This window comes from Maridesulfovibrio frigidus DSM 17176 (assembly GCF_000711735.1).
In the GTDB taxonomy this organism is placed as follows: domain Bacteria; phylum Desulfobacterota; class Desulfovibrionia; order Desulfovibrionales; family Desulfovibrionaceae; genus Maridesulfovibrio; species Maridesulfovibrio frigidus.
Genome location: NZ_JONL01000006.1, coordinates 1 through 57671, shown reverse-complemented (window position 1 = coordinate 57671; position 57671 = coordinate 1). Strand labels below are relative to the sequence as shown.

The 57671-nt window shown below is 42.4% G+C and carries 49 protein-coding genes, 1 tRNA gene and 1 pseudogene (1 of these 51 running past the window's edge); 17 read left to right on the top strand and 34 right to left on the bottom strand.

Annotated elements, in window-relative coordinates; genetic code table 11:
- Positions 1–1577 carry the 5' portion of a bifunctional metallophosphatase/5'-nucleotidase gene (locus tag BR06_RS0112335; RefSeq protein WP_031483493.1) on the bottom strand. It extends 64 nt beyond the left edge of the window, so the window shows 1577 of its 1641 coding nt (coding positions 1–1577); the start codon lies at positions 1575–1577; its stop codon lies off the left edge, out of view.
- 147 nt (positions 1578–1724) lie between these two features.
- On the opposite strand from BR06_RS0112335, the gene mltA reads away from it, so the two are divergent.
- Positions 1725–2978 carry a murein transglycosylase A gene (mltA, locus tag BR06_RS0112330; protein WP_031483491.1) on the top strand — a complete coding sequence of 418 codons (1254 nt, stop codon included), beginning with the start codon at positions 1725–1727 and terminating at the stop codon, positions 2976–2978.
- A 9-nt stretch (positions 2979–2987) separates the two neighbouring features.
- Positions 2988–3719: an MBL fold metallo-hydrolase gene (locus tag BR06_RS0112325; protein ID WP_031483488.1), complete on the top strand. Its 732-nt coding sequence runs from the start codon at positions 2988–2990 to the stop codon at positions 3717–3719.
- A gap of 54 nt (positions 3720–3773) precedes the next feature.
- Here the strand turns inward: BR06_RS0112325 and BR06_RS0112320 are convergent, their stop codons facing one another.
- Together BR06_RS0112320 and BR06_RS0112315 are read right to left on the bottom strand one after the other, a co-directional pair.
- Positions 3774–3986 carry an FmdB family zinc ribbon protein gene (locus BR06_RS0112320; RefSeq protein ID WP_031483486.1) on the bottom strand — a complete coding sequence of 71 codons (213 nt, stop codon included), beginning with the start codon at positions 3984–3986 and terminating at the stop codon, positions 3774–3776.
- 102 nt (positions 3987–4088) lie between these two features.
- A complete protein-coding gene (locus tag BR06_RS0112315; RefSeq protein WP_031483484.1) occupies positions 4089–5087 on the bottom strand; it encodes a hypothetical protein in 999 nt (332 codons plus the stop codon).
- A gap of 357 nt (positions 5088–5444) precedes the next feature.
- Between BR06_RS0112315 and BR06_RS0112310 the strand changes: the two genes are divergently transcribed.
- Entirely contained in the window at positions 5445–5900 is a 456-nt protein-coding gene (locus BR06_RS0112310) for a hypothetical protein (RefSeq protein WP_031483482.1), read from the top strand.
- 407 nt (positions 5901–6307) lie between these two features.
- Here the strand turns inward: BR06_RS0112310 and BR06_RS0112305 are convergent, their stop codons facing one another.
- From BR06_RS0112305 to BR06_RS0112275, 7 genes are read right to left on the bottom strand one after another with little or no spacing between them, the layout of a single operon-like run.
- The gene (locus BR06_RS0112305) at positions 6308–8416 is read right to left on the bottom strand and encodes an FAD-dependent oxidoreductase (protein WP_031483479.1); all 2109 of its coding nucleotides are present in this window, start codon (positions 8414–8416) and stop codon (positions 6308–6310) included.
- Between the two features lie 28 nt (positions 8417–8444).
- Positions 8445–9020, bottom strand: coding sequence for an electron transport complex protein RnfA (locus BR06_RS0112300; protein WP_031483477.1), 576 nt, complete (start codon positions 9018–9020; stop codon positions 8445–8447).
- Positions 9021–9033: 13 nt separating this feature from the next.
- On the bottom strand, positions 9034–9699 hold the full coding sequence (gene rsxE, locus BR06_RS0112295; RefSeq protein WP_031483476.1) for an electron transport complex subunit RsxE: 666 nt from the start codon (positions 9697–9699) through the stop codon (positions 9034–9036).
- Positions 9700–9701: 2 nt separating this feature from the next.
- Positions 9702–10289 carry an RnfABCDGE type electron transport complex subunit G gene (gene rnfG, locus BR06_RS0112290; RefSeq protein WP_031483474.1) on the bottom strand — a complete coding sequence of 196 codons (588 nt, stop codon included), beginning with the start codon at positions 10287–10289 and terminating at the stop codon, positions 9702–9704.
- A gap of 3 nt (positions 10290–10292) precedes the next feature.
- On the bottom strand, positions 10293–11267 hold the full coding sequence (locus tag BR06_RS0112285) for an RnfABCDGE type electron transport complex subunit D (protein WP_031483473.1): 975 nt from the start codon (positions 11265–11267) through the stop codon (positions 10293–10295).
- Positions 11268–11269: 2 nt separating this feature from the next.
- Complete coding sequence (locus BR06_RS0112280) at positions 11270–12424, bottom strand: 4Fe-4S dicluster domain-containing protein (RefSeq protein ID WP_031483471.1); 1155 nt, start codon at positions 12422–12424, stop codon at positions 11270–11272.
- A 16-nt stretch (positions 12425–12440) separates the two neighbouring features.
- A complete protein-coding gene (locus BR06_RS0112275) occupies positions 12441–13187 on the bottom strand; it encodes a cytochrome c3 family protein (RefSeq protein WP_031483469.1) in 747 nt (248 codons plus the stop codon).
- A gap of 266 nt (positions 13188–13453) precedes the next feature.
- Between BR06_RS0112275 and BR06_RS0112270 the strand changes: the two genes are divergently transcribed.
- Positions 13454–14131, top strand: coding sequence for an HAD family acid phosphatase (locus BR06_RS0112270; RefSeq protein WP_031483467.1), 678 nt, complete (start codon positions 13454–13456; stop codon positions 14129–14131).
- 174 nt (positions 14132–14305) lie between these two features.
- Here the strand turns inward: BR06_RS0112270 and BR06_RS0112265 are convergent, their stop codons facing one another.
- From BR06_RS0112265 to BR06_RS0112255, 3 genes are all read right to left on the bottom strand, one after another.
- Positions 14306–15217, bottom strand: a complete 912-nt coding sequence (locus BR06_RS0112265) for an NAD(P)/FAD-dependent oxidoreductase (RefSeq protein ID WP_031483464.1) — start codon at positions 15215–15217, stop codon at positions 14306–14308.
- 114 nt (positions 15218–15331) lie between these two features.
- Positions 15332–16093: an HD domain-containing protein gene (locus BR06_RS0112260; protein ID WP_031483462.1), complete on the bottom strand. Its 762-nt coding sequence runs from the start codon at positions 16091–16093 to the stop codon at positions 15332–15334.
- A gap of 8 nt (positions 16094–16101) precedes the next feature.
- A complete protein-coding gene (locus BR06_RS0112255; RefSeq protein WP_031483460.1) occupies positions 16102–16428 on the bottom strand; it encodes a hypothetical protein in 327 nt (108 codons plus the stop codon).
- A 167-nt stretch (positions 16429–16595) separates the two neighbouring features.
- Between BR06_RS0112255 and BR06_RS0112250 the strand changes: the two genes are divergently transcribed.
- The 3 genes from BR06_RS0112250 (at position 16596) to BR06_RS0112240 (ending at position 18540) form a co-directional block, all read left to right on the top strand.
- Complete coding sequence (locus BR06_RS0112250; protein ID WP_031483458.1) at positions 16596–16991, top strand: response regulator; 396 nt, start codon at positions 16596–16598, stop codon at positions 16989–16991.
- 113 nt (positions 16992–17104) lie between these two features.
- The gene (locus BR06_RS0112245) at positions 17105–18052 is read left to right on the top strand and encodes a Tim44 domain-containing protein (protein WP_031483456.1); all 948 of its coding nucleotides are present in this window, start codon (positions 17105–17107) and stop codon (positions 18050–18052) included.
- A 179-nt stretch (positions 18053–18231) separates the two neighbouring features.
- Positions 18232–18540 carry an Hpt domain-containing protein gene (locus tag BR06_RS0112240; RefSeq protein ID WP_031483454.1) on the top strand — a complete coding sequence of 103 codons (309 nt, stop codon included), beginning with the start codon at positions 18232–18234 and terminating at the stop codon, positions 18538–18540.
- Between the two features lie 7 nt (positions 18541–18547).
- On the opposite strand, the gene BR06_RS0112235 is transcribed toward BR06_RS0112240, so the two are convergent.
- Positions 18548–19693 (bottom strand): HD-GYP domain-containing protein, encoded by a 1146-nt coding sequence (locus BR06_RS0112235; protein ID WP_031483451.1) that lies wholly within the window; start codon positions 19691–19693, stop codon positions 18548–18550.
- 436 nt (positions 19694–20129) lie between these two features.
- Here BR06_RS0112235 and BR06_RS0112230 point away from each other — a divergent pair, with 436 nt between their 5' ends.
- Positions 20130–21071: a MerR family transcriptional regulator gene (locus BR06_RS0112230; protein ID WP_031483450.1), complete on the top strand. Its 942-nt coding sequence runs from the start codon at positions 20130–20132 to the stop codon at positions 21069–21071.
- Between the two features lie 98 nt (positions 21072–21169).
- The gene (locus BR06_RS0112225) at positions 21170–21598 is read left to right on the top strand and encodes a hypothetical protein (protein WP_031483448.1); all 429 of its coding nucleotides are present in this window, start codon (positions 21170–21172) and stop codon (positions 21596–21598) included.
- A gap of 110 nt (positions 21599–21708) precedes the next feature.
- On the opposite strand, the gene BR06_RS0112220 is transcribed toward BR06_RS0112225, so the two are convergent.
- The 13 genes from BR06_RS0112220 to BR06_RS0112160 form a co-directional block, all read right to left on the bottom strand.
- A complete protein-coding gene (locus tag BR06_RS0112220; RefSeq protein ID WP_235727724.1) occupies positions 21709–22119 on the bottom strand; it encodes a PqqD family protein in 411 nt (136 codons plus the stop codon).
- Positions 22094–22990: a hypothetical protein gene (locus BR06_RS0112215; RefSeq protein ID WP_031483444.1), complete on the bottom strand. Its 897-nt coding sequence runs from the start codon at positions 22988–22990 to the stop codon at positions 22094–22096. Before BR06_RS0112215 ends, BR06_RS0112220 begins: the two co-directional genes overlap by 26 nt.
- A gap of 149 nt (positions 22991–23139) precedes the next feature.
- Complete coding sequence (locus BR06_RS0112210; protein ID WP_031483441.1) at positions 23140–25101, bottom strand: OPT family oligopeptide transporter; 1962 nt, start codon at positions 25099–25101, stop codon at positions 23140–23142.
- Positions 25102–25157: 56 nt separating this feature from the next.
- Positions 25158–27131 (bottom strand): DUF6785 family protein, encoded by a 1974-nt coding sequence (locus tag BR06_RS0112205; protein ID WP_031483439.1) that lies wholly within the window; start codon positions 27129–27131, stop codon positions 25158–25160.
- A 19-nt stretch (positions 27132–27150) separates the two neighbouring features.
- Complete coding sequence (locus tag BR06_RS0112200) at positions 27151–32025, bottom strand: FtsX-like permease family protein (protein WP_031483437.1); 4875 nt, start codon at positions 32023–32025, stop codon at positions 27151–27153.
- Between the two features lie 19 nt (positions 32026–32044).
- Positions 32045–32779 carry an ABC transporter ATP-binding protein gene (locus BR06_RS0112195; RefSeq protein WP_031483435.1) on the bottom strand — a complete coding sequence of 245 codons (735 nt, stop codon included), beginning with the start codon at positions 32777–32779 and terminating at the stop codon, positions 32045–32047.
- Positions 32780–32855: 76 nt separating this feature from the next.
- Positions 32856–33536: an ABC transporter permease gene (locus tag BR06_RS0112190; protein ID WP_031483433.1), complete on the bottom strand. Its 681-nt coding sequence runs from the start codon at positions 33534–33536 to the stop codon at positions 32856–32858.
- A 326-nt stretch (positions 33537–33862) separates the two neighbouring features.
- Positions 33863–34654 (bottom strand): polysaccharide deacetylase family protein, encoded by a 792-nt coding sequence (locus BR06_RS0112185; protein WP_031483431.1) that lies wholly within the window; start codon positions 34652–34654, stop codon positions 33863–33865.
- Positions 34654–35817 (bottom strand): glycosyltransferase family protein, encoded by a 1164-nt coding sequence (locus BR06_RS0112180; protein WP_031483428.1) that lies wholly within the window; start codon positions 35815–35817, stop codon positions 34654–34656. The genes BR06_RS0112185 and BR06_RS0112180 overlap by 1 nt, the downstream gene beginning before the upstream one ends.
- The gene (locus tag BR06_RS0112175; protein WP_031483426.1) at positions 35814–36431 is read right to left on the bottom strand and encodes a histidine phosphatase family protein; all 618 of its coding nucleotides are present in this window, start codon (positions 36429–36431) and stop codon (positions 35814–35816) included. The genes BR06_RS0112180 and BR06_RS0112175 overlap by 4 nt, the downstream gene beginning before the upstream one ends.
- Positions 36428–37549: a glycosyltransferase family 4 protein gene (locus BR06_RS0112170; protein ID WP_031483424.1), complete on the bottom strand. Its 1122-nt coding sequence runs from the start codon at positions 37547–37549 to the stop codon at positions 36428–36430. Before BR06_RS0112170 ends, BR06_RS0112175 begins: the two co-directional genes overlap by 4 nt.
- A 27-nt stretch (positions 37550–37576) precedes the next feature.
- Positions 37577–38845: a glycosyltransferase family 4 protein gene (locus tag BR06_RS0112165; protein ID WP_031483422.1), complete on the bottom strand. Its 1269-nt coding sequence runs from the start codon at positions 38843–38845 to the stop codon at positions 37577–37579.
- The gene (locus BR06_RS0112160) at positions 38842–40011 is read right to left on the bottom strand and encodes a glycosyltransferase family protein (RefSeq protein WP_031483420.1); all 1170 of its coding nucleotides are present in this window, start codon (positions 40009–40011) and stop codon (positions 38842–38844) included. The genes BR06_RS0112165 and BR06_RS0112160 overlap by 4 nt, the downstream gene beginning before the upstream one ends.
- A 246-nt stretch (positions 40012–40257) precedes the next feature.
- Between BR06_RS0112160 and BR06_RS0112155 the strand changes: the two genes are divergently transcribed.
- From BR06_RS0112155 to ilvN, 4 genes are all read left to right on the top strand, one after another.
- Entirely contained in the window at positions 40258–41427 is a 1170-nt protein-coding gene (locus BR06_RS0112155) for a glycosyltransferase (RefSeq protein WP_031483418.1), read from the top strand.
- Complete coding sequence (locus BR06_RS0112150; protein ID WP_235727723.1) at positions 41375–42124, top strand: class I SAM-dependent methyltransferase; 750 nt, start codon at positions 41375–41377, stop codon at positions 42122–42124. The genes BR06_RS0112155 and BR06_RS0112150 overlap by 53 nt, the downstream gene beginning before the upstream one ends.
- A gap of 380 nt (positions 42125–42504) precedes the next feature.
- Complete coding sequence (gene ilvB / locus BR06_RS0112145) at positions 42505–44166, top strand: biosynthetic-type acetolactate synthase large subunit (protein ID WP_031483414.1); 1662 nt, start codon at positions 42505–42507, stop codon at positions 44164–44166.
- Positions 44167–44169: 3 nt separating this feature from the next.
- Positions 44170–44436 carry an acetolactate synthase small subunit gene (gene ilvN / locus BR06_RS20340; protein ID WP_031483412.1) on the top strand — a complete coding sequence of 89 codons (267 nt, stop codon included), beginning with the start codon at positions 44170–44172 and terminating at the stop codon, positions 44434–44436.
- A 66-nt stretch (positions 44437–44502) separates the two neighbouring features.
- Here ilvN and BR06_RS0112135 read toward each other — a convergent pair whose 3' ends face one another.
- From BR06_RS0112135 to BR06_RS0112115, 5 genes are all read right to left on the bottom strand, one after another.
- Positions 44503–45429 (bottom strand): hypothetical protein, encoded by a 927-nt coding sequence (locus BR06_RS0112135; RefSeq protein WP_031483410.1) that lies wholly within the window; start codon positions 45427–45429, stop codon positions 44503–44505.
- A 257-nt stretch (positions 45430–45686) separates the two neighbouring features.
- Complete coding sequence (locus BR06_RS0112130) at positions 45687–46271, bottom strand: hypothetical protein (RefSeq protein WP_031483408.1); 585 nt, start codon at positions 46269–46271, stop codon at positions 45687–45689.
- A gap of 4 nt (positions 46272–46275) precedes the next feature.
- The gene (locus BR06_RS0112125) at positions 46276–47706 is read right to left on the bottom strand and encodes a DNA integrity scanning protein DisA nucleotide-binding domain protein (protein WP_031483406.1); all 1431 of its coding nucleotides are present in this window, start codon (positions 47704–47706) and stop codon (positions 46276–46278) included.
- Positions 47707–47785: 79 nt separating this feature from the next.
- Entirely contained in the window at positions 47786–49786 is a 2001-nt protein-coding gene (locus tag BR06_RS0112120) for a YgiQ family radical SAM protein (protein ID WP_034603037.1), read from the bottom strand.
- A 99-nt stretch (positions 49787–49885) separates the two neighbouring features.
- Positions 49886–51670, bottom strand: coding sequence for a PocR ligand-binding domain-containing protein (locus tag BR06_RS0112115; RefSeq protein WP_051677087.1), 1785 nt, complete (start codon positions 51668–51670; stop codon positions 49886–49888).
- Between the two features lie 192 nt (positions 51671–51862).
- Between BR06_RS0112115 and thiD the strand changes: the two genes are divergently transcribed.
- The 3 genes from thiD (at position 51863) to BR06_RS0112100 (ending at position 54978) form a co-directional block, all read left to right on the top strand.
- Positions 51863–53227, top strand: a complete 1365-nt coding sequence (gene thiD / locus BR06_RS0112110; RefSeq protein ID WP_031483400.1) for a bifunctional hydroxymethylpyrimidine kinase/phosphomethylpyrimidine kinase — start codon at positions 51863–51865, stop codon at positions 53225–53227.
- A gap of 151 nt (positions 53228–53378) precedes the next feature.
- Positions 53379–53462: transfer RNA gene (locus tag BR06_RS0112105), tRNA-Leu, on the top strand.
- A 178-nt stretch (positions 53463–53640) separates the two neighbouring features.
- Positions 53641–54978: a replicative DNA helicase gene (locus BR06_RS0112100; RefSeq protein ID WP_051677086.1), complete on the top strand. Its 1338-nt coding sequence runs from the start codon at positions 53641–53643 to the stop codon at positions 54976–54978.
- A gap of 9 nt (positions 54979–54987) precedes the next feature.
- Here the strand turns inward: BR06_RS0112100 and BR06_RS20750 are convergent, their stop codons facing one another.
- Positions 54988–55845: a hypothetical protein gene (locus BR06_RS20750; RefSeq protein ID WP_051677085.1), complete on the bottom strand. Its 858-nt coding sequence runs from the start codon at positions 55843–55845 to the stop codon at positions 54988–54990.
- A 6-nt stretch (positions 55846–55851) separates the two neighbouring features.
- Positions 55852–56802, bottom strand: a pseudogene (locus BR06_RS20950) (pentapeptide repeat-containing protein); the annotation flags it as partial.
- A 398-nt stretch (positions 56803–57200) separates the two neighbouring features.
- Between BR06_RS20950 and BR06_RS0112090 the strand changes: the two are divergent.
- Positions 57201–57596 (top strand): hypothetical protein, encoded by a 396-nt coding sequence (locus BR06_RS0112090; protein WP_031483393.1) that lies wholly within the window; start codon positions 57201–57203, stop codon positions 57594–57596.
- The last annotated feature ends 75 nt before the right edge of the window (positions 57597–57671 follow it).

The following is a 57671-nucleotide window of genomic DNA, read 5'->3' as shown; positions in this document are numbered from 1 at the left end:
ATTTTAAGCTCTTTCATTTTTAAGATACCGGATTTGATTACTTCTGATATTTTTATAAATGTTTCCACTTTCTTAGCATCATATTTAAGAGCTAAGTATCCATCTCCGCCTCCTGCAAGAAAGGAGTTGGTAGTGATTGAATACATTTTGTCGGCTTCGATCGGGATATACTTGCCGGATTTGTTCATCACTTTAATTTTGGACACTCTTGAGCCTGGAGTTTTTATACCAATTGGTTTTCCAAGCGGACTCATTTCAAGCTCTTGAGGAGTCTCATCAAGAGCAAGGGTAAACTTCAGTCCAGATATGTGCAGGAATCTACCGGACGCTTTCGGCAGCTTGCTAACAGAGTGTTCAAGGGTCTCTTTTAGGTCTTTCCCCGAAGCTTTGATAATAGTGATGGTGTTTCCGAATGGGAACATTATATCAATGTCCCTCGCATGTATCGGGCCGGAAGGAATTATTTTGTCTCCCCTTATTCCACCACTATTTTGAAAAGCTAGATCTGTTTTAAATTTGGTCCGCATTATGCTGCTGATTAGTCTTCCAATGGGAGCTTCTTGAGTTCTTATTATTTTTACTTCTGTATTTAGAGGCATTGGTGAAATTGTCAGTTTCACTGTTTGGGGAAGATCTTTTATTTTACTCTGAATAAAGTCATAGGTTTTCTTTGAAGGAACAATTGAGTTGGCAACAGGTGTGATAGACCAATCGTGTTGCTTAATCTTGTCTCCTTCTATTTGAAGCTTGAGAACTCCTACGAATCGTCCTCTTGTTCCGCATTGGACCATAATGCCTGGAGTAGGGGCTTTGCGGTTGATTATTTCCTGACCAGGCAAGATGTCTTTATGAGTTTGTCCGCCGCAAATAATATCAATTTCAGGTACATTTTCTAAGATTTTTTTCTGATCTTCAATGGTCAAATGACTGAGCATAACAATGATGTTGGCTTTGTCTTCATTCTTTAATTTCAGCGCAGTTTCACGTGCAATTTTGATCAAGTCCGCATTTACAGAAATAGATGTACCGGGATTTGAAATTAATTTCAGTTCCGGCAACACAAGTCCCATGATGCCAACCTTTATGAAGTTTCTTTCAATAATTGTGTATGGAGTAATGTATTTGCGCAAACGGCTGTTTGGCATGATTTCGAGGTTACTTACTACAGTGGGGAAATTTTTGTTAGCGAGGGATTTAGCTAAGAAATTAGCGCCTCGGTCAAATTCATGATTGCCAAGGGTTGAAGCATCAAAACCCATCATGTCCATTGCTCGGAAAATTGTTTTTCCCTGATCTATTTGTATGGACTCTCCCATTAGGTCATCTCCAGTTGCAACCGTGATGGTTGAGTCTGGAAATTTTGCTCGATAAGATTCGAAAACTGTTTGAATTCTTGCAAATCCTCCGAAAGTCCGTAGCATGTCCCCATTGTCTGGAGCATCTTTTTCTGTCGCTGGAGTAAGCTGGCCGTTAAGGCCTGAAGTGGTCAGAAAAACAAGGTCCCATTTAGAGGCATTGCAAGGTGTAGATAGAAGTAAAATTGCAATTAGTGACATAAGAGTCATGAACGGACGCATGTATTATCCTTTTGGCTTTCTATGTGTAGTAAGATCGTGAATAGTAATAAGTTTGAATTAACTTTTTGTATATATTTATATTTATTATAGATGAGTTCAGGAATAATTTCCACTTTTCTTTTATGTAATATAGGTCAGGAGTCGTAAATGGTGGTGTTTTTGCGGAGTATCAAAGCTTGTCTCGTTTGTTCTTTTTTGATCGTAATTTTTTTGTTTGCCGGTTGTGCTAGCATAAAAGTGAAAGAGACTAAGCCCGTCGTCGTTAAGGGGTTTAATGAGCTAAAAAAATCTCAGGTAAGTTCTCTCATAAGCAAGGTTTCAACTCAGGACAATGGCGACATGTCTTGGGAAAGTATGCGAGAAGGTATTAATAATAATATTAAGTATTTGTCTCGTAAACCCGCTGACGGGATTGCAGCTAAATATGGAAATATGGAAATCACGTGGGAAATGCTGCTCCGCACGAATAATGATTTGCTTGAAATTTTACCTGAGCTTGATGAATCCCCTGAACTTTTGGAAGAGAAATTTGCGTGGTATGCTCTTTCTCCGCGAACTCTTTTAACTGGTTACTATGAGCCTCATTTAGAGGCGTCACTCACTCCTGATCCTGCTTATCCATATCCTTTATACAGTGTGCCGGAAGATCTTAAAATTATTGACCTTGGCGATTTTCATTACAGATGGAAAGGGCAGCAGTTAATTTACAGAATGGATGAGGATGGAGCTGTTCCGTACTATGATCGCAAGGCTATTGATTTTGAAGGTGCTTTGGAGAACAAAGGGCTGGAAGTCGCATGGGTGCGGGATCTCGTCGATGTTTTTATATTGCAAATTCAAGGTTCAGGGCGCCTTATTCTGCCGGATGGAAGTGTTAAACATATTCTTTACGCAGGTAAAAACGGCCTTAAATATGTAACACTTGGAAAGGTGCTTATAAATAGAGGGCTGATGTCTAAAGAGGGCATGAGCATGCAGGGTATCAGAGCTTTTTTAAAGAGCAATCCTGACCTTGTGGAAGAGTTACTTATCACTAATCCTAGCTATGTTTTTTTCAGAGTTGATGACGTTGGCCCTTTTGGTTCAATGAATGCTCCGCTTACTCCTATGTCTAGCGTTGCTGTTGATAGTCGCGTTCTACCTCTTGGGTCTTTGGCTGTGCTTACAACTAAACTTCCTGTGCAGGACGACAATAATAAAAAGCCTTTTGTGAAGATGGTTATGGCGCAGGATAGAGGCGGTGCCATTAAAGGAACTCGTGTGGATCTTTTCTGTGGTTCCGGTCCTGAGGCTGAATTTCTAGCGGGACATTTGAAATCGTGGTCTCATATTTATCTCCCGATTAGTCGTGATTATCTCGAGCAGAAAAAGACATTGGAACTTGAGAAAAGCGGCAAGTAATGAATTGTTATGAATATTACGGTTACTCATATTTTTCATAATTGCTTTGTTCTTGATGTGGGTAGTATTAGTTTGGTTTTTGATATTCCTGCAAAAAGGTTCCGCGTGCGGAGAGTCTTAGCCGCATTGGAAAACGCCGTTTACGGTAGGGATGTAGTAGCTTTTTTTTCACATAGCCATCTTGATCATTTTGCGCCGGATTACTTAGATGTTTGCTCAGGAGCTAAGTCTGTAAAGGCTGTGATTTCTGATGATATTGAAGAGATGTATCCCGAAATGATATTTAAAGATGTCTTGATTGTTGAACCTGATCAAAATTATTTTTTTGAAAACTTAAAAATTGAAACTCTCATGTCTAATGATCTGGGAGTGGCGTTTTTGATTGAAACCGCTGAAGGTGTAAGAATTTATAACGGTGGGGATCTGGCATGTTGGGATTGGGATAGTTCAACTGAAGTTCAGCGCAGATGGACAAGACATTTCTTTGAAAAGACAGTCGATAAGGTCACCCATTTTAAGCCGCACATCGTTTTTTCTAATGTTGAGCGTAGGCTTTCCGGGTTGGCTGGTGCTCCCTTTTTGATAGAAAGGACTAAGCCTCAGTATTTTATACCAACGCATGCTCTCGGGCGTACGCAGTGGCTTGAAGGGATTCATGAAAGGGTGGGAATTGCTGCTGGTAAATGCTTTCAATATCGGCGTCCCGGAGATTTAGAACGTTTTGAGCTGACAGAAATTTAAAAGCCCTCTACTTAATTAAAAGTAGAGGGCTTTTTGCTTAATTGCACATTAAACTTATTTTTTTGATTGGCATTCATGGCAGGGGGATAATTTATAACCACCGTTGCCTTTAGGAATTCCGTTCGGTCTTACGTTACCCTTGGAAAGTAATTTTTCACATTCGTTTGTTCCGCATTCTGGGCAGTTAGTGATGGCTTCCTTGCCCGGCATGATTAAATCGTCAAATTCTTTTCCGCACTTGTGGCATTTAAATTCGAAAATAGGCATCTGTGCTCCTGTCGTTCCTGAGAAGTTATTTATAGTGGAGAGGGACAGGGGTAAGAAAAATATGGTTGCTTATCAAGCAAAAAATTAATCAGGCTTAAAAAACTACACTTGAGTAGAGATTAATGATCCTCCGCCCTCATAGCCCATTTGCGAGAAAAAACCGCCCATTTGTGTATGTACCTGCTTAGCCTCTGTATCTTGCTGATCCTGAATTTGAGCCGCCTTACTAAGAAGTGTGTTTATATGCTGATTGCTTTCAGCCAGCAGTTCCTGTTCTTTTTCGGTTAACTCTCTTTCCTTAGATAGGTCAGTTAATTCGTTAAAACGGTTGTCGAACTCTTTATATAGGTTTTTTTCAGCAGTGCTAAGGCCGTGAGTTATAATATTTCCGGCAAGCTCTTCCATTTCAGAAATAATTTCATCAGCTTTAACTTTTTCTTCGTCAGTCAGTTCTTTTTTACTTGTACCCATGAGTTCGTCTAATTCTGATCTGAGTCCGTCTGCAATTGTCTGCTCTTCGCTGGATAGATTTTTAGGCCCCTCAATTCCGAAGAGTTCTTTAAGCTCAACCTGAATCGAAGATTCAACCTTTTTCTCTGCAACACTAAGAGTCTTTCCTTCGGGGTAATATAATTTTCGAAGCTCCCATTTTAAGCTTTCTGCTCTATTTAGGTCAGCGCCTTCAGGATCTTTTGTTGGTAGAATATTGTATAGCTCGTCCAGCTTGGTCTGGATTTCGTCAGCTTTTTCTTTTTCTTCGTCAGTCAGTTGCTTAGGCTCATCCGATAATCCATAAAGATCATCTAGTTCGTACTTAAGTTCCTGAAACTTTTTTTCCTCATCCTCACGCATAGAGCTGTCAGCTGTACCGTAAATATTATTAAGCTGTGAAAAATAGGAACCGACTTGCTGCTGCTCGTCTGATGTTAATCCAAAGCTTTGTGAAGCAAATTGCATCTGGAGCTGTCTACGTATTTGACTTTCTGTTAAGTCACTAGAAATATTTGTGTTTTCAGATTCAGAAGAGCTTTTGGACATACTAGTGAAATAGCTGCTGGCTGACCCGGCCCCGCTAATCGCAGAATTTGTAGAGGTTATCATTTAATGCTCCTGAAATTTTAATAGAGTAATATTTTCCATAGTTAATTATCTATAGTGGTTGAATGCAATTCACGGGCCAGTGGAATCAATAATATACAATAAGTTTACGAAGCGGCAGATATGAGAGTGTCGTGGTTACTTAGTGAACTTTAAGTGCATATGGTTCTAAAAAATATGCATAAAATCTTGTTTAAAGAGCCTCAAAGAGTTGCAGAAAGTAGTGATTTATGAGACTTAATTATTTGAATTTGAGGATGTGAGAATATTTTTTTAATTTAGATATTTTCTTGATTTGAAGTCATCCTTCAAGTATATTGTCTTTTCGATTTAAACATGATCATTCAGGAGGAAATAGAAATGAGCGCAGCAACTGAAAAAGTTCACCAGATGGAAGATTACCAGACTAAAGAAGAATCCACAGAACAGGAATTCGCAGCTGGCATCGGTGACACAGCTCAAAAAGACATGGGTAAAGTAGCAGTCATCATATCTTTTATGGCGATTGTACTTCTCGTAGTATTTTTCTACGGACTAAATCAGAACCTCAGCAGCTTGACCACTGAAGTAAAAGATCTTCAAAGCGTTCGCGGAGAGGTTGCAACTCTTAATACTCAGATGGCAACAGTCGACACTAGAATTGTTGAATTAGAAAAACTTCCTTTGAAGACAAGACATATTATTATGGACGGCATGATCGAAGAAATGACCCAGAAAGCTGGTTACATCAGTCAGCAGCTAACTCCTGAAGAGCAGGCTAAACTTGCTCAGGTTCAGGAATTGCTCAAAGACGTTCAGGGCGGCCTCCAGAAATAATAACTTTGAAATTTCAAAGTTTAGGCGCGAAGAGCATTTGCTCTTCGCGCCTTTTTTTGTGCTCTGTATGAGTTGAATGAATTAAAAGAAGTGTTTGGATGTTGGAAATTAAAGTGTAGAGAATCTCTACTTAGATAAATTAGATCTGTCATACAAACTAACAGCTAGCCACTGCCGGATAAGATTGGCACAATTATGAACAGAAAGGTTTCTATAGCAAGTAGATGTCTGTGTTGCGTTTCTGTTTATATTCTTGCCAGATCAAATATTACCAGCCTTTTAGAACCATAAATTTGAGTTTAGTAAGCTAATATCCTTTACGGGTATCTTTCCAAACCTTATTTATTTTTCTCGTACTTCTCGCATGGATATAGTTTGCACACAGTTATTTCAATACACTGCTGAAGCTATTCAACCTTTTCTCCAACTCGTTCGGTTTTTACATCTGCAAGTGGGATATCTCTATCATAGCAAATAAGGCCGCAGCGTAAGCAGCGTGCAGTTTCGATCTTAAGCTGTTCTTCGGATAAAGCTCCCTCGACTTCGCTGAACGTAGACGTTCTATGATCTCCTTCGCAAAGGTGAGGCATAGATGAGCGGTCTTTATTGATAACTCCGTCAACATCTTTAAACAGTGTGTACGGAATAAGCTGGCGAGCAATATTGTCCGCTACAGGTATTTCTCCCGTTGTTAGCAGGTGGTGGATTGAACGGGCTGCTCTTCGTCCTGCTCCCACAGCTGATATAACAAGATCAGGTCCACTAAAGAGATCGCCGCCTGTGAAGACGTTTTCAACTGCTGTCTGCAAGGTGTCAGGGTTAGCATTTACTGTTCTCCAGCGTGTGAAGTCTAGTGGGCACTGGTCTGAATCTTCTGAATAGAAACATGATAGTGACGGTTTTTGACCGATCGCGGCTATGATTGTGTCTGCTGAATATTGTACTTCAGAGCCTTCAATCGGGTTAGGCCTGCGGCGACCCGATTCATCTGGTTCGCCTAGTTTCATTTTTATACATTCAAGGTGAGTTGCGCACCCATTTTCATCGGCAATAACCTTGGTTGGAGCTGTGAGGAATATGAATTTAACACCCTCGTCTTCTGCTCCTTCAATTTCTTCTATATTCGCGGGCATTTCGTTGCGGGTTCTGCGGTAGACTATAGTTACATCACATCCTAAACGAATGCTCGTCCGAGCCGTGTCGATGGCGGTATTACCACCACCTACAACTAAAACTTTGGGACCTATTTCCGGAGCTTCGTTAAGTCCTACTCCCGTGAGTAATTCTGTTCCGCTAAGTACACCCACAGATTCTTCACCCTCAATTCTGAGTGTGCCGCTGGCCCATGCTCCAAGTCCTATGAAGAAAGCTTCAAAGCCTTCTTTCTCTAAACTCTCTGTGGTAAAGTCAACGCCGAAATTCTTTTCTGTGTGGACTTCAATTCCAAGATCAAGGATTCCCTGAATTTCCCATGCAAGGTCTTTCTTGGGAAGTCTGTATTCCGGTATGCCGTAACGAAGCTGACCGCCAAGCTCAGGCATAGATTCGAAAATTGTCGGGCTATGCCCAAGTCTGCGTAAAAAGAATGCACATGAAAGTCCTGCCGGTCCTCCGCCTATTACCGCTACTTTATGACCGGTCTCACGTGCGCAAGGTATTTCAAGGCGCAGATTGTTTTTTAGCTCCCAGTCGGCAACAAAACGCTTAATCATGTTTATAGCTACAGGTTCGTCTACATGCGCTCTGCGGCAGTCCGCCTCGCACGGGCGAGGGCATACACGCCCACACACAAGGAGCAGGGGATTGCGTTCGCGTAAGGTGTGAATGGCTCCTGCGTAGTCTCCTTTGCCAGCAAGCTCTATGTATTTAGGAATATTAATCTGTCCCGGGCACTTTTGCCGGCACGGGGCAAGGCAGTCGTTAACTTCTTCCTGATGCATAAGTCTTTCGGTCATTGAAATAATGGAGAGAACATTGCGGGGGCATGCATCCACGCATTTTTTACATGATCTGCAAGCAAGCGGATCTACCACAGGCAGGCCTTCCGGTCCCATGTGAATTGCGTCAAATGGACATACTGCTACGCATGTGCCAAGCCCGAGGCAACCTTCGGGACAGGTTTTACTACCTTTGTATAAAAGGGCCTGCGCGCGGCAATCTCCGGCCCCCTCGTATGTGAAAAGATCTTCGGCCCTTTCTCCGCCTGTGCAGTCCCTGAAAGCAAGGTCCGGCTCAGCTTCGAGAACCTCAAGTCCCATGACCGCGGCGACTGCTTTTGCTGTATCAAGACCGCCGATAACACATACGTTAGACCCGGATTTTCCTTCGACAACAGCATTAGCTGCGCCAGCGCAACCCGCATATCCGCAACCGCCGCAGTTTACACCGGGCAGTGCGTCTTCAAGTTGTGCTATTCTAGGATCTTCTTTCACATGTAGAACTTTTGAAGCCACAGCGAGAATTACCGCCGCTGTGAATCCCAGTCCGAAAAGAACAAGTATTGATGATGTAATCATTTAACTTTGCCTGTGTATTCTGTTGGCATTATATCATCCCTTTAAACGCAAAAAAGGCTAAGGACATAAGTCCTGCCATGATCAATGCGATGGGGGTTCCCTGCATGGCTTTGGGGACTCTCGAGACTTCAATCTTTTCTCTGATTGCAGATAGAACAATAAGAGCCATCATGAAGCCGAGTCCTGATGCGAACGAGAAGGCTACCGTTTTACCGAAAGTAAATTCTTCGCGCTGACAGATAATGGCAATACCCATAACTGCGCAGTTTGTGGTGATCAGTGGCAGAAATATACCTAGTGCTTTGTATAGCGGAGGCACTGCTTTTTTTAGAAACATTTCCACAAACTGAACGAGAGCGGCGATGACCAGAATGAATGTCAAAGTTTGCAGATATTGCAGCCCTAGAGGGTCCAGCAGATATTCTTGAACGGCCCATGTTATGGACGCTGCCATGGTCGCAACAAAAACAACCGCGCTACCCATGCCGACCGCTACGGAAATCTTTTTGGATGTACCGATGAAAGGGCAGTTACCTAAGTATTGAGCCAGAACAATGTTGTTTACAAAGATGGCTGATACGAAAAGTAGGAAAAAATCTTTCATAATCTATTCCTTCCTAATGACCGCAAAGGCCGCAGGTTTTGCAATCATGGGTTGGGTTATCGAGAACTGCCAGCCCTTTTTTACGTCTTTGTCTGTTGGTGAATGCGTTCATTCCAGCCAGAACTATTCCGAGGCATACAAATGCTCCCGGTGCTTCGATCATGAAGCTGAAAGGTTTGAACGATTCAGGCATTATCTGACTGCCGAAAAGCGTTCCGTATCCGAAAAGTTCACGCAGTCCACCTAGGAAAGTCAGCGACATGGTAAAACCAACGCCCATTCCGAATCCGTCTGCGGCTGAAAGGAGAACTGTGTTTTTGGATGCGAAAGCCTCTGCGCGCCCGAGAATAATACAGTTAACAACAATGAGCGGAACGAAAATACCCAGTTGTTGATAGAGTGGGTAAGCATAAGCCTGCATTAGCAGTTCAACAACCACTACGAGTGAAGCCGCAATAACAATGAAGCATGCGATACGAACTTTCGCAGGAATAATTTTTCTGACAGCGGAAACAAAAACATTTGAAAGAGTCAGAACAAAGATAACGGCCAGTCCCATTCCAAATCCGTTATCAGCCGTTTTGGTTACTGCCAGAACAGGGCAGAGGCCGAGTACGATTTTAAAAGGAGGCAGGTCAGTCCATAAACCTTTAGAAAATTCTTTCCATAATCTACTCATTATTAAGACCCCTTTGTCCATGCCGTGGCTAGCTGCGGTTTAATCAGCCCAAAAATATTTATAGCTTGCTTCACTGCTTCAACTGACGCTGTAGATGAAATGGTTGCTCCTGAAATTCCATCAATATCACCTCCCTTGGCTGAAAGTTCTACTTCAGCAGGGTGTCCATTGAATTGCTTGGTAAATCCTTGTTCTGCAACCCTTGCACCAATGCCGGGAGTTTCTTTCATAGTCGTAATGCCTATGCCGTTCAGGTTGATTCCATCGATATTGAACCCGACCATGACTCCTACATTTCCGCCATATCCTTTAGCGAAAGTTTCAAGAGCCACTCCGAAAAGCTTACCATCTTTCAGCGCGGGAAAAACAGTTACCTGTTGATCTGTTCCCGGTATGTCGAATTTCTTACGATCCTTAACTGGAGAATTGTCATATCCGACCAGCACATCATTGATTGCCGGGCCTTGAACATAGGTCAGCACCTGTTCTTCTATTTTATCGTTTGTCGCTTCTTTTAATGTGGCAAGTGTGAAACCGGACAAGCCACATATGAGTGAAAGAACTACGATCATTTTTATTATTTCGTTCATAAACTATCTCTGCAAGTGGACGTTAGTAATTCCGCCGAAAGGTTTCGGCCTGATCTTTTCAAAGAGTGGAGTCATTAAGTTTGCAAGAAGTATTGCGAATGGAACTCCATCTGGATACGCGCCGTAGACTCGGATAATTATAACTAAAATTCCGGCTGTGAATCCATATGCGATCATAGCTATATGGCCCACAGGAGAGGATGAACTGTCTGTTGCGAGGAAGAAAGCTCCGAACAAGGTGGACCCACATAAAATGTGATAAACTGGCAGTGCATAATCAACAGGCGACATTGTGTAAAATAATGCAGCAGCAACTGATATTCCGCCAACGAATGCTAGTGGAATGTCAATTCTAATGATTTTACGACTGATCAGGTATAGTCCTCCAAGAAGGATTGCGCCTGACTGGGCAGCACCGGATCCTCCTAGCTGGAATCCGAGGATAAGCGATTTCAATGAATATTCGTCTAAAGTTTCGGGGCCGAAATTCTGGAGCTGGCTTAGTGGGTAGGCGAGTTCTGATGTAAGCATGCTCATGTCAAAGTTCATAAGTTCAGGCCATGACACTTTACATATTGCCCAGCCTACAAGCGGTGCGCATAAAGGTTCACCGCCAAGACCTCCGAAAACCATTCTTCCTATTATAACAGAGAGCGAACTGCCAACTGCAACCATCCACCAAGGACTGCTTGGTGGCAGCAGGAATCCAAACATCAATCCACACAGTAGAGCCGTATAGTTGTCGGATTCAATTTTCCGTTTCATGAGTTTTAGGCATCCTGCTTCCGCAATTACAGCAACAACGCAAGACAGAGCTAGAACCCTGAGTGCTGGAATACCACTATGCCAAATGGCAAAGCCTGCTGCCGGCAACAAAGCCAGCAAAATTTGTAAGGAAGTTCCCTTTATGGTTCGACCGCAATGAATGTGCGGGCTGCTGGAAACTGTTAAAACTGGAGATCCGCTAATCGGTTTCATATCTACTTCCGAAGGTCTTCGAGTATCGGTTTATCTAAAAGCTCTTTCTTCGCCAATCTTATGTACTGTAGCAGCGGCCGTTGAGCTGTGCACCAGTATGCGCAAAGCCCGCATTCGAAACATGATGCAATGAAATAATTAAGCGTGTTCTCAAAAAGTCCAAATTCTGCGTGGCGCGAAATCATATTCGGCATGAGTCTGGCCGGACATTTCATTACGCATTCTCCGCAGCCTACGCAGGGTGAATCTTTTGCCACTGGATCGTCACCGCCATAGACGACAGTAACCGCTTGCGTGGATGCAGAAATCCCGTGGTTCAATGAGTAAACAGCACGGCCCGATAAAGGTCCGCCAAGTAAGACCCTGTCTCCATCAGATAAGCTGAATCCAGCTTTACGGGTTAATAGGCCTACGGTTGTTCCTACTGGAGTTTGGAACAGGGTTGAGCCTACTTTAACCATAATCTCGGTGACAGGTTGTTTGCTGTGAACTGTGCGCCCAATTCTGTACAGAGTGGCGGCATCAATCACACAAACATCCGGAGGCAGCTCTTTTCCTGTTACGGATTTGACAACCATCGGCGGCAGTCCCGCAGGATATACCGGATCAATCTCGTGACCTGTGCATCCGGGGAGAGTCCATGCCATGCCCCGAGGTACGGCAATGGCTGACGCTATCGGCGAAAGGGCTTTCTTTAAGTAGTCCAGTCCTTCGCTCATAACGTGATTGAATTCTTCAATCAGAAATCTGTGCCCATCAATTCCAAATTCTTTAGGAACCGCGTTGATGATTAAAGTGCAACCTTGTTTAAAACCGCGCACATCAATACCGGCATCCCGCAAGTCACTGAGCATTGAAACACTGTCTGAGCTATTAAATGGAAGTGGCTCAGCTAACCTGTCGCCTTCTTCTTCGATGAGAATGAAGTCATTCTTAAGATCAAGAACCTTGCCTGAAATGGAAGAATGTACACTTGGAAGTTTATTGCCAGGGTCAACGCATAATTGCTGACCTTTCGCAACGAGTTCTCCCTTTGATACAAGCGTTTTAAGGCCTGTTATCTCGAGAGATATGGTAAGAGCAGAACTGAGTTCCTGCTCTCTGATGCGCAGTACCGGTCCGCGCTCTGATGGAGTAAGTGAGAAAATAGGGTTCATAGTAACTGTATCCACCTTATCTTAAATGACATTTGTCACAGTCATTATCTTTGTACGGGCCGTTTTTAATCTCTTTATGACAATCCATACACATGGCATGGAATGCCTCCACACGATTCGGAATCAGATCTTTATCGGCATTTTGATGGCATTGACTACAAGGAGTGGGATCAACTTCAAATAGTTTCATGTCTTTTATTTTATGACATGAGTCACAACCTTTCAACCCGTCGTCGAACTGTTCTTCATGACAAGTCGCGCAGCGGTCATGCGCAGCATTTCGGATGCTTGGTATGTCCTTGGTGCCTGCACTGGTATGGCAATTGGTACAGTTTTGCGGCTCTTCTTCAATATCTGGGCCGTGGTGACATGTCTGACAATCTTCCTCAGCGTATTCTTCATGAGCTTCGTGGTCGAAGTTGAGTTCACCAAGTTCTGCATGGTGACAGGTCACGCAATATGTATTGTCTGGAAACGAATTAATATGATCGCGAGTAAATTCTTTGTCGAATTCTTTGGGGTGACAAGTTCCGCAGGGGAGAGGTTCTGATTCGTTGTCAGCCCGTTCGTGATGGCACTTGTCACAGGCTATTTCGTATTCTCTAAGGTGCTTGGTGTGTGCAAATATTACTTTACCACCGCTGTTTTTTAATAAAATTCGTACTGGAATTTTTTGCTTTTCAGGAGAAGTCATGTACCCGGAGACAGAGAGTCCAAGAAGTACAATGAGTAGAATGGAGATAGGTAAAAACTTTTTATGCACCGATTATCCCTCGTTTTGTAGAGAATTTTAATTATAAAATATATAGTGAAACCACATGCTTTTGTCTAGCTCAATCATTAGCATGTGCAAAAAGTATCACAGTTTAGTTTATTCAATGTTAAAATTTTGTTAATGGGCAATTTGGGTATAAAATAATATGTTTGTTCCAAGAGAAACTATTGTAGTTTGCAAGCTTCTTGTGATAATTACTGAACGTGATGGAGCAGGGGGATATCTTTTAGATTTTGTTATCAGGGGTAATCATATTGTTTGCACGCATTTTTATTATTTTACTTATTCTTAATGTTGCCGGTTGTGTTTCTACTACGGCTAAAAGATTGAAAGATACAGGACAGATGGTGTCTATTCCTGATGCGAGAACCCGTGTTCTGGAGTATCACGAAAGCGGTCAATATCTACTGGATGTTCAGGCTTCCGTGAAAGAAATTGCGGATGCTGTAGAAAAGGCTGTTGTCGGAGGTATGAAATATCCGGCAGTGGTGATGTCGGTGGAAGATGTTTTAGTCTCTACCTATAAAATACGCAAAAAACAGGGTTTTTCGGATAATGTAAGCGGGCGCAAAGAAGTGGATTCCAATGTTATTTTAGGAATTTTGCCTGTGTTACGGCCTACTTTGGAACTCTATGATTCGTTGCTGATGCACAATGTTCCAGTCTTTTTGATTTCTCACAGACCGGAAAATATGCGTGTTTCGATTTTGGAGAATCTTGCAGGGGTGGGGTATTCTGGGTGGTCAGGGCTTTATTTGCTGCCGCCTAAATATGAAAAGGATTCTAGCGGTTTTTACGAAGAAGTTTGCCGAGGCCTAAGTGGTACAGGCATTAACATCGTCGCGAGGGTTGGTGTTATACAGTCTGATACTGCTGGAGCAAAGGTGGGAACTGCTTTCTTATATCCCAACTACATTTATTCATCCCGTTAGGTCAGGATGTACTTGTTCTGCTGAGCTGATAAATGGTATTATGTAGTAATCTAGGTAGCTTGAACTAATATTGTCTGTAAGATTGCACTCTATATGGTAAAAAAAAGCCCGTTTCCAAAATGTCTGTATAGGCATTTTGAAAGCGGGCTTTAGTATAACCTTGTTCGCGTTGTGCTAAAGTTTTTTTGCAAACTTAGCGGCAGCAAGACCTGCTACACAGCCTTCTCCGACAGCCTTTGCCATCTGTAGTGGAGGCCCGCAGATATCGCCCGCTGCAAAAAGTCCAGGCACGTTGGTGCGCTGTTGTTTATCTGTTTCAATGAATTTCATTGATTCATCAAGTGTGATTCCTAGCTCTGCCGCAAGAGACATGACTCCCTTCGCTCCGAGTTCAATGAAGACACCTGTAACGCCAAGTGTGGTTCCATTATCGAGAACCAAACCGTCAACACCGGCATCGCCTGTGATTTCTTTAACTTCTACGCCTTCGTGAATTATGACACCCGAATCTTTGAGGCGCTGCATAAGTTCTGGCGCGAATGAGAATTCTTTTGCCACCAAATGAGTTTTGGATGCTAAGTGTGTCAGGTGAAGAGCACCGCCTGCTGCAGCACTTTCCCCGCCTACGACAACAACTTCTTCGCCTTTGAAGAAGTTTCCGTCGCACTCAACACAATAGCTGACCCCTTTTCCGAAAAGGGCTTTTTCGCCGGGAACGCCTAGTTTGTTGCGGGTCGTTCCTGTGCATATAATGACGGCTTTAGCCTTGAAGGTTTTTGTTTCGCTGTTCACAGTGAAACCGCTGCCATCAAGTGACATCAGGTCTGGCGGAACAATGCTTAGAACATCTTCATTAAAGAAGATCGCTCCAAAGCTTTCTGCTTGTTGCTGGCCTGTTTTTAAAATTTGTTCACCGGAAATTTCAAGAGTACAACAAAAGTTTTCGATATGTGCCCACCAGAGACTGCTTTTATCATTTTTACCTAGAACAAGAACTTTAAGTCCTTTTCTTGCTGCGTGAATAGCGGCTTGTAGGCCTCCGGGGCCAGCTCCTAGTATGATAATATCTTGATTAGCTTCGATCATGTTTCAGTGTCCATTGTATTAGTGGTTTACAGTATAATAAAATAATTCTAACCGATAAATAAGTACCAAATTTGAAAAAGCAAGAAACCAATAAGTCTTATAACAAATTTCTTATTATGAATTCAGATGGTTCATAATAGGATCGTACAAGCTAGCAACTCTCGGAATATCAGGTAGTTGAGAGAATATTTGCCTAACTACATTACGGTCGATCATTTGCTTTTTTGACCATTTATAGTTCAGGTCATACGCCCAACTCAAAATGAGCAGTCTAAAGTCGTTTATGCAGGTCATATCTGTGTAAATTGCTTGCTTGCCGGACTCTACAGAAGATAGCACCGAACCAGTAACTTCATCAGGTTTTTCTTCAAGACCCATTAAGGCAACTGAGCCAAGGTGTTTGCTATCACTCATATGCGCAAGCATAATACCCATGATATCAATTTTGTCCGAATCCCGGATTATTTGCGTTACGGTCCGCAATTGCTCTGGGATATGGGCAGGTATTGCCATGCGATTATGCAAGGCAATCGCACCGAGTATGATCCTAAGTTGTGATTTAGGCAAATCTCTAAGGAGCTTTCCGCGAATAATTTGTTTCACGCCCATTGTTGCATGGTTGCACGAGTCGCTATCTTTAAATGTTTTATATTTAAAATATTGTGGAAAGCGGCCTGTGTCGTGAAAAAGTGCGGCAATTTCAGCTGTTTGAGTTTGCTCTGGAGTGAGGTCTAAAGATTCACAGATACCTTGGCAATTTTCAAACACCCGCAATGAATGATCGTATTTCAGCTGATAGTCTGAATGTTCACGTTCATTTGCTACTTTTAAGTATGGTGAGCTGAAACTTTTGAATATCTCTTTAAACTTTATCATAAAAATTATTAGTGCAGAATTTTCTTTTTAGTGAACTTGTAATCAAGTTCAGAAATTTCTCCGGATTTTAAATTTTCTTCAAGTGTTTTAAGTTGTTGCGCACGCATTTCTTCGGCTTCTCGGTCCATTTCATGATCTCTGAAAATCCCTTTGGGACCAAACAGAACTCTCAAGAATACAATGATGAAGCCAAGAATTAATGCACAAAAAGCAATTTTTAAAAGTGAAGCGTTAAGATCGCCATAGCCAGGTCCGAAAGGCCAATGGTCCCAGTGAGGACCTGTTCCGAGCTGTGCATTTATGAAAAAAGGAATGGATAAAATCGTATCAATCATGTTATGTCCTAATTAAGTTTTGATGGATAACTACCTTTGATTTTGACTGACCGCAAGGTCATTAATGATAAGAAAAAAGATAACATTCATTATTTATGATTAACTGGTGATTTAGGATTGGATTGCTCTTTGAGTTGTCGAGAGTAGTATATTCCAAGGGGTGTTTTATGAAAATATTAGTTGTTGAAGATGAAGTCGCAAGCATGAAGTTTATTTCTCATTTAATGGTAAAATATGGAGAGTGTGACACAGCCTCAGATGGAATAGAGGCTGTCAGGATTTTTGAAGTGTCTCTTAGCAGTGGTCCTCCTTACGACCTGATTTGCATGGATATAATGATGCCGGAAATGGATGGACATGAAGCATTGCAAAAGATCCGCCAACTGGAAGAGCTCTATTCAATTCCCCCTAAAAGAGAAGTTAAGGTCATTATGACGACAGCTCTTGACGATCCTAAAAATGTTATGAATGCCCTTTTTAAGGGCGGTGCTGACGAATATCTGGTTAAGCCTATCACCTCTGCGAATGTTGAAGAGGCAATGAAAAAAGTAAAATTATTGTAGAAATAACCTTTCTAATTGAATCTTTTTACTAGACAGCCTTGAATTGGGTATTAATATTAAGTCTGCGGCCTTTGTCGCAGATTTTTTTTAATTTAAATACTATGAGGTATTAGATGAAACTACTAGGTTACGTGGCTCTTCCTCTGACAATGATTTGTTTGCTTGCTCTTATGGTTGGGGATGCAGACGCAAGAAGATTTGGTGGTGGTAGATCCTTTGGAAGTAAGTCATCTTTTTCAAAATCTTATAAGAAACCGACAACAACAGCTCCTACATCAACTAAAGCTGCTGGAGCAACAGGTGCAGCTGGAGCTCAAAGTGGACTTGCCCGTCCCGGTATGGGGCTTATGGGCGGACTTTTGGCCGGAACATTTCTTGGATCCATGCTTGGTGGCGGAGGAATGGGCGGCGGCGGCGGTGGTGGATTCTTAAATATAATAATTATTGGGGCATTGATTTACTTTGGTATCAAGTTTGTTCGACGTAGAGGCGGGTTAGGCGCTATCTTGGGTCAGCCCGGTGCTCAGCAAAATAAATCTGCTCCACGGCAAGGTAATCCTGTAGATATCAACAGTCGCAGAGAGCAGAATTCTAATAGTGCCTGGGACCATCTGTCGTCAAAGCCTAAAGAGTCTCCCATGTCTGCTCCCCAAGGGGCAGAGCAGGTCAGTCCTGAAATAGGCGTTCCTGCCGGCTTTGATTCTGAGGACTTTCTTGAAGGTGCTAAAGCAATATACACACGTCTTCAAAAGTCATGGGACGGGCGTGATTTGAGTGACATTGAGCAGTTTGCAACTGCTGGTGTTGTTGCAGAGATTAAACAGCAGCTTGCAGATGATCCGAGCCCTTCCAAGACAGATATAATGCTGATCAACGCAAGGCTTCTTGAAGTTAAGGAAGAGGGATCTCAAATTCTCGCTACAGTTTATTACGATGTGCTGCTTCGTGAAGATGCAAATGAATCACAGCCTTCTCAGATTCGTGAAGTTTGGAGCTTTGTTAAAGAAAATAATGAATCTGCAATGTGGAAACTTGATGGATTACAGCAGCTTGAAGATTAGAATTTAAGTCCTGAACGACTATTTACCCGGGGCATCATCTTTTAAAGGGTGGTGCCCCTTTTTTTTGACATAATTGAGTAAAAAAGTGCTACTTAGTCATTACAATAAGTAATGCTTAGTAGGCTAAGAATAGCCTGATTACATATTTAGATGTCAGTGTTTAAATAGCAGGAGGAATAATGATTAGAAAAAATACGGAGAATATAGATATTGATTTGAAGGAACTGATTCCGGGCTTTATTTCTAATACGGAGTTGGAAATAAAGGCACTTGAAGAGGCTGTTGTTAATAACGACATGATTACAGTTAATAGAATTGGCCACAATATTAAGGGCACTGCCTTAAACTATGGATTCGTGAGTTTGGCCGAAATAGGGAAAGGTTTGGAAAGGGCAAGTGATGTTAATGACGTAGAGAAGGTCGGGGCATTACTATCGTGGTTCAGGGAATATTTCCTGACACTGGAAATAATTTTCGAAGATGTCTAGTTAAAATCTACCAAAGGAATCTGCTCAGTTCCAGTTTGAAAGATTTTGGATGAATACATTCTTCAATCTCTAATGACTCGCCGCTGTTCTCTGAAGCTAGTTTTGCAAGATCGATATATTTAGGGTGTGTTGCTCTCAATCTGCTGTCAAATACGATTTTGATTTGTGGCAGAAGAGGGGCTTGCGGAGTGTTCTCCAAAACTATGCCGTAGCTTCCGTCAGATAGTTTTACAAAACATCCTACCGGATAAATCCCGACACACATAATAAAGCTCTCAATATAACGTGTGTGAAAGGTGGTTTTTTTCATTGAATACAGATGTTTAATTGCCATATTTGGCGTCATTGCTTCTCTGTAAGGACGGTCAGAAGTCATTGAGTCATACGAATCGCAAATTGAAATAATTCTCGCAAATTTATGAATTTTGCTGCCAGAGAGGCCTTCTGGGTATCCAGAGCTGTCGTCTCTCTCATGGTGCGAAAGGACTCCTTTAATTATATCTATAGAAATGCCCGGCTGATTGTTGAGGTACTTACAGGCAGCAACTGGATGATCTTTTACTGTTGAAAACTCTTGTTTTGTGAGTTTTCCTTTTTTTTTCAAGATAGAGTCTGGAATCCAAATTTCACCAATATTCATCAGCATTGCAGCAATAGAAAGCTGCGTGATTGATTCTCGTGGAAGGCCCATAAACCTACCGAGCATGGCACTCAATATTGCGGTGTTGAGGCTGTGCGAAAACAGATACTTGTCTGACTGGGCCAGCACAGTCAGGCTTGCAGCGGCACTGGGGTTTCTTTCAATGGAATCAATCAGTGGATCAATATTTTTTTCGTATTGCGCCACGTCAAGCGAGTCTCCTCTTTCAACGGTCTCAAATATCAACTTAATCATATTCAGAATGTTGGCGTATGTTTCGCGAGCGAAAAGAATTTCTTCAGAATAAGAGGTCTTTGGATGGATGTTTGCTGTGGTACTTTTAGATGAATCTATGAGGACTTCTTTAATGTCACAGCGTTGTAGTTTTAGAATCGTTTCTTTAGAAGAAATGCTGGTGTTGGCTATCTCTTCGGGTAAGGAGGGATTGCCGTTTGCTGAGCAAACCACGAACATTCCTTTCTGGATATCTTTTGTATATACTTTTTCTAGCATTATTAATCTTATCTATAGAAAAAAAGGTGGGGTGCAACACTTGCTTAGATTACATTTATTCAAGCAAATCATTACACTGCGAGTTGTGGATTAGGCAAGAAAAAAGTGCGTATTGCCACGCTACGCGGCGGTGGGGATAACTCCCCCTAATTACGCACTGATTTTTTTCAATGATGCGACTCGATTCGCAATGATTTGGTTTTGGCATCCTATTTTAGATTACCCTCCGTTAAGATTCATATCATCTCGTCTTACCTACTAATATAATAATCCTTGATACTTAATTGTCTATGGTTCTGGTTTTAATTTGTTTAAATAATCTATTGGTCATTGGTTGTTCAATTGTTTAAATAATTGATCAAAAGCTATTGACGTGCAGATATGACTGTTGTATATGTAGTTCATAATTTGAATAAACAACAATTGTGCAGGTGTTATGTCTAGTCAGTATTTAAGTCTTAGGGAGGTTGGTAGAAGGTTGGGGATACCACCTTCTACTGTCGTCTATTATAAAGACAAGTATTCCAAGTTTATACCCGCTTCAAATAAGGGTTCTCGCAGGCAGAGGTATTCTGTTGATGTATTAGAAATTTTTAGGAGGATACGTGAAATGTACGGAATGAATTGGTCAACTGAACAAATTGAAAATGAATTATCCCTTAAATTTAGTATGTTAGTAGATAGTATTAAAAATGAACAACAAGTGATCAATCAAGCTGGAGTTGAACCTAGTAGTGATATCCAGGCCGTTGTTCAGGGCCTTGCAAGTGTTATAGAAAAGGTTTCAGATCTCTTGTCTAATCAGGTTTTATTTCAGTCTGAGATTAGAGATTTGCGTGATGAAGTTTCAAGTCTCAGGAGTGAGAAGAGAAAGCTCGAAGCAAAGACGAATGAACATGTTCTCGATATGGCCATGGAGATTGGACAGTTGAAACGTGATAGGGTTGAGCTTTTTAGATTGCTCAGAAAAGGTGGAGGATTAAATGGTCCGGATGAGACTTCTTTTCCGACGTCTGAATACTTAGAACGGCCTTTGGTTATTCAGAACTCAGATGGGCATTATCTTGGAGTTGCTGGTAAAGGTCGTAAGCATTTTTCTTTGGAAGATTATGTAAAGTTACTTGAGAATAGTGTGAATTCACATCGAAGTGTTGATCTGAGGTGGGAAAAGAAAGAAAGTCAGTGGGTATTGGTTATTGAGGCAAGTGAAGAGGTTCTAGATGATAAAAAATCCATTGTTCTTGCCACAGAAGAGACTGTTACCCCAAACAACAATACTGTTGTTCGCATTGTCAGTATGGAAATTAATGAGAAGAATGTTCCCGAAGCTCTTTTGTTTAGTCTTTTCAAGCAGATTCGCGACAGTTTCCTTCGTTAAAAGGAGTTGTGAGTTTCTCTAGAAAAAGTCTTGATGTTAGCTGGAAATACATATATCTATTTACCTAATATAAGTGGAGTTGTATTTAGGAGGTTGAGATGCCGCAGGTTGCAGCTAGAATTACACATGACCATGAGCAGTGGCTTAAGAACTATTTCAAAACGAAAAGTGCTGGTGCTGAATTTATTCTACCGTGGGCCGTTGATATGTTTTTTAAATCAATGAGATCTACTGCTAAGGAACTTAACGTTTCTGAGTTAAAAACTATATTGGAAGCATATAGTGGTGTTAAGATTCTTCCGAACCAGTGTAAGGGAGCTTATCTGTTTTTACGCATAGAAGAAGCGTGCGAAACAGAAAATGTTCATGTTACGCATGGAGTTAGCAGAGGAAATCTAGAAGCGAAGCTGAAAAGGTTGTCTGATGTGCAGTCTACTGCTTTGATGATCTGGGCTACTGCGTACTGGGTTAGCAAGGTCTGGAATGGTGTTAGCTTTGAGGAATACATCAAGCTGACATGTAGTTAATTTCGCTATCGAAATTGCTTTTTTTGCGTGATTATAACTAATTGTCCGTACAATTAAAAAGCCAGCTATGTTTTCATAGCCAGCCTTTTTTTTGTCGTTATTTTCCCAATTCAGCTATTCATACTGAAAGCGATTAAGCCTCGTTTTCCTAAATCTTTTAGGAATGCGGCTGTTGCAACTTCTGCTTCACGCGGTAGGACGTTGTATTTTTTTGCAAAAGATGCGGCTATTTTTTTTACGCTGGTTTCGCCATCAATCATATCCCACACAAGAGATCCCATATCATCTAGTTCCAATCTTTTCATTGGTGGACGTCCGCCTTTCCAAAGGCCATACTTTTTGGCGACATCTGCAAAGATTGGTTTCATCCGCAAGGGATAGGCTAGAACTATTCTATTGTGGTCTGCTCTGGTTTCTTCGATATCCAAATTTTTAACAGGCTTACACGCAAGTGCTTCACCTCTTGTCATTTCTGGAAGTGGTTTCTTTTTCTTTCTACCGAACAATGGTGTAATTCTCAAAAATGTTTTGCATTCTATCTTCGGGGATAGCTGTGCGTGAGCATATAAGTACGGCTTGAATGCGGTTAGCCTGTTTTGTATACCGAGCCTCAATCTGTCCGAAAGGGCGACGCTTAGAGCTAAATTTAGACATTGTGAGCTTTGCGGCCGAAGGTTTCTTTTCCTGTCCGAACATACAAGTAGAACCTGTGTCGAATTGGAGTTCTGCAATGGACAGATTTAGCCTTTTGATATCGTCTTCAAAAAATTCCTGAGAAAATTCGCCTAGAGTCCGTTCTTTCAAAATTGTATCGGCAGGACTTATTCTGTAAAGGGAAATGCTTTCATTTTCGTTACATAAACCGATTTTGAAACGACCGGGTTTGAATTCAAATGTATCTAGCTTGTAGCTGGCGGGAAGCTTTACCTCCATGTCGTAGATACGCCATGGGGTGTATTCTTCTGTGTTGTAGAACTTTATGCTTTCGAAAAGGGTCGTGGCAGCACAGTCGAGTTGTTCTCCGCCTTTTCCGATAAACTGAATGAGCATTACATTCGAAGATTTAGCGCAGTAAAACATAACTCCGCGCCCGGTAGAAAGGTCTGATTGCCAATAGAAAGCAGTTGAATGAAATCTTTCGAGTGGTTTCTTCCAAGTTGAAGGAAGAACTGAAGATTCAATTTTAATCCCTGATGCTGCTTCAATCTTTTTAGCTAACTGACGAAAATAATTTTGTTCTTTATACGTTTTTCCTGAATCATACCATCTGATTTCAGCGCAAGGGTGTTCACCGTTATCGAGTTGTATAAAGCTTTTGTCTATTCCGCTTACTTCAAATTCGGATGGAATATCAAAGCTGATTCCATCCCAAGCTATATTCTTCCTACCCATTATTTGTTCCTTTTGAAAATCTTAAGTCTTCTGTAATCCATATATAATACAATTCTGAATTGATATTACGTAGCCTTATCAATTCAATCTTTAAATCAAATGGTGTGTAGCTCTAAAGGAGAATAAAACAGCACAGGTTTTAGAATTCGTCAATAGGCCATTTTGCCTAACGATTTCAAAATAAGAGTGCAACCCATTGCAAACATTCCTGTTAATCCCATTCCACATGAGAAACCAGCTAGTAATACCGGTGCATATTGACGCCACATTGCTCCATATTTTTTCTGGAAAAAGTAGCGCCCAATTAGTGCTCCGCAAACTTCCAATATGAATGCGTGGGGAGTACTTTGCCCCAGTCCTCTGACTACCCCGTAAACTAACATGACTGGTAGCCCGAGCGTATTCAGGACTGAATAGAGGATCATTCCTAACCCAATTCCTGAGAATATAATAGGTGCACTTAAAGCTTGGAAAAATAGGGAGTTACCATCTAACGTCGAGGTCTGCATCAGCAAGCTGTTCAGAGCCTGCAAATGCCATAATTCCTGCGCGTACGGATAGTTAGACGACGGAATCGGTGCTAACTGCCAAATAAATTGAGAGAAGAGCAGACTAGCTATCATTACTACTGGGAAAACAACGAGTTCCGCTTTAATGATACCGCGAATGGATGTTCCAGTAAGTTCAATTTCACGGAAATGGACAGTTGCCTCACCATAGTTGTGAATCGGAATTGGTGCATACCAAATTTCAATCCCTTGATATCCAAAGAATTTTGCCCCAGCGATAAAACTCGCTTCTCGCACAAGAGGCAAGCTGACAAACTGGCCGGCTATACCTTCCATTCGGGCCGAAATGTATGAAATTATCGGCGTATAGATGAACCCGTAGAGTAAAAAGAATATCCACGGAAAGTTTGGTACAAGAAATAAACACATGCCCACGTAGGCAAGAGTTGAGAAGAAATAGATTCCAATGGAGAACCAGAAGTTAATGTCACCTCGACCTTCCGGTGGCTCGAATAAATTGCTCCAAGATGCGCGGCTTTTTGCGTGTTCTCCGCGGAAAGATTGCACCACGGACCATATACCGATGAAACCGATCGCAAGTCCAAGCCCGATGGAAAAACTCATATAGAAGTCGAAGTTGTTCGCAAAAACGGTTTCAACTGTTTCCATACCGGGATGCCATCTGTGCAAAATGCCGTGTTCAAATAGAATCGGGTTGGCAATAAAGGTTACGATAATACCAATCAGACCGCCAATGACAGCCCAGAATGGTAGAACCATACCAATGAAAAATAGGCCGAGGTCGAACTGGATACCAGTTGCAACCGCTGGCAGAATTTTTTCGGTATATGGCGTCAGCTCAATCCACGGTATTGGAATCAGCCGTATCGGTTCAGTAAATATAAGTCCTGAGACCGCTGGCAAGAGTACATAGACGGCACCGAAAGCAAGTCCGATAACACCCCCTATAGAGAATACTCTCCATTTCCAACTGGTTTCCTTTTCTTCCGTTGATTCAGCAAGAGCCATAGTACCGAGGGCGCCAACAGGAGCCATCGGGAAGGGCAGTTTTTCAACATCGGAAGTGATACGGTATAAGGCGTAACCCAGTCCAAAGTGGTCAATTCGCTGAACTATTTGCGAACCCACCAGTAGGAGTATCGGGATCATCCAGTCCCTGTGAAAGAACGTTCTTTCAAGTAACGATTCAGATCCGGGCTGCGGAGCAATCCACGTAGGAATAAACTCGGTTAACCCCAACATTCGTGCCGCATCTGATTGGACGAGGTACTGCTGCCATAGCAAACCCGAGAAAGGTGAGGCTAATGCCGCACCTGCCATGTAGTAGAGCAGGAAAATTTCCTGCTGTTTGAGTTCAGTGTAAGACCGTTTTGCTATTTCAGCAAAAAGGATGATTGTAACCCATCTTGCGGCAGGTCCGATTCCCTGTCCGATGACGAGCTGCAAATACATACTACCCGGCATCATCAAAAATCCGATGAAAACCGCGCCGACAACTGTTTTCCAGTCAAACCCTTCTTCAAAGTGGTCTGGTGGCTTGAGCAGGTCTCGATATTCTTGTAGTTCTTTATCGTTGTTCATATCTTTTTTCCGGTGCAGTTATTATCTAAAATTAGCTGTGTATTATTACGTGAAATCTATCCTGGAAGAACCTGATAACTTTGTCCTGCCCATAAGCCGTACAAGGCCCATGCGCCACCCATTAAGAAGTCGCCCATAATTAATCCGAAGAAAAAGTATCTAACTCTTTTAAACAGCCCGACTCCTCCGTAACGAAGGGTAAGCTGGTTACACATCCATCCAAGGAAAAAGCTGAACCATAGAATTTTCATGGCTGAGCTGTATGCAGTCAGGTATCCGATTGGATGCAGAGGCCACCATGGCAGTCTGTTATACGCAACAACCAAGGTGGTCATCACAATAGCACCGACTGTGGCAAAGGTTGTCACCCACTCGGTTGATGCTGCCGGCTCCTGTATAACCCGTACTACGCTGTCGTAGACGGTCATGGATGTGCTTGTCGCCCAGTCCAGATGAAGCTCTCTGATGCCGTATTTATAACAAACGAATAGCATTGCTGCGAAAGACACAGCAACACCAGCCAGCACAATAATGATTATGCCGGATAGGAATAAACGTTTGTTTTTGATCCATTCATTAACTTTTGATCCGTGAACAAGTGATGGCATCAGGGATTCTCTAAGGTCAACAAAGAGAATTTTCTGACACATGGCGGTAATTGCGATTCCGATTGCGCCGAAAAACTTTGTTCCGAACATGGCCGTTACGCCGTCTAGCGGGGCCGCAGTCAAGGTGAAGTAGGCGATACCACCCTGACAAATGGCTTTTGATGCCACTAAGGTGAATATAAAGAATGCTGTCAGCACTACCAGCGCCACAAGCATAGGTACACCGAAATTAACGCACCATGCGACTAGCAGACATGCGGAAATCAGCAGTCCCCAAAATGAGAATCGCAGGGACATCCATTCTGAGGCACTTTTTGTTTGACCGCCGCCGAAAGCTTCGCGCACTACCTGTTGTAGGTGTTGCCTTGCCAGCCAGACGATAAAACAGAAAAATACGAGATAAGCACCGATCATCTGTGTTTCTTCCGGTCTTGTCAGTGTCGGTCCAAAAGTGACTCCAAGTGCTGACGCGGGGATGTTCAAACCTGCAGCATTTAATATTCCGTAGAAGAGTCCGCCCGACAGGAAAAAGAACCAAAAGCTAAATGATATTTGGCGGGACGCAAGGAAAGCAAAGCCCACAAAAGCGGGATAGAAGTAAATTTTGAGCTTAGTAAAGCCGGAAAACAGCCCTGTTTTCGCAAAATATTTACCTGCAAGTACGAGTGTAGGCATTTCCGGGACTGACGGTATGTAGAAATGTAATCCATTCATAGTGTGAAGGAGTACACAGAAAATTATACCGCTTAAGAAAAACTTATTTGTAAGGAATGAACCGTATAGACCTTGATCAAGAGCCTCTTCCATAAATCTTGGCAACTGTAGCAGAGGAAAGTTGATTCGTTCATTTTCAACCCACTGACGGCTGAAAATATTAGTCAGACAGAGCATCATGAAATAGCAAAGCAGGATGAAAGCTGCCCACCACATGAGTGGGGTAACCCATGCAGACCACGGAATAGCCGCAATGAGGTCTACATTATCCATGAAAGATCCGCCCTTAATACCATTATATAGAGACTCAATAGCTTTGGGGTCGGTAGGGTGGAGCGATTCCGGCATCAAGGGCTGGAGCACTTCTGTCCATCTGTTACCAATGGTCGCGAAATGAAATGGGGCCGTCAGATTGATAAAAAATGTTCTGGCAAGGCCGGTAAATGCTATTCCTGAAACAATGACAGTAAGAATCCACATTGTCATAAGTTCCAGCCCTGTTAGAAGCGGAACAGAGCGGAATATCCGATGATGTAACCCTGAAATTGCTGTGAGCCATGCCAGAATAAAAAACGGCGCCAGTGGGAAATGTCCACCCGCTAGCGGAGTCGCATTTAAATAGGCATTATTAAATGGCGTAAAAGCACATATCATTAATCCAAAAATGATTCCGAGTGCTATCGCCCGTATTCTTATGTTACCATGCATCTAAGGAATCCTAAGTTATTTAAAGGTCTTCAAGAGTCTTTTTAAGGTCAAGTCCTGTGAATCCGAATGCCATCAACTCTGGAATCTTATCACGGAAAGTCTTTTGCTTTTCAGGATCAAGTGAACGCCACACAAGGAACTGTTTTCTTATGGCGTTGATGAAACTTTTATTAAGTCGTTTCCACGCGCCTATTTCACCTGATTCACGAGATATTGTCAGGGCCGCTTCAAGGAACTGCGGGTATTCAGCAGATGGCCTGAATTCTAGTCTGACCATCTGTTTTACGCCGAAGTCAAATGGTGCAAGCCAGACGCGTACATCGAACTGGAAACATGCAATATGGTCAGGGAAATCTTCTGATACTTCCTTTAGTGATTCAGGGAGAGGACGGTTGCTGAAGTTTACCTCAATTTCAGATGTTGAAAATAGTCCGTGCGAAACTTCAGTATGAGCTTCAAGGTATTCCAACAAAAATCCACCCGCATCCTTCTGCTCATTATGTTTGAGCAGGAAGGGCAGAGTTGCTTCGATATCATCAGATCCTGAGTCCGGCATTTTCCACGACCTGTTGACGTCAGGAATAGCAATATTTGCGGCTACTCTTGAAGGGTAGATCACTGAAATGAGTGTTACGGCGATGACAAGTAACATTGCGGCAACTCCAGCCATAGATGAATAGTTGGCGGTCATGCCAGCCCACAGAGGTGTCCCAGCTAACAGACCCGAGGCCGTTTGCGCAATGAGATAGCCGACTACCACGCTGATGACTGCAAAGGCCACGGCCTCAGCAATAAATAAGAATGATACATGGGTTGGAGCCATCCCGATGGAGGTGTAAACTGCAATTTCTTTTTTACGTTCGTAAACACTCGTAATCATAGTATTCAGCACGATTAGTGCAGAGATTATGAGCGGGATGAGAATATTTGATACACCGGAATAATTCATACTGTCTGAGGCCTGACAAATGTAAGTTCCCGTTGAGTCGCAACTGAAAATAGGCAGTCCGTAACGGTCCACCAGACCATTAATAGATGCTTTCGAGAAAACACCCCTAGCCGGTGCAATGGCAACAGCTTTTAAATGTCCGCCCATAGCCATCAGAGTGTCATATGGAATAATGGCGGAGACTTCTCCAGGAATATGAGTGTAACGACCTTGGAATGTGTCGATATCTTCACCCGATTCAATAGCATCAGCCTCAACTTCGCTAAGTTCTTGAGCCGTAGCGGAAGGGAAGACCACAGGCGACATTGGCTCACCGTCAAGATCCGTATGCTCAGTGAACTTTTTGCTGTCGAAAGTTCCCGTTAATATGAAACTGCTGCCCCATACGGTAACTTCATCTCCGGCAGATGCACCAAGCCTGTCAGCCATCTTTTTTGAAAGTATAATCTGTCTGTTCAGATCAGGAACAAGCCATGTTCCATCGACCAGAATTTTGTCAATTCCACTAATTTTGTTTTCTATATGGCTAAGCCCGACAAGACCTTTAACTTCCTCATGTTTACCTTCAAAACTTACAGGGGTACTTGCTGAGATAGTTTTATCTTTTAATTCAAGCCAGCCGCGCGGAGCTACAATGCCGTTTTCCTGGAAGTCGTTACTTACTATTCCAAGTGTTTCGCGAGGCAGATCCTTCCAACCCAGATTTTTCATGAATATACCGGAATAAGGCTGGTTTTCACTGAAAAGAACGTAGGTGTGTTCTCTTAGAGATTTTACCGCAGTAAAACTCATGATCGTAAATGTTAGAATGGTAAGCGTCAGGCATGTCAGGAAAGTTCTTATTTTCCTTCGGCGCAAGTTACTGACGCCAATCACAAATGCAGACGTGAAAGCCTTCCATTTACTGATTTCAGACGTACTTGTCCTGTGCGCTCGTTGTTGCAATAGAATCATTTCTTTTTCGAACCTGAAAAAGATGATCAACGACACCATTATAGATAGTCCGAGGATGAAGAAGGCTAATATTACCACCATGGGACTATAGGTGAGCTGGAATGCCGGATGGACCATATAAATGAGCCCAATAACAGTCATCAATATGCCAAGGAATCCTAAAATTCTTTTATGAATGTCGGCGAACGCAAAAATTACTCTTTCTATACAGTATGCAAAGGGTATGAATAGCGCGATATAAAACAGAACACCGACAAGAACGTCTTTTTGTGTTTGGTCTACATCAAGATATACTCTTGAAGCTAAGGCCCACGCTGTGCGTGAGTTTTCCATGAAATCGTCATACTGGCGGTCTTTCCACGCCTTATTGGACCTAGCAAGAGCTTCTGTTCCTTGCTTTTCTAAGGTTCTAATTCGCTGGTTAACAATACCGTGATCTTCAAGGTTTGCGATTCTCGGTTTGAGAAGGTTCCACATATCTGAGGCCGCTCTGTGATTGGTCGCAGGGATAATGGGCCATTCTTTTAAGTTATATCCATTACCTCCGGTATCTTGGGGCGTGGAATGGATGAGAATCATCTTCCGGTTCAGTACGGAATCAGACAGGGTCATCTTGAGCGGTACATTCGGTTCAAGAAAAACACTGGCAATTGTGGAAGAACGGGTATCAATGCGGCTGTACCAATAATGCATAGGGTCTGCATCTCGCGCACCATCCAGTACTTCAACTTTGGTCATGTATCTGAAAGTTCTTGGAGTCAGCAGGTCAAATAAAGTTGTCTGCGTACATGCAAACATGACAACTTTAGTTTCCATATCAAGTCGGCGCATTTTAAGTCTGTATGCGCTTTTGCCTGTCTGCTTTTTGTCAATAGCCCAGATTATTCTGCCGTCGGGGTTGTATTTGTAACCTTCAATAATAAGCTTTGCCTGAACGAGCTTACTTGACGCAACCCCGCTAACTTTAAAGTCTCCTGCCATGTCGGCTAGAGAGTAAAACCTAGTGTTGCCCTGAAAGGACATGAAAATTGTATCCGGTGCTGCCTGATCAGCGAATAGTTCACCCTGTCTTACGAAACGAGCTTTACCATTAACCAGCGCAAAACCTTTGCGCGGATTTTTGGTTGTAAGCGGCACTGTCGCTGCAGATATACTTCTGACTAACCCTTCTACTAGATCGGCCTGTTTTTCGATTCCATCCCAGTTGACATTTTCCAAAGTATCAAAAGGCGTACCCCAGTATGGGCGGCCATCATTTACTGTTGCAAATGTGAAGCTGAGAAGTCCGGCCATTGTGGCAATTTCACTACTGAACTGCGGTTTATCAAGCAGCCATGTCTGCCATGGTCTGGATCTGTTCGGGCGCAGGGTGTCATTAAATAATCCGCTTGTTCCGATGTTTTTTTCAACGATAGGAGCAGCGTCTGCCAAAATATCGTTAATCTGAGAGAATGTTCTGGAAAGATTTACTCTTGGACGCAGGTCATAAAACCAGCCTTGGCCAAATGCCCCGACTCCTTCACCGCGACTCGAAAGGTGCAAGGAAACAGTACAGACAGGCTCCTTGGATCGGACTATCCTGCGAAGACTTCGTGCACTTCTTGCGGCTTCGAGTTGTTGTTTGATGTCCTGTTTAACCGCGTATACTTTAGCTTTAAGTTTTGGGAATAGACCGCGAAGTGCTTCGTTTTCTTCTGCGGGCAGTGTGGAATAATTGCTTTTCCATGAAATACGGCGCAAAAGTTTGCGCTTGTCGTCTACAATTTTAATTTCAGCTTTGTTCATGTTTTTATCCATGCGCATTTTCATAAGCTCTTTACTGATAATATCGACTTCGTCTTTTAGTTGATTTTTAAGCGAGTCATACATCAGATTGAAAAGTTCAGGATTTTCGACCGCCATTTCTGTGGCAAGTGGATTATCCATTTCTAATCCTTCTAAAATCTGAGCCGCATTATTTTTTTTCTTACTAAGCTGAGCTTTGATTCTTTTTAGGCTGATGCTTTTGCCCGAAATAGCTTTGATGAATTCGCGCATTCCTCGCAGTGATTGACCGTGGCCAGTTGTGGCAAGGAGAAGAATTGAGCGTTTAGGAGGATTGGCAGCAAATTTTTTGCCTATCTCAAATAGTGATGCAATGGAAAGAGCTTCGTCTGCTCCTGGGGAATTACCCATTATATAGGACGAACTGTCGTAGAAAGATTCAATTATAACGAGGTCTTCTGAAAGTTTAGGGTCGGTTCCCTCAATCATGCAGTAAATGTTTTCAGCGGCAATACGTTCCCATTTTGCGGAAGATTTTACAGTTGCCTGCTTTGCTACAACTTTATAATTGTCACCCGGTGTAAGACCCAATTGACTTTTGCTGTCACTGGCGCTCATGTAATAACGGGGAAAATCCAGTGGTGATAGTTCTAATTTTTCTTCGAAGAATCCTTTCAGTGTGGGGCCTGAATCAATATAAATAAGAGCGGAAGCGCCAAGACTTGCGGCGTTCAGCCAGTTTTTACCAGAATCAATATCCATTAGGACTATTGCATTTTGGATGGGCAGTCCGTTGAAATCAGATAAACGCCCCTTGCCCACATAAATCATGGGGCCTGTCAGACCTTCTCGCGAGGTTGCAGGGGGAGATATTGCATTAAATTTTGCAGGGCTTATGCTAATCTTTTTGCCACTTTTGCCAATGGTTAACTCAGCTTCTGAATTAACCATTGTCGGGGCTAGAAATAGGTGTTTGCCTACTTTGACATCACCTAGTTCTTTAAATCTCTTTACGATGTAGTCCGCAGCTTTTTTTTCACCTTCCGTACCGAAAGAACGATCTCCCAAGGCTGTAAGCTCGGAAATGGTCTGTTTGTATGGTTCGGATGAACTATAAGCTTTTTGCGGTGCGCTGATTAATGTCAGCACGCACAATATCGCAATCGTCATCAACACTTTTAGTGGTGATAGTTGCGGGCGGGTCTTATTTATCAAAAAGATGGACATTAACTGGAGCCTCCGGGGATCAGGCCATGCGGATACAGCCAACATCAATGTTGAGCTGATCTCGATTTTCTACTTTCTTAACAAGGCCGTCCTCAATCCATACTACCCGGTCAGAAGCATTCAGCATCTTATAGTCATGAGTAGCTGTAATAATTGTAACTCCGCGTTCCTTACTGAGTGCGCTCATCAATTTGATGATCTCTTCACCTGTTGAAAGGTCAAGGTTACCAGTAGGTTCATCGGCAAGAATAATGGCAGGGTCGTTGGCAAGTGATCTTGCAATTGCAACGCGCTGCTGCTGCCCACCGGATAGTTCCTGCGGTTTGTGATTGTATCTCTTTTGTAGTCCTACAAGATCAAGAAGCTCGATTCCTTTTTTCACAGCCGCATCATTATGAACCCCTGCGAAAATCATGGGAAGCGTAATGTTTTCGAGGGCTGTCATCACCTGAATGAGATTGAAGGTCTGAAATATGTATCCGATTTTGCGGTTACGAAGCCATGCTAGTTCGAATGCATCAAGCTGCGCAATATCCACTTCATCAATGAAAACTTTCCCTTCAGTAGGTTTATCCAGCCCGCCGATCATATTGAATAGTGTGGATTTACCAGAGCCTGACGGCCCCATAATCGAGAGGTACTCACCAGCATATATTTCTAGATCAACGCCTTTTAAAGCCTGAACATTAGTGCTGCCGAGTTTAAAGCTTTTCGTAACTCCGGTAACTCTTACTATAGTATGTGCATCGGGCATATATTGTCGCCTTTGTCTGATTTAGTTTTCTAAAAAATAGTCAAAATATTAAGTATATGTGAGTCAGTGTTATGAATTATTCTTCAACACGCATAGCTTCAATGGGCCTCATTTTCGCGGCAATTAAAGCAGGGTAGAATACCCCAATAAGACTTAGCCCGAAACCTACTATAATGGAGTAAAGCACGGACATTCCTACGTCGGATAAAGGGAGATACCTGATTGCATCAAATCCAAACCTGAGCATTCCGAGGAGAATAGCTATTACGCCGCCTGCGATTGCTCCGAGTAGTGAGCCGACAACCCCTTGCATTGAGGCTTCAAGGACAAACAACCGCAAAACAAAGCTGTCGAGTGCGCCTAGGCATTTCATGGTTCCGATTTCGCGAAATCTTTCCGTGACCGCCATGAGCTGTGCATTGATAATTCCGACAGTACAAACTAGAAGCGACAGAATAACGATCCAACGCTCTTTAGCGCTGCCGCCAACTTGGTAGCCTGATTTATCAAGCATTTTCATTAGATCTGGTTGCCCAGAGCCGTAAATACCATTTGATATATCACTACCAATAAGTATGTACGCCAAGAAAGAAACGGCAAGTATAAGGGATGTTACCGTTACCATATTTCGAAGGAATCTGGACTTGATACTTTTTATACTGATTTCAAGTGATTTATCAAAAGGAAGAACGACCTGAGCAACAATATCTGTTTCAGAGTCAGGGTCTTGGAATGGTATTCTTTTTTTCTGTGACATTTTTTGCTCTTTAAAAAAACAAATGAGTGCGTGCATATAAATTGAAACACAAATAATGCATGCTTAAAAATTTAAAAAAGTATAAAAAATAAAAAGGCTTGATTTGCTATTTATTTGTATTTTTATACTCACTTAGTAACCGAAACTGCGTGGAATGCAAAGTAAAAATACTTATTTATCATATGTTCATTCTTGATGCGGTGCGTTTTTTTTCAAGGATTATGAACACTATAATCGTGTATAGTTTAAAATTGATAATTTATTACGGTTTTATCTTTAAAAGTAAGGCGAATTCAAAGAATATAGCGGTAAAGAAGTGTGGCAGGTTATTTAGGGAGCATGTCTCGCATGTCTTGAATACGGAGTGAGGGTGTTTCTGCAATTCTTGCTAGAAGAAAGTCTAAAAAACGAACCGAAGTTTTATTCATGCGTTGGTGATGCAACATAAAACCAGCGTAGTCTGATTGAACTGCATTTTCAATCTGTGCCATTAAGTTGAGTATTCCAGCTTTAGGATTCTTTTCTTTAATTGTGTGCAGGTCAATGTTGATCGGGAGATCCGGCAATCCTTTTAATGGAAATGGCGCAACATTTATGCTTCTTGAGATTGCTATGAATCCAAGTTCTATAAGCGTTGTCATTGTTTCTTTGGTGCAGCGGTTCCACGGCGGGGTGAAAATAGGACACATGTTATTGCCAAGCAACTTATTCAGTTTCAACTTGCCTTTAGTTAGTTCGGCAAGAACTTTTTTATTATCGCGCGAAGGGCCGAATTCGTATTTTTTCCCGACTTTCTCTTGATTGGTATGCTTGTAGCCGTGCTGGTGCAAACACCATAGAGACATGTTCGGACCAAGAGTTCCGTATAACTGTTGAACTCTGATTTGGTTAACCCAGCTTGGAACAACGGCAAGTGCAAGTGGCACTTTATTTTTCTGAAAAACCTCGATCATTGCTGAAAATTGTTTGCCCGGATAGCCGATATCATCGGCTCTAAAGAAAACATCGCAACCTTTTTCAGGGATCAATTCAGATAATTTTTCCCACCAGATTTCGAATGTTTCGATTAGATCAGAAATATTGTTTTTCCAAATGGAGGAAATTGGGCGGTATGACATTAGTTGTTTCCAATCTTCTGGATTGCGCGTGCAGAATCAAGGCCGCCATCTAAGTTTATATTGTGCTCGGCAGTTGTCCGCTCTTGAGCAAAAAGATTTTCGATAATATTTTTCATGTCACTTACGTTTAGGTCATCATTGTTTAGAATTTTAAGCGGGATATATTTTGCTAATTTCTCAGCTCGCATGCGCTGTTCATGATTTTGCGCAAAAGGGAAGACTGCGCTTGGGATACCTGTGGTAAGTATATCCATACAAGTATTGTATCCTGCCATGGAAATCATACAGTCAGCCCCCATTAGCAAATCTGTGAAATCTGGCGCGAATTTTTCTATAGTAACGCAGGATATTGTCGCTGCTTTTTTTTCCAATTCATCAAAGCTTTGTTGATCAAGAAAAGGTCCGGTAAGTATTAATAGTTCGCTGTTTTCGGGGCGCAATTGGGCATAACCATTTAATACCGCATTTAGAAGTGGACCTCCTACCTTGCCGCCTCCTGCGCTGGCAACCATGAACTTAACATCAGCAGCAATGCCGCGTTTTTCTCGAATGTCATTTCTAATCTCTTTGCGGGGCTTTCGCGCTGCAAATCCTGTATAAACTAGCGGAATGGAAATGTTGTCTATTACGGAAAATGTTTCATCTAATTTTGAAATTTTAGGGTCTGAATGAATAAGTAGAAGATCAAAATACTTGTTCAGATATTTTACGCAACGATTTTCATGTTTTCCCCCATCGTCGCGTTCTACTAAAATATCTCTTAAAGAACACACAACTTTTACGTTGCCGTATTTACCTTCTTTAATTGCATCAAGAATCGGGAGAAGTTCAAACCTGAAAGCCTTGCGCCCGAAAGGAAATAGTTCAATCAGGAATATGTCAGGCTTTTCATTTTCAAATATTTTTTTGAGTGTTTCAGTACGCTCTTCCTTAACTTCATCAAGTGAACGTCCTTCATCGGTAGGCATAAGCCCTCCGAAGTTTTCATTCATGCATAGACCGGGAAGTTGAAAATATTCGACATTGTCAGGCAATTGCTGATCAGGGCGTGAACCGCCTGCAACAAAAATTACCTGTTCGTCTTCGAAGGCTCGTGCAATTTCGAGACTTCTGAAAAAATGGCCCATGCCTAGGACATGCTGGCAGTACTGAATTATTTTCATAGAAGGTCGTTTAGCCTATCTATCGATAAAGTTCCATCCCATTTAACCCAGTGTAAACGGCGGCGTTTAATCAGCTTTCGAGTGGATGGCATAAAGTCATGTCCTGCAAGGCTGTAGGTGATGGTTTTAAGTGTTCCCTCATGTATTACAGCAAGCACTTTAGGTGAATCACTGACAATTATTTCGGCTATCTTAGTCGCTGCTTCGCTGAGAGCTTTTATAGCTCTTGCGGACGTTTCGCGGCGGCTTTCTCCTCCAGCGGGGCGAAAATCCCAACCTTTGGCTTCTTCTTCAGGTATAATTCCGGGCCATTTCAATTCGAGATCATCATAGGTTAGCCCTGACCACTCTCCCCAGTCCTGTTCACGTAGGCCGGGAACTGTAATGAACGGTAAATCAAGCCCTTCGGTGATAATTTTGGCTGTTTCAATGGTGCGGCCCAGATCACTAGTGATAACCGCATCAAAAGATTCCGGAGATAATGCTGGCTTCCATGATTTTGCCAATTCAATACCGTCTTCGCTTAGTGGAGAATTCATATGCCCTTGAATTCTGTTTTCTTCGTTCCAGACTGTTATGGAGTGTCTGATTAGAGCTATTTTTACAGATTTCAAAACGTCCTCCTTGAGATTACTTGCCTTATTTTAGCTTCTACTCGTCCCATATTCAAATTTGAGTTGAACTTCTCTTGTATATGTAATGATCCACGGTCACCCATGCGGTGACGTTTTGATTTGTCATTGAGCAGAATGAGCATATTTTTTGCGAGAGTTGAAATATCTCCTTCAGGAGATAAAAGTCCGGTTTCATCTTGTTTAACAGCTTCGCATGGACCGCGTGTCGAGTATGCGACAACAGGTAGTCCCGAACTTTGCGCTTCGAGGTAAACCATGCCTAGCGCTTCATTAATACCGGGGTAGGCGAAAATGTTCGCTGAACTATAATATTTGAAAAGTTCTAAGCGGTTAATCTTTCCTAAAAAGATAATATGATCAGGTGAAATTTTATTTGCGAGTAAAGTCAACCGTTCGCGCGCATCGCCGTCGCCAGCTATTATGAGCTTTGCATTGGGAGTTTTTTTGAGAACTATTGAAAAAGCATTAATGAGATCATTGATGCTTTTCTCTTTAACTCCACCACGCAGCATCGCCGTAGTCATGATGGTCGGAGATCCGTTTAAAGCGAGTTTTTTTCGCATCTCAATTCTACTCTTTTTGCAGAATTTAAAAAGATCTGGGTTAATACCGGGGCTGGTTCTTGTAAGTTTTTCAGGAAGAATAATGCGGGAAAGATTTTTATGGTCGATTTCTTTATTGGCAAAAACGTGGTCTGCTTGGAGCAGGGCCTTTTTATTTGCCATGAAGCCGAGCCAAGTTTTGGGATCGCGTCTGTGTTTAGTGGAATAAACACCTTGGTAAATCATGTATGGAATGCCAAGTTTTGCTGAGATGGACGGTCCAAGTAAGTCCGGCGACTTGTAGTAGCTGTGGTAGGTCAACCAGAGATCCGGTTTAAATTCTGCTGTCCGCTTAAGTGTTTTCTTGTACTCAAGGTAGAGAGCAGGCCATTTGAGCGGTGATATCAGGATATTGCGGAGTTTCATCTTGCTGGCAACCATCAGCTCATGCCCTTGAGACTTAAGGAAGTCGTGCAGGCTCTTGCCGATCATCAAATCTCCAGAAGGAACCTCATGATGAATGTGTTTATGAGGAGCAAAAAAAGCAATTTTCATATTTTATGCCCCTTACCTTTTGAGGTACTAAGCGCTAGCTTTTATACCATAAAGTTCATAAACATCAGCGAGTACATTGATCCAGTAACGGTTGTCGAAAATTTCATGAACTTTGGCTTTTGCTGCAGGAATCATGGCATGTCTTAAGTCCTGATCCGTTAGAATCTTTTCCATGGCGTCAGCCATAGCTTCGTAGTCTCCAGACTCAACAAGCATGCCTGTTTTACCGTGCTCAACAAGTTCAGGAATGCCTGAAACTGTGGTAGCAACAACTGGTACTGACATGGCCATACTTTCAGCTAGAACGTTCGGGATTCCGTCCCGGTCCCCATTCTCAGCAATCTCACAGCCTAACGCGAACAGGTCTGCTTTACGGTAAAGTTCTAGAACTTCTTCATGTGCTTTTGTGCCTAGCCACGTAACTCGTTTTGATAGACCAAGTTCATCAACCATAGCGAGGGTTGATTCTCTATCATCACCGTCACCGACTATTTTGTAGGAAAAATCAATTCCTCTTTCATCAAGCTTTTTCAGAGCTTTGAATACAGTTGGCAATCCTTTTTTAGGAGTGAAGCGGGCCACTGTGAAAATCTCATATGGGGCTTTAGACGAAAATGGTTTATCGGAAGTGAAAAGTTTAAGATCAATGCCGTGGTAAACTTTATGAATAGGTTTACCTTCGGGAGCGATTTCTTCGAGATATTTGCAGTTGTAGCCTGTGCATGTGACTGCAAATTTTGCTTCTGATATCTTGGCTGTGATTTTAGAAGGAGCCTGAGTGTAAATGTCTTTAGCGTGAGCTGTGAAGCTGAAAGGGAGGCCGGATAGTCTGCTCGCATTTCTCGCAACGGATGTAGGAGAATGTGCGAAGTGGGCGTGAATGTGGAAAATGTCAGAGCCCGGAAGAACTTTTTCAACTATATATTCCGCTTGAAGCATATGTTTGAACGATGCCTGACTTTTGGTTTCACGCAAAGTGTCCCAGATTTTATCAATGCGTCCGGTAAACTCGGGATCCTTTCCATAGCGGGGATCTTTTAGACTCGCATCTTCCTCAGTAGAACCGAAAAGTCCCTCTAAGCATCCTTCTACCGTTGAAGGTAGATATGAAACTTCAGCTTTTATTTCTGAAATAGATTTGTGTGTGAATTCCTCACGCGGTTTACGCATGGAAATAATATGAATTTTAACACCTCTTTTTTCGAGGAGTCTAATTTCATTTGAAATAAAAGTTTCGGATATACGGGGATATCCCTTGAGAATCATCGCAAGGACAGGCTGGTTTTTATTTATCATTTGCAAATATCTTTGAATTGGCCGACACGCTGATGCATAACGTCTAGACCTGTAAATTTAAAGTTTGAAACAGCATCTTTAATCTTTTGTGAATTATTCAGAAGAAGATCGATCTTTTCCATCATTGTATCTGGTCCAAGCTGATGCCATGGAATGAAGTCGGCAAGGTTTTGCTCTTTTAAGACATTGGCTCTGATGGTCTGTTCCAGTCTTGGAGTTTCGCGTGGAACGATAAGTCCTACTTGTTTATGTGATAGAATTTCGCAAACAGTGTTATAACCGCCCATGCTGACAACAAGGTCAGCATTGCTGAATAATTTTTCCATTCTTCTGTAAAAATGGTAAAATGTGACAGAAAGTTTTTTAGCACGCTCAGAAAGATCACGTCTAAGGTCTGCCGGCATAAATGGGCCGGTAACCATTACAGTCCTGAAGTTTTGTTGGCCATGCTTTTCAATAGCTTTGAGGTAGGCGTCCATCATGGGGTAGCCGTCGCCGCCGCCGCCAGCAGTTATAACCACAAGCTTTTTGCCGTTCTTGCGAACCTCCGGACTGGTGCGCGCATGAACTTTTCTTGGAATGTAGCCTGTAAAAATCATTTTTTTGCTGATTGATTCAGGAATGGCGTATTCTTCGATTGGATTGTAATATTCTTTATGACCGTAAACCCATATTTCAGAATACAGGTTTTCCAAAACGTCATATATTCCTTTATCGGTCCAGTCTTTGGTCGTACTTTCGCCGTCATCCATGATATCTCTGAGGCCTAAGATAGTTTTGGTTTTGCCATATTGCTTCATCCACTCGAGTGTAGGCATGATCTCATGCTTTAGACCGCGAGGAGCTTTATCAACGATGAACAGGTCTGGCTGAAAGCTTTTTGCAGTCGCATCAATTATGGACTGTCTGATGGACATGGCGTGGACAGGGTCTATTTTTATCGAATGTGGTATATAGTTGTCGTTGGACTGTTTTATCATCCCTGGAACGCGAACGAAATCAATTTGTTCAGGAAATTCAAATCTACCGACAATGGGGGATCCTGTAATTATCAGGATATTGACACCCTTGCATTTCAGGTGGGAGGCAATTGCCATTGTGCGGCGGATGTGTCCCAGGCCATAAGTGTCGTGGGAATACATCAAAATATTGTAAGTCTTACTCATTTATCGTACCGATTGTCCGGGGTTATATGCCACTGAGTTAAATTGTCATTGCATAGCAATGGCCGATGGAATATCTAGCGAAAAGAGTTACTCCTGTAAATCCTTAAAAAAGATCAACCAAGTGTGTGATATTTTCTATTCTGTTTTCTTGATGTATGCAATCCCTTTTCTTGTGTTTTGTTGGTTAAAGTTTACCATGATATTAAATTGATTTAATTAAGATTAGTAAAAAATAGAGGTTTAATTATGAGTTCAATAATAGATATACTTATTTATGCACACGATGGCAGAGGGCTTGGTCATGTTAGTAGAAGTGTTGCAATTGGTTTAGCCTTGCGCAGATTGTTTCCGAATTTGTCGGTACTTTTTGTTACTGGATGCGGCTCTACTGCTGAGTTGATTGGCGGCGGTAATTTAGATTGGGTAAAGCTTCCATCATACAGGACCTCCGTCTCAGAAGGTAAGTCCTGCGGCGCAATGGGACCTGCGAACATTGAAGATAAACTTCTGGGAACTCTCAGGGCCGACAATATCAGCGATATTGTTGAAGCATATAAACCAAAAGTTGTGCTTGCCGATCATACCCCGCAAGGAAAACATCAAGAGCTTATGCGCGCTGTGAAAGGTTCAACTGATACGACATGGGTTCTTGGGGTACGTGCAGTTGTTGGCGATGTTGATAAAGTCTGGTCTGAACTTTCGGCAACTGTTTTTGATTCTAAGTATTCAAATATACTCTGGTACGGCGATTCGGATGTAACGGGCACTGCAGAGCTTGATAAACTTAGCGAGCATTATAAGGTAACACCTTTTGAGGCGGGCTACGTGTCTCGATTAAAAGAATTACGGCGCCTGGGTGTTAATAGTTGTGTAGATAAAAAAATAGCAGGTGTTATATCTGTGCCATGGTCCGGTGAAGGTACTTTCGTATTACTTGAGAAAATTTCACAGGTGATAGGCTCTTTTGACCCGTCTGAAGGAATTTGGAAAGTTTATATGAATCTCAATGAGTCTGGCTCTTGCGATGTTAATGATTTCTTTGCGCGGTATCCGAATGTTGTTCTTGAACAGGTTGGCCCATCCTTTTTAGCAGATCTTGCTAATTCTAGATCTGCCATTATTTACGGTGGTTACAATAGCCTGACAGACGTTATGAGTGCCGGAGTTCCTTCAGTTGTATTCCTAAGAGGAATGAAAGATGGAGAACAGGAAGAGCACGCCGCGACCTTACAAAAAGCATCAGACGCAATAGTTGACGTTTACTCAGAGGACGAAGTTTCAGTGGATGGACTGCGCGCATCTCTTGAAAAATGTCTGGCATCAACCGTTAAGCCATCTAGCATATCTCTGAACGGAGCAGCTAATGCGGCTCGCTACCTGTCAGAGCTTGCAGGGGTATATGATGTTAACGGCTAGCCCGGACATTCGGAAAAGAATTAGGGGCATAACAAAAGTTATTTCCAGGCATGAAATGGGACAGTGGAAAGCTGTTTTGTCCGGTCTTTATCGCGGTATGTCCGTGCTTGAGGTCGGCTGCGGACGTGGCGGAAAGACTGACTTTCTGCGTTCACAGGGGTTTAAGAATATCTTAGGTGTTGAGAAGAATGCATATCAGGTTGCAAGCTGTAATGAGCGGGGACTTAATGTTGTGACTCTTGAGGAATTTGAAGAGAAGCATGGTGATAGTAAATTTGATTTTCTCATCCTATCGCATATTATGGAACATTTTCAGTTCGAAGATCTGACCAGTTTTATTGATGGATATTTGAAGCATTTGAAACCGGGCGGACTGCTTCTTATTGCAACGCCTATGCTTCATCCTCATTTCTGGTTAGATCTGGATCACCAGAAGCCTTATTATCCGCAGGGTATTAAAAACTTCTATAGTGGTGATTCCGAGCAGGTCGGGTTCAGCTCAAGATTTACGCTCAAACTTAAAGATATTAGGTTCAGGAAAAGTCCACTTAAGGTGAAGAATGATCGCAATTTGCTTCTAAAGAAAAATGATCTTCCAATGCTTGTATTTAATTTGATCAGCGCGGTTATGTTTAAGTTCTCGTTTGCTTTTTTAGGATACAAAACAGGTTGGGTTGGGCTTTATAAGTTAAAATAGTCAGTGCATAGGTATGCTTAACGAGAGTTTTAAAAGCCGGTTAGTTAATCTTAGTTAAGTATTGGATCGAATTTTTTTTATAAAAAAGACTTGATTCTGAAAATGTACTGGCTTACCTCTTTATCAGCATTTGTAAATTTCCGTAAAAATTAAAGAAAAATCTGAAATGAATTTATTCTCTCTAAATCACAATCTAGCAGTCCTTACATCCGTCACCCTATTGGTGATGGTGGTGATTTCTGTCGTGGTCGTGACAGGCACAAATAAGCCGGAGGGAAGGTTGTAAATCTCATTTTACACTAACACATGTTGTTCTAACCCCCGCCGGCTAAGCCTGCGGGGGTTTTTTTTTGACATTTTGAATAAGGCAGGATGAGGAAATGGAAATCAGTGGGGCAGAATTAGTAATCAGGTTATTGGAAAGGCAGGGAATTGAAATCGTTTGCGGCATACCGGGGGGATCTAATCTTCCGATTTATGATGCGCTCAGAGATAGTTCTATCAAACATATTTTAGCCAGACATGAACAAGGGGCAGGGTTCATGTCTCAAGGCATGGCGCGCACTACCGGAAAGGCGGCTGTGTGCATGGCTACTTCAGGGCCGGGCGTAACTAATCTGCTCACAGCCATTGCGGATGCTAGTCTTGATTCAATTCCGATTGTTGCAATTACCGGACAGGTTTCTGCTTCACTTATCGGCACTGACGCTTTTCAAGAAGTAGATACTTATGGACTCACTATTCCGATCACTAAGCATAATTTCCTCGTTCAGTCTGCGGAGGATTTGCTTACTGTTATACCCGAAGCATTCCGCCTTGCTGAGTCCGGCAGGCCCGGTCCGGTGGTTGTTGATATTCCGAAAAATGTTCAGAAAGAGATAATTGAATTTGAATCTTTTCCTGAGATAGGAGTTAAGCAATCCCTTCCCATGTGTGATGAAAAGTCTCTGGCAAAAGCTATTGCAATGATAAACGGAGCGCGCAGACCTGTAATTTACGCAGGGGGCGGAATAATAGCTGCGAACGCAACTGATGATCTCATTCGTTTTGCCCATAAGAATTCTATTCCGGTTGTAACGACTTTAATGGGGCTCGGTGCCTATCCACATGGTGATCCTCACTATCTCGGTATGCTTGGCATGCATGGTGAGCGCGCAACAAATATGCTGATGGAAGAGGCAGATCTTTTAATCGCTCTAGGCGTTCGTTTTGATGATAGGGCCGTTGGTAAGGCTTGCGAATTTTGCAAACACGCGGACATACTTCATATCGATATTGATAGGTCTGAAATTGGCAAGATTAAGCCTTCCAACTTTTCCATAGTCGGAGATGTTGGTCACGCGCTTAAGGCATTCGCAGATCGCGTTGAGCCAGCTATACGGATAGGATGGAGTGCTCGCATTTCCTCTCTGCGCATGCTTCACCCTGAGATTTTACCGGACAAAGAAGATTTCTTTCACCCGATGAATCTTTTACGGGTAGCGAGTGAATCGCTTTCAGACCAATCAATAATAACTACTGATGTTGGGCAGCATCAGATGTGGGTTGCAAAGGGATATCCATTTAAAAAGCCTCGCACTCTTTTAACTTCCGGCGGTCTTGGCACAATGGGATTTGGACTTCCTAATGCCATCGGGGCGGCTCTAGCTAATCCTGATAGACGGGTTGTTTGCGTAAGCGGAGACGGGTCTATTTTGATGAACATTCAGGAACTCGCAACATTAGCCGAGCACCGTTTGAATGTTAAGGTCTTGATCATGAATAACAATAAACTTGGTCTTGTAAGGCAGCAGCAGGCTTTGTTTTTTGAAGAACGGTATTTTGCATCTAGTTTCGAGAGTAGTCCGGACTTTGTTGCCATCGCCAAAGGATTCGGCGTTCCTGCCTTTGATCTTAGCGAAGAGGAAAACCCGTCGTTGTTTTTGCGGAAAGTACTCGGGCAGGAAGGTCCATGCGTAATTAATATACCAATTGATTTTGATAACAAGGTTTTGCCCATGGTTCCGCCTGAATGCGCTAACCGTGAAATGATAGGGGGATAAAAGATGCATAATTATGGAATAGATTTACTCGTTCGAAATCATGCCGGAGTGATGAGCCAAATTACAGGACTTTTCTCACGCAGGAATTTCAACTTGGAAGGGATTATTTGCGGGCCTGTTGGCAAAGGTGATGAAAGCAGGATGATTTTGACTGTTGCGGATGACAGTAAGCTTGAACAAATAGTTTTGCAGCTTGAGAAGCTTTACGATGTAATTGAAGTTGCGCGGGTAGAGGACAGTCCGCTTATTGAGGTATTAGGGCAACTTTGATTTTAATGTATGAATCCTCCAGCAACTTAGGGTAGGTTGCTGGAGGATGTTATTTGATTTTTAAGTTCAATAGGTGTGTTTGTAGTTTGTGATTTGATCCTCATTTAGAAGTCTCCACGACTTTGTTTTTGTTGAGAAAAAACCAGATTGTTCAAGTACTTTACGAATATATCCTTCTTTGCGAAGTTTTTTTATTCCGATTTGCAATGCATCAAACACTTTTTGACCGTGATGGTGATTTTTTGAAACTAGGAAATGCCTACTTTCAAGAAGAGAAAATTTAACGCCATGAACTGGAACCACCTTTACCCCATATGCAGTAATACTCAGATCAGAAGTGTTGGGAAATTCGAGAGGAATCCATTCTCCGCGTCCAACTTTAAGCATGGAGAACATGGATTTGTATGTAGGTGCGTGAATGATTTTATTAACTTTCATCTTGGATAGGACTCTCTCGTCGTTATTCCAATGAAGGCCGATAATTGCTGTTCCGAATGATTTTATCTCTCGGGTATTTGTCGCATTCAAAAAAGCATGATTGTCAGGTAAATGGTATATGCCTTTTTCAAACTCTCCAAGGCGGGTAATAGCGTCTGTTATAAGTAAAGTTTCACTAAAGTTATCCTCTTGGAGGGTCGCTTTATTGAATTGCTGTGAGCATATTACAGCATGACCGTTTGATACTTCTAATGTTTCGCGTCGTGCATTCGGGACAGAGAGGTATTCAATTTTAGCATCTAATCCTCCTTCCTTAAGCGCTCGCATGATTATTATCATTTCGGAAACAACTCTATTGGTTGGTGAATCGTATGGAAGTCCTTTTTTGAATAAGGATTCTTTACCATGTTCAGCAATAAGGGACTCATATTCATTAAAATTAGTTTGCAATCCTGCCATGGTGATAATTAGAGGGGCAGCGCTAGCGTAGTGGCTTATGAATAGAGATGAAATCACTATAAAAAGCGCTGAATAGTATTTTATGAAATTATTCATTTTATTAATCCTATTTTTATATTGCCACACATGTATGTAACTCGAAGTGAGTACTCTCTTTATGTTCGATAAGATCCATAAATCAAGAGGAAAAACCTATAGTATTATAAAGATGAATTTGTTTGGTTCTAATAGTTCTTTAAATTAGGATGTTATTGACTTTAGCGTAGTAGCAAATTGGTCAATAAAAAAGCCTGCAAGGTATAACGAATTGATACTTTGCAGGCTGGTTAACGGTTTTTTCGCAAAGTTTGGTATCAGTTAAGATAAAGCTCAACGTTATCCATGGCCCAGAATTCTGTTTTACGTCCTGTCAGATATCCGCGAAATTTAACTTTCACTTCACCTTCATTAATTTCCGAGGTGGGGATAGTGAAAGTTAGCGGCTGAGTCCAATACGCTCTTTCTCTTTCACCTACACGCACAAGGCCATTATTATTGATCGGCATATTGTCATCTCCGTTTTCGAGAAGACACGGAAATTCAGTGATATTTAGCAGCTCAGATCCTCCAGCAGTAGAGACTATGAATCTGTCAGCAAGTTTACCTCCTGAGTCCCAACTTCCGACGTAAATCATGGTAAATTTAACCTTAACTGACGACTGGGCTGGAATGTCCTTAATGGTCAGCACAGTTTGTGAGCTGTATCTTTTATTGCGGTCATTAAAAAGACCTAAGGCTCGATTTTCTTTGATAGAGACGGTCTTTCTCGGAGACCAGTCTTTAGAGACTTTCTTTTTGCTGAAAACATACGTTTTAAATGGTGTATCTGCCGCCATAGCAGGAATACAGAGAAACGCTGTGAGAGCTAGAAATGTAAGTAGTACGAGTGCTTTTTTCATAGTGTTATCCTTCTATCCATTCATCAAGGGTGGGTGGAGTACTGACACATGCAAAATGCTGGGTCCATTCACAACGGGCTGTTAGCTCAACTCCGCGTTGAATTATAGATACTGGTTTGTCGGAAGAAACGACAATAATAATTATGTTAGAATGTTCAGCTGTGAAACGTAGGGCAGAGTTGAATCTGGCCCCTCTGGCGCGATTCTCTCCAAAAACAGATTTGCCATCCAGCAAGCATGCAAAACCATATACTTTTACATCTTTGCCAATATGAACAGCTCCGTCTAATTTGGTGAGGGATCTTGCAAGTCCTCGAATTTCCGGGTCACGGAGATCAAGGGGAACCTCAAGTGTTTGCCCTGCAATTTTTACAGGCTTATCATTAAAATCAAGAACAATAGTACAGCCGTGACTTTGGTGAGTCGCGCTGGTGACCATTCTGTTTGCGAGTTTAAATAGATCATGACGGTCATTGGCATTGATATCAAGTTCTAGCAGATGCTCTTCCAGATGTACCAAGTTCGGCTTGTAGTTGGTGGAGGAAAATGTCGCGTCCGCAAAGCTGCAGACTGGGGCCCCGGCGAGCTGAAGAATTCCCCATTCCCCTTTGAAACTGGCGGAAATAGATGAGTTCGGTGGCATGCAAGAAGAAATACCGACAACGCATTTTCCATCGGATACAAGTTTTCTGGACGAATTTTCAACTGATTGTAGAAGTTTTCTTACATGCTTATGATTCTTTAGTTCCGGCCTTTCATTTTCAGGAAACTTTGCCATGTAGCCTAGCGAATCAAGATCAGATGGTTCTATAAATATTAGGTCGCCGCGCGCCCATGCACCTTCTTCTTTTGTTTTGGATATGCCAAGGACTGCATCAAGAATTGGATACACCCTGAGCTGTGTGTCCCATCCCATGATTCGATTTCGCTGATCAACCATGTAGTCTCTAACAGCATGGGTTGAGTATTCGCGCAACAGGTGGCCAGAGCTTTCGAGGCGTAAAATATTTTGAGTGGCGAAGTCTTGAGATAGTATAAGGGCAGCATATTCCATCCAGCTCTCGGTTGGGCCTGTGGAACACATATTTGGATGCTGCTCTGTAAACCAGCGCTGATAGTAAATGCTGCTTGAGCGTGCGCTGCAAGTAATCAGCCCTGCGAGAGTCAGGTCCCTTGACCTGATAACTTCAATTAAACGGGTGTTGTCATCGTGATTACTTCCGGCTTTCCAGTCATCTGAATCAATATAAACTTCTTTTAATTTAGGCTCGTGCTCTTTCAGTAGCCCTTGCGGGTCGTAAACTCGTAGTGGATCACCCGGTTTGACTGCATAAAGTAATGCGGTACGGCTTGTTTGCGAATAGTGTGAAAGGCCATCACGAAGCCCATCCATAATATGGAAGATGCACAGGTTGGCAAAAGATTCTGAGCTCATAGAGTGATACCCGCATAGAGTTATTATTTATTACGTAGCTGTAGGTTATATGATTTGCTCATTATTTCCAAGCTGCGGGTTACCTCTTTTTATTCTTTTTCTTGAACGAGTCAGATTTACCTTTGCTTTTATAATTATCTTTACCTTTAAAATCTTTTGAACTTCTAGAGTCGTTTGAGTTTCTAGATTCTTTTGAGCCTTTTTTGGGAGGCTTTCTATCTGTTGCTGGCTTTTTACCAGATTTAGCCTTTTTGTCAGGTTTAGAATTTCTATCCGATCTATAACTTTTGCTCGCATCGGAATTTTTATCCGTATCAGATTGGTTTCCTTTGTGGCGTATGCTTCTAGGGTCGCGGCCAGAATCTGGAATAAGTATGCCGTGCTGTCTAAGGCGCTGGGCATCTGTTCTTGCTACAAAGATAGGGTCGCCGTTAGGCGCTTTGCCTGTGTAATACATGGCTGTAGCAACCGTGCCGGGGGTTGGAATGAAGCACTGCACCTGTTTCGGGGACCAGCCTTTTTCCTTTAGCCAGCTTGCCAGCATACGCATATCTGCGTCAGTACAGCCCGGGAAGGCGCTCATCAGGTATGGTATAACGTATTGATCTTTGCCCGCATTGGAGGATTCAACTTCGAACAGTTCTAGGAAACTTTCGAATACTGGTAGATCGGGTTTGCGCATATGTTTAAGAACGTCAGGAGCAATATGCTCGGGCGCAACTTTTAGCTGACCACCGACAAAATCTTTAAAAATTTCACGCAAACTTTTGCGATCTTTCATTCCCAAGTCAAAGCGCACGCCGCTTGCTACGCGTACATGTTTAATGCCTTCTAGCTGTTTAGTCTGTTTCAGCAGATTGAGATTCGCCTTTTGATCATAATCAAAATTCGGACAGACGTTAGGAGTAAGGCAACTTTTGCGTTTGCACTTTTCTCTTTCGAGTGAGCATTTAGCGTTCCACATATTGGCGCTTGGACCGCCGATATCTGAAATAGAGCCTTTGAAATCACTATGAGAGTTCATATTAGTGGCTTCAGCCATAATAGACTTTTTCGTGCGTGAGCGGATATGTCGCCCTTGGTGCATGGCAATAGAGCAGAATGAGCAACCGCCACCGCAACCGCGATGAGATGTTATACTGAATTCGATCATCTCAGCCGCAGGGATGCGTCCTTTGCCCTCATACGAAGGGTGCGAACGTCTGGAGAAGGGTAGAGTATAGACCCAGTCTAGTTCTTGCGTGCAAAGGTATTTCGCGGGGGGCGCAATTACCACATGACGTTTGTCTGTCGGCTGAATCGCCCATGCTTTACCGTGATGAACCTGCTCCTCAAGGGCGAGTGTAGCGGTCATAAGCAGCTGTGGGTCATCTAAAATTTCTTGGTGCGAAGGAAGCTCTATAACTTCTGCGTCCGCTGGAAGATCGTCAGGAGTACCCATAAAGGCTGTGCCACCAATTCCTTTAAGCACAGAGGCGGAACCGTATTCCTTCTGCGATAACCGGTTTGCCGCTTCGAGCATGGCCCGTTCACCCATACCATAGATGAGTAAATCTGCCTTGCTGTCCATGAGGATTGTTTTGCGGACTTTATCTGTCCAGAAATCAAAGTGCGACACTCGGCGCAGTGAAGCTTCAATGCCACCTATGATAACAGGTAGACCTTTGAAAGCCTTTTTAACTAGGTTGGTATATATGATACATGCGCGGTTGGGGCGTGCTCCGGCTTTGCCGCCAGGGGTATATGCGTCGTCGCTCCGTTTTTTGCGAAAGGAAGTATAGTGGGAGAGCATTGAATCCATCGCACCAGCTGAGACTCCAGCATAAAGGCGCGGACGGCCTAGGGCCTCAATCTGCGAGGTGTCGTTCCAATTTGGCTGGCAGACGAGGGCAACTTTGTAACCGTGTGCGGTAAGTACTCTGCCTAGAAGCGGTATTCCGAAGCTTGGGTGGTCTATATAGCTATCGCCGGATACGAGCAGGATGTCAGGTCTATCCCAGCCGAGCCTGTCCATTTCTTCTCGAGTCATTGGCAGGAATGTCGGCTGCTTCTTTTGTGGTGCGATAATTGTTTTTGTCATTCGCTACTCATATAGGTGAGAGCTGGAACTGGCAAGGAAAGGTCATGCCTCCAGTTTAAATATCTGATATAAAGGTATCAACCGTGAAGCGGGCATTAATTAATCTGTTTTTTTCCCTTTGATTGGAAGTTTGATGATGAATTTAGTCCATGAATTAAGTTCCGATTGAACGCCCATAAACCCGCTATGTTGGTTTGTTATAATAAAGTAAGAGACTGAAAGTCCAAGTCCTGTGCCTTCACCTATACCTTTAGTCGTATAGAACGGTTCAAATATTCTTGCTTTTGTTATCTTGTCCATTCCTTTGCCATTATCTTCTATTTCTACAACAACCATTTTATCTTGCTTACTAATTTTGCAGATGAAGCGGGGATTATTGTCGGAATATTCTTTTTCCGCCATTGTCTCCGCTCCGTTTTTTAATATATTAAGAAAGACCTGCTGGATTTCATTTTTTTCACAATAAACTTCAGGAATATTATGATCATATTCCCGAACAAGTTCAATTCTTTTGAAATCATATTCTTTAGTTAAGCTATAGTCGTTAGCAATTAGTTCCAGTGTATTATCTAAAATAGCTGTGATTTTGTGCTGCCTAAGTTTTATTTCACTTTTGCGGCTGAAATTGAGTACATTGTTGATGATTGAAGCTGCGCGCCTTCCAGCACCTAATATGCCATCAAGCATATGAGCTATCTCCCGTTGGTTTAGATACTTACGGAAGTCGGTCAAAGATATATTGCATTCGTTGGCAGCTTCAATATTCTTTTCAAGGTCTTCGAAGAGTCTTTTTTTGATGTTGTTGGCGTATACGGTCATCCCTGCCAGAGGATTGTTCAGTTCATGAGCCATGCCTGCTGCGAGGCCTCCTATGGATAACATTTTCTCTGACTGGATCATCATTTTTTCCATGTTTATTCGTTCCGTAACATCATCAATGCGGATGACTGCCCCGTTAACTCCATCTTCTATCAATGGGTATATTGTCAGATCTTCATATCTTGTTTTGTTATTGTGTATATATGGCTTTGCGCTTTCAAACTGTTTTTCACGGCAAGTAATAGCCAGCTTTATTTGATCCATTTTTGAAGATAACCTGGGAAGTGCTTTTCGCAGGTCCATTCCTATAGCCTGACCGGCTGGTATTTTTGATATCTTTTCAGCGTTCTTATTCCATTGTGTGATTTTACCATCAGGGGAAACCCCGATAAGAGCTGAGGGCATAGAGTCAATTATGTTAGAAAGGTAGGTTTGCAAATTGCGAAATTTTTTTTCTGCCAGTTTTCTTTGTTCAATTTCAGATTTGTTTTTCATGATACTGGAGGCTAGGTCAGACAAAAAAGCAGCGAGCGCAATGTTGTATTTTAGGATTTCATCTACTTTTTCGTGAGTGAACCTAGGAACTTCGGCGAGAGCTTCAAGATATTTTTTCTTGTCGAACCCGTATTGGTCCGCCTGATTTCTAAAAAATTTAATATCTGGCTCTTCATTTACATAAAAGAATTGGCCGAGAAAAAGAGTGGACATATGTGTCCCCATGCAGTGTATGGGGACACCAATATCCCATAATCCGTTACTGCATTTGTAGCCGAAGTGTTCTCCTTGTTTGATTTTATTTGTTATTGCCGTGTCACTCGCTAAACAGCGTGCGCTTGTTTTAGGGTGAACCCTATGAAAATTACTGCATATTTTTTGCCATCCAGCTCCGGCACAGAATTCTCCACTAAATGCATCAATAATTCCAGCAGGCATTCCTGTTGCGGTGTAACTTACTTCAAGCATGTTCTGAAGCTCTTCAAATTGAATTAAGTCTTTGAAGGATAACTCATGCATATATTTATCGTCAGGGGTGATTTTAAAGGGTGGGGCTGATGATGATGGCATAATTGTCTCCGACATGAGGCTTTTTTGTCATTTTTTATATTTATAATAGCTATAAATAGTCATACTGATGTGATTGTGTCTAGTTTTGCGTCCAATTATGCTAGATAAATTGATAGTAATCGTAGTTGACCCGATGAATGAGCACGGTTAAAAGATTATCAAATATTTATGTAGCCAGCCTAAGGAGGCAAGATGAAATCGCTTCCATGTGTTTTGACCATAGCGGGGTCGGATTCCGGCGGTGGTGCCGGAATTCAAGCCGACCTTAAGACCATATCCATATTAGGATGTTATGGAGCAAGTGCCATAACTGCCCTTACCGCGCAGAATACAGTTACTGTCGCGGGCATTGAAGCTGTTTCGCCGGAATTTGTGGCGTTGCAGATTGAAACCGTTTGTGCGGATATCAATGTTAAGGCCGCAAAAACCGGAATGCTGTTTTCCGCTCCTATAATCAGAGCTGTTGCAGCATCTATGGTAAATAAATCTATTCCACTGATCGTCGATCCTGTTTGTGTCGCTTCCAGTGGCGCAAGACTTCTCAAAGAAGATGCCATTCAGGCAATGAAAGAGCTTTTTCCTTTAGCCGACTTACTTACTCCTAATGTGCCTGAAGCAGAGCTTTTTGCCGATATGGAGATTAAAACCCGTGATGATATATTTAAAGCTATCGAGATCCTTTTAGAAATGGGACCGAAGGCCGTGCTCATTAAAGGCGGACACTTTGACTCCGTAGCCGCTACGGACTGGCTTGGAATTAAGGGCGAACAGCCCATTCCATTTATGCAGCAGCGCGTTAAGACTAGAAATATGCATGGCACGGGATGTACTCTTTCTGCCGCTATTGCTTCAGGCATCGCGAAAAGGCAGAATCTTGTTACATCTATACTGGCTGCGCAGAAGTATTTGAATCTTGGGCTCAGAGCAGGATTTGAAGTAGGTGAGGGCGGAGGGCCTCCTAATCATCTTGCTCCTATGCTGATTAACGGTATGAAAGAAGAATTGATGTCTGGTATGCATGAGTGCGGAGTCAGGCTATCCCGTATGGGTGGATTGAGTAAGCTTATACCTGAGATTGGACTCAATATTGCCGCGGCCCTGCCATTTGCATCTGAAATGACTGATGTAGCTGCTTATACCGGACGCATCTCGTGTACTCGCAAAGGTGAGATCATAATTTGCGGGCATCCTGACTTTGGGGCTTCTGCACATATGGCCGCGGTGGTGCTTTCCGTTCGTAAATTTAATGAGGACATTTTCTGTACTGCCAATCTTAGATATAACGAAAGTATTTTAGACGCAGTAAAAGAGTGTAAATTCACAGAAGCATGGTTTGACCTTGCCGATGAGCCGAAACAGCACATGTCTAGCGAGAGTAGCTCTCTTGAATGGGGAATAAATGAAGCTCTTTCTCATCACGATGAAGCAACTAAGGTAGACGTGGTGTGTGATCCTGGCGAAATAGGCAAGGAACCTATAGTCCGCCTTTTGGCTAAAGATTTTGCCGATTTAGAGTCAAAGATAGCCCTTTTACTTGGAGCAATTGAAGATCAATAGAGAGAAATTTCAATTGTTTTTAAAATAAGTTGAGATATTGATTGACAATATTCAGAGGGGCCTATAGAAACATTTTCTGTTACGGCGACTCCGGCAGCGACCTTCACGGGTCACTCTGAGGTCACCGACTAATAACAGAACACATAAGGTTGCGAGAGTGGCGGAATTGGTAGACGCACTGGATTTAGGATCCAGCGGTATATCCGTGAGAGTTCGAGTCTCTCCTTTCGCACCAACCTTAATAAAAACAGCTCCTTAGATAGATGTCTAGTACATCGGTCTTGGGAGCTTTTTTTTGTGGTTTCTCCCCTATTTCTCCCCCAAAGAGTTTGTTGTCTATTTTTGATAGTGATAAATTCTGTTTTAAGCCTCGCTTGGTGCGGTCAAATTAAGACCAATAACTGGGGGCTTAAATGAACACATCTGCACCTCCCCATAATCTTGAGCTTGAAAGAGCTGTTATCAGTGCTGTTTTACGAACCAGTGGTAAAAACATTGATTCTCTGCTTCCTATTATAAAATCAGAGGACTATTTCTACAGTCCCATCCATCGAAATATTTGGAATACCTTTTTGGCCATGCATCGGGAGTACGTTCCGATTGATCTTGTCACGCTCAATAATCGGCTAATGAACAATGGTCGTTCTGAGGCGTGTGGGGGTGCACATTTTCTTGCTGAGTTATCCAATGATATTGAACCTGTGCATCACGTTACAAGGTGGGCTAAGGAGCTAGAGAGTCATGCTCAGCGCAGAACCATGGCGCAGCTCGGCCAGAATCTTATTGAGCATGCCTATTCCGGCGATGCTGATCCGTCTGAGTTCGCAGCGTCCGCGCAGAAAACCATCGATTCCGTTCTTGAGGGACGAGTAGATGTGGCTGCGCAGAAGCCTTCCGAGATTATGAAAGGTTATGTTAAGTATCTTGAAGATCTTGAATCGCGAGGCGGAGACGGTATTAAAACACATCTCTATAAGCTCAATTCAATCACTGGTGGAATGATTCCCGGTGAAATTATTATTCTTGCCGGTCGTCCATCTAATGGAAAGACCGCACTTGCCTTGAATTTCGCACTTCACGCAATTCATCAAAAAGTTCCTGTCGGTATTTTTTCACTTGAAATGATGAGATATCTGCTCGTCAACCGTCTGCTGTCCTCGACTCATGGAGTTGAAGGGATGCGGTTTCGTGATGGCAAATTTTCAGAAACTGACTGGAATAATATCTATGAATTTGCTCAGTGGTTTGATGGGAAGGATCCGTGGCTTCGTATTTGGGACAAGCCTTCGCTTTCTGCTTCTGAGCTGCGCGCTCAGTGTCGGCGTTGGAAAAAGGAATTTGGATTAAGGTACGCAATCATAGATTACATCCAATTGCTTCGTCCTGATTCGCGTGGTGGATCACGAGAGAGGGAAGTTGCTGAGATCTCGCGTATGCTCAAAGAGACGGCGACTGAATGTGGGATATCTATACTCGTTCTGGCGCAGCTCAACCGCGAGGTTGAAAATCGCAAGAGCAAGATTCCTCTGCTTTCGGATCTGCGTGAGTCTGGAGCGATTGAACAGGATGCGGATCAGGTTATTTTTATCCGGCCATGGGATCCGAAGACAGTAGATGACATTGTTGAGGTGACGCTTGATGTGGCTAAGAGCAGGAACTCGACAACAGGTAGCTTGGTAACAGCGTATCGGCGCAAGCGGCTCCAGTTCCTGAATGAGAATGAAAAGGATTGGAGCTGGTTGGATTTTTGATTGTTAAATTTATTTGTTAGGTGCTTCTTCGTTTTCAATAATAGGGAGAGTTATTTTTGGATTAGTCTTTCCAGTTTTAGAGAGTGCTAGAAGTGCTCTTGAAAGAGGAGCTGTCGCATTAACGAAGATGTCAGGGTTTTCTATAACTGTGGCATTTTTAATATCTGCTTTAGCAATAATTTCATGGATAGTGGGATTGTCTTTAAGGTTGTTTATATATTGAAGATATTCATCGAGATTTTTTTTCATAATGTCTGCGTAATTATTGTTAATAACAGCCAAATCTTTATCTCTAATTTCTTTAAGCGAGAGACGTTGTTCATTGATTAACGCAGCTTCTGAAAAGTTTTTTGTCGCTTCTGATATGGGAACTATTAGCTTTCCCATTATGAGTAGTGATGCAAGAACCTTATTAAAATTAGATTTTGACGCTTTATCCAGCAAAGTCAGTATAACTTCTAATGATCCAATGTTGATATAGCTAACAGAAATTTCAAAATTAAGGGGCGGGTTATATACATTGTTATCTAGTACAAAAGAGATTCTTTCTAGGTTGTTATCTTCGGTGTTCAATAAATAGAAAGTGTTTGCATAGCTAAGGTGAAGAGCTCCTAGAAATAAAGACATGTCTCTAGGAGTCCATGATGTGTGATCTTTGAAGTGGATTTTTAATGAGTTCTTGTCGTGTTGAGCCGCGGGAGTGTTGGTTTCTTTTTCAGAATAGTATGTTTCTTCAGCTTGTTTATTGTAAAATTCTTGCTCGTCTTCAAAGATGCAGTTTGCAAGTTGATCTTGCGTTAATGGAAATAAAAGTTCGTTTAATTGTGATCTAGAGGAAAATTGTGTTTTAAGAAAGTTTGCTTGCAAAAGGTTTACTTCTGAAAGTGTTGCTTCTGAAAGTGTTGCTTCTGAAAGGTTTGCGCCTTGAAGATTTGCGCCTTGAAGATTTGCGCCCAGAAGGTTTGCGCCTAGAAGGTTTTTTTCTAGAAGATATGTACCTTGAAGATTTGCGCCTTGAAGGTTTGCGCCTAGAAGGTTTGTTTCTCGAAGATTTGCGATTTGAAGGTTTGCGTTTTGAAGGTTTGCGCCTTGAAAGTTTGTCCTTCGGAGGTCCTTTCCTTGAAGGTTTAGGCCTTGAAGATTTGCACCTTGAAGATTTGCACCTTGAAGGTTTGCGTCTTGAAGGTTTGTGTCTTGAAGGTTTATATCTTGTAGGTTTGTGTCTTGAAGGTTTGCGCCTTGAAAGTTTGTCCTTCGAAGGTTTTTTCCTCGGAGGTCCTTTCCTTGAAGGTTTGTGCCTTGAAGGTTTACGCCTTGAAGGTTTATATCCTGAATATTTGTGCCTTGAAGGTTTGTGCCTTGAAAGTTTGTGCCTTGAAGGTTTGTACCCTGAAGGTCTGTGTTTTGAAGGTTTGCGTCTTGAAGGTTTGTATCCTGAAGGTTTGCGTCTCGAAGATTTGCGATTTCAAGGTTTGCGTCTTGAAGGTTTGCGCCTTGAAGATTTGCACCTTGAAGATTTGCATACTGAAGGTTTGCGTTTTGAAGGTTTGTGTCTTGAAGGTTTGCGCCTTGAAAGTTTGTCCTTCGAAGTTCTTTTCCTCGGAGGTCATTTCCTTGAAGGTTTGAGTTTTGAAGATTTGCATTCTGAAGGTTTACAGTCTGAAGGTTTGCATTCTGAAGGATTGTGCCTTGAAGGATTGTGCCTTGAAGGTTTGTGTCTTGAAGGTTTGCGCCTTGAAGGTTTGAGTCTTGAAGATTTGCATTCTGAAGGTTTGCATTCTGAAGGTTTGCATTCTGAAGGTTTGCGTCTTGAAGGTTTGTCATTCGAAGATATACGCTTCGGAGTTGGATGTTGATATTTGGATTTTCACTACGAAACTCATTCCAAGCTTTAACATCAGTCTTAAGGAGCTCAATCATTTCATCTTTGTTCATAGCAAACCTCGTATTTGAATAAGAATAACTGCAACGTTGTTCCACCTGAGACAGCAAAGTGTCAAGAAATAAGCGCGTAATGCGAACGCAATGCAAGGGCATTACTAGCGCACTACGTGAGCATGTCTGAACTATATTAAAAAACAGCGCGCCGTCGAAATTTTTTTGCCTTTTTCTGGTTTAGTGAGTCTTTTTAGGTGGTTATGCGTAAAGGGGTGCTCGTGCAATGCTTGAGCATTCCTAGTGCATTAAATCCGCAATGCCGAAAAATAATTAAGGAGTCCGTTGTGGCTAGTCGAATCAAAAACGTTTCAGATATCCGATTAGACGTTGAGTTTTTTGAAGATTTCCGCATTCAAAAGGTTCTGAGGCAGTTCGGAGTTGAAGGTGTGATGGGTATCATCATGCTTTGGTGCTACTGTGCTAAGCACTTTCCTAGTGATTCTGGGCACTTCCCTGACTGTTTTGATGAGGAAGATCTTCTTTTTGCATGTAAGATTAAATTGGACAGAACTGACTATGTAGAAATGCTTTTAAGGCTTGAAATAATTGGAAAAGATGAAGGTCATTTCTTTGTTTGTGGCTGGGATGAAATGCAACCTTGGGCCGCCGAAGCTAGAGAAAGGTCGGAGAAGGCTAAGAAGGCAGCTGCTGCACGTTGGGGTGAAGTGCTCTATAGATGACGGACACGGCTCGAGAGGTTAAAGTCAGCTCATGCAGGAGAAATACTCATGAGTAATCGAAAGTATTCAGAAGAA

Bases quoted from the DNA above. Each gene is read 5' to 3' on its own strand.
- mltA (WP_031483491.1), top strand. From the start codon at position 1,725: ATGGTGGTGTTTTTGCGGAGTATCAAAGCTTGTCTCGTTTGTTCTTTT.
- BR06_RS0112325 (WP_031483488.1), top strand. From the start codon at position 2,988: ATGAATATTACGGTTACTCATATTTTTCATAATTGCTTTGTTCTTGAT.
- BR06_RS0112320 (WP_031483486.1), bottom strand. From the start codon at position 3,986: ATGCCTATTTTCGAATTTAAATGCCACAAGTGCGGAAAAGAATTTGAC.
- BR06_RS0112315 (WP_031483484.1), bottom strand. From the start codon at position 5,087: ATGATAACCTCTACAAATTCTGCGATTAGCGGGGCCGGGTCAGCCAGC.
- BR06_RS0112310 (WP_031483482.1), top strand. From the start codon at position 5,445: ATGAGCGCAGCAACTGAAAAAGTTCACCAGATGGAAGATTACCAGACT.
- BR06_RS0112305 (WP_031483479.1), bottom strand. From the start codon at position 8,416: ATGATTACATCATCAATACTTGTTCTTTTCGGACTGGGATTCACAGCG.
- BR06_RS0112300 (WP_031483477.1), bottom strand. From the start codon at position 9,020: ATGAAAGATTTTTTCCTACTTTTCGTATCAGCCATCTTTGTAAACAAC.
- rsxE (WP_031483476.1), bottom strand. From the start codon at position 9,699: ATGAGTAGATTATGGAAAGAATTTTCTAAAGGTTTATGGACTGACCTG.
- rnfG (WP_031483474.1), bottom strand. From the start codon at position 10,289: ATGAACGAAATAATAAAAATGATCGTAGTTCTTTCACTCATATGTGGC.
- BR06_RS0112285 (WP_031483473.1), bottom strand. From the start codon at position 11,267: ATGAAACCGATTAGCGGATCTCCAGTTTTAACAGTTTCCAGCAGCCCG.
- BR06_RS0112280 (WP_031483471.1), bottom strand. From the start codon at position 12,424: ATGAACCCTATTTTCTCACTTACTCCATCAGAGCGCGGACCGGTACTG.
- BR06_RS0112265 (WP_031483464.1), bottom strand. From the start codon at position 15,217: ATGATCGAAGCTAATCAAGATATTATCATACTAGGAGCTGGCCCCGGA.
- BR06_RS0112260 (WP_031483462.1), bottom strand. From the start codon at position 16,093: ATGATAAAGTTTAAAGAGATATTCAAAAGTTTCAGCTCACCATACTTA.
- BR06_RS0112255 (WP_031483460.1), bottom strand. From the start codon at position 16,428: ATGATTGATACGATTTTATCCATTCCTTTTTTCATAAATGCACAGCTC.
- BR06_RS0112250 (WP_031483458.1), top strand. From the start codon at position 16,596: ATGAAAATATTAGTTGTTGAAGATGAAGTCGCAAGCATGAAGTTTATT.
- BR06_RS0112245 (WP_031483456.1), top strand. From the start codon at position 17,105: ATGAAACTACTAGGTTACGTGGCTCTTCCTCTGACAATGATTTGTTTG.
- BR06_RS0112240 (WP_031483454.1), top strand. From the start codon at position 18,232: ATGATTAGAAAAAATACGGAGAATATAGATATTGATTTGAAGGAACTG.
- BR06_RS0112235 (WP_031483451.1), bottom strand. From the start codon at position 19,693: ATGCTAGAAAAAGTATATACAAAAGATATCCAGAAAGGAATGTTCGTG.
- BR06_RS0112230 (WP_031483450.1), top strand. From the start codon at position 20,130: ATGTCTAGTCAGTATTTAAGTCTTAGGGAGGTTGGTAGAAGGTTGGGG.
- BR06_RS0112225 (WP_031483448.1), top strand. From the start codon at position 21,170: ATGCCGCAGGTTGCAGCTAGAATTACACATGACCATGAGCAGTGGCTT.
- BR06_RS0112215 (WP_031483444.1), bottom strand. From the start codon at position 22,990: ATGGGTAGGAAGAATATAGCTTGGGATGGAATCAGCTTTGATATTCCA.
- BR06_RS0112210 (WP_031483441.1), bottom strand. From the start codon at position 25,101: ATGAACAACGATAAAGAACTACAAGAATATCGAGACCTGCTCAAGCCA.
- BR06_RS0112205 (WP_031483439.1), bottom strand. From the start codon at position 27,131: ATGCATGGTAACATAAGAATACGGGCGATAGCACTCGGAATCATTTTT.
- BR06_RS0112200 (WP_031483437.1), bottom strand. From the start codon at position 32,025: ATGTCCATCTTTTTGATAAATAAGACCCGCCCGCAACTATCACCACTA.
- BR06_RS0112195 (WP_031483435.1), bottom strand. From the start codon at position 32,779: ATGCCCGATGCACATACTATAGTAAGAGTTACCGGAGTTACGAAAAGC.
- BR06_RS0112190 (WP_031483433.1), bottom strand. From the start codon at position 33,536: ATGTCACAGAAAAAAAGAATACCATTCCAAGACCCTGACTCTGAAACA.
- BR06_RS0112185 (WP_031483431.1), bottom strand. From the start codon at position 34,654: ATGTCATACCGCCCAATTTCCTCCATTTGGAAAAACAATATTTCTGAT.
- BR06_RS0112180 (WP_031483428.1), bottom strand. From the start codon at position 35,817: ATGAAAATAATTCAGTACTGCCAGCATGTCCTAGGCATGGGCCATTTT.
- BR06_RS0112170 (WP_031483424.1), bottom strand. From the start codon at position 37,549: ATGAAAATTGCTTTTTTTGCTCCTCATAAACACATTCATCATGAGGTT.
- BR06_RS0112165 (WP_031483422.1), bottom strand. From the start codon at position 38,845: ATGATAAATAAAAACCAGCCTGTCCTTGCGATGATTCTCAAGGGATAT.
- BR06_RS0112160 (WP_031483420.1), bottom strand. From the start codon at position 40,011: ATGAGTAAGACTTACAATATTTTGATGTATTCCCACGACACTTATGGC.
- BR06_RS0112155 (WP_031483418.1), top strand. From the start codon at position 40,258: ATGAGTTCAATAATAGATATACTTATTTATGCACACGATGGCAGAGGG.
- BR06_RS0112150 (WP_235727723.1), top strand. From the start codon at position 41,375: ATGCGGCTCGCTACCTGTCAGAGCTTGCAGGGGTATATGATGTTAACG.
- ilvB (WP_031483414.1), top strand. From the start codon at position 42,505: ATGGAAATCAGTGGGGCAGAATTAGTAATCAGGTTATTGGAAAGGCAG.
- ilvN (WP_031483412.1), top strand. From the start codon at position 44,170: ATGCATAATTATGGAATAGATTTACTCGTTCGAAATCATGCCGGAGTG.
- BR06_RS0112135 (WP_031483410.1), bottom strand. From the start codon at position 45,429: ATGAATAATTTCATAAAATACTATTCAGCGCTTTTTATAGTGATTTCA.
- BR06_RS0112130 (WP_031483408.1), bottom strand. From the start codon at position 46,271: ATGAAAAAAGCACTCGTACTACTTACATTTCTAGCTCTCACAGCGTTT.
- BR06_RS0112125 (WP_031483406.1), bottom strand. From the start codon at position 47,706: ATGAGCTCAGAATCTTTTGCCAACCTGTGCATCTTCCATATTATGGAT.
- BR06_RS0112120 (WP_034603037.1), bottom strand. From the start codon at position 49,786: ATGACAAAAACAATTATCGCACCACAAAAGAAGCAGCCGACATTCCTG.
- BR06_RS0112115 (WP_051677087.1), bottom strand. From the start codon at position 51,670: ATGCCATCATCATCAGCCCCACCCTTTAAAATCACCCCTGACGATAAA.
- thiD (WP_031483400.1), top strand. From the start codon at position 51,863: ATGAAATCGCTTCCATGTGTTTTGACCATAGCGGGGTCGGATTCCGGC.
- BR06_RS0112100 (WP_051677086.1), top strand. From the start codon at position 53,641: ATGAACACATCTGCACCTCCCCATAATCTTGAGCTTGAAAGAGCTGTT.